Source organism: Thermococcus pacificus (assembly GCF_002214485.1).
In the GTDB taxonomy this organism is placed as follows: Archaea; Methanobacteriota_B; Thermococci; order Thermococcales; family Thermococcaceae; genus Thermococcus; species Thermococcus pacificus.
This window is the reverse complement of sequence record NZ_CP015102.1, coordinates 988,502-1,044,001: the sequence shown is the minus strand read 5'-3', so window position 1 is coordinate 1,044,001 and position 55,500 is coordinate 988,502. Positions and strand designations below refer to the sequence as shown.

58 protein-coding genes (2 of these 58 only partly in view) are annotated in these 55,500 nt (G+C 55.0%); 31 read left to right on the top strand and 27 right to left on the bottom strand.

All coding sequences use genetic code 11. The features are described from left to right. The 10 genes from A3L08_RS05800 to A3L08_RS05755 all read left to right on the top strand — a co-directional run. A protein-coding gene (locus tag A3L08_RS05800) for a chloride channel protein (RefSeq protein ID WP_088854118.1) crosses the window boundary here: on the top strand, positions 1-1,583 show its 3' portion. 136 nt of this gene lie to the left of the window's left edge; only the last 1,583 of its 1,719 coding nucleotides appear in the window; its start codon lies beyond the left edge, outside the window; the stop codon is at positions 1,581-1,583. 9 nt (positions 1,584-1,592) lie between these two features. Continuing rightward, positions 1,593-2,855, top strand: coding sequence for a TIGR00375 family protein (locus A3L08_RS05795; RefSeq protein ID WP_088854117.1), 1,263 nt, complete (start codon positions 1,593-1,595; stop codon positions 2,853-2,855). After that, positions 2,852-3,820, top strand: coding sequence for a thiamine-phosphate kinase (locus A3L08_RS05790; protein ID WP_088854116.1), 969 nt, complete (start codon positions 2,852-2,854; stop codon positions 3,818-3,820). The genes A3L08_RS05795 and A3L08_RS05790 overlap by 4 nt, the downstream gene beginning before the upstream one ends. 40 nt (positions 3,821-3,860) lie before the next feature. After that, positions 3,861-4,742 (top strand): lysylphosphatidylglycerol synthase transmembrane domain-containing protein, encoded by an 882-nt coding sequence (locus A3L08_RS05785; RefSeq protein ID WP_088854115.1) that lies wholly within the window; start codon positions 3,861-3,863, stop codon positions 4,740-4,742. Beyond that, on the top strand, positions 4,718-5,941 hold the full coding sequence (locus A3L08_RS05780) for a glycosyltransferase family 4 protein (RefSeq protein ID WP_088854114.1): 1,224 nt from the start codon (positions 4,718-4,720) through the stop codon (positions 5,939-5,941). The genes A3L08_RS05785 and A3L08_RS05780 overlap by 25 nt, the downstream gene beginning before the upstream one ends. Next, entirely contained in the window at positions 5,941-6,663 is a 723-nt protein-coding gene (locus A3L08_RS05775; protein ID WP_088854113.1) for a polysaccharide deacetylase family protein, read from the top strand. The genes A3L08_RS05780 and A3L08_RS05775 overlap by 1 nt, the downstream gene beginning before the upstream one ends. A 23-nt stretch (positions 6,664-6,686) precedes the next feature. Then, complete coding sequence (gene amrS / locus A3L08_RS05770) at positions 6,687-7,733, top strand: AmmeMemoRadiSam system radical SAM enzyme (RefSeq protein WP_088854112.1); 1,047 nt, start codon at positions 6,687-6,689, stop codon at positions 7,731-7,733. Further along, positions 7,730-8,557 (top strand): hypothetical protein, encoded by an 828-nt coding sequence (locus A3L08_RS05765; RefSeq protein ID WP_335755197.1) that lies wholly within the window; start codon positions 7,730-7,732, stop codon positions 8,555-8,557. Before amrS ends, A3L08_RS05765 begins: the two co-directional genes overlap by 4 nt. A 208-nt stretch (positions 8,558-8,765) precedes the next feature. Further along, complete coding sequence (locus A3L08_RS10245) at positions 8,766-11,921, top strand: S-layer protein (RefSeq protein ID WP_088854110.1); 3,156 nt, start codon at positions 8,766-8,768, stop codon at positions 11,919-11,921. 68 nt (positions 11,922-11,989) lie between these two features. Then, entirely contained in the window at positions 11,990-12,775 is a 786-nt protein-coding gene (locus A3L08_RS05755; RefSeq protein ID WP_088854109.1) for a hypothetical protein, read from the top strand. Here A3L08_RS05755 and A3L08_RS05750 read toward each other — a convergent pair. Then, complete coding sequence (locus A3L08_RS05750) at positions 12,765-14,510, bottom strand: radical SAM protein (RefSeq protein ID WP_088854108.1); 1,746 nt, start codon at positions 14,508-14,510, stop codon at positions 12,765-12,767. The genes A3L08_RS05755 and A3L08_RS05750 overlap by 11 nt on opposite strands. Before the next feature lie 49 nt (positions 14,511-14,559). Here A3L08_RS05750 and A3L08_RS05745 point away from each other — a divergent pair, with 49 nt between their 5' ends. Then, a complete protein-coding gene (locus tag A3L08_RS05745; RefSeq protein WP_088854107.1) occupies positions 14,560-15,099 on the top strand; it encodes a ferritin-like domain-containing protein in 540 nt (179 codons plus the stop codon). On the opposite strand, the gene rsmA is transcribed toward A3L08_RS05745, so the two are convergent. The 5 genes from rsmA to A3L08_RS05720 form a co-directional block, all read right to left on the bottom strand. Beyond that, positions 15,068-15,910, bottom strand: coding sequence for a 16S rRNA (adenine(1518)-N(6)/adenine(1519)-N(6))-dimethyltransferase RsmA (gene rsmA, locus A3L08_RS05740; RefSeq protein ID WP_088854106.1), 843 nt, complete (start codon positions 15,908-15,910; stop codon positions 15,068-15,070). The two genes, A3L08_RS05745 and rsmA, sit on opposite strands and share 32 nt — an antisense overlap. Continuing rightward, a complete protein-coding gene (locus tag A3L08_RS05735; protein ID WP_088854105.1) occupies positions 15,907-16,527 on the bottom strand; it encodes a DUF655 domain-containing protein in 621 nt (206 codons plus the stop codon). Before A3L08_RS05735 ends, rsmA begins: the two co-directional genes overlap by 4 nt. A gap of 68 nt (positions 16,528-16,595) precedes the next feature. Continuing rightward, positions 16,596-16,964, bottom strand: coding sequence for an RNA polymerase Rpb4 family protein (locus A3L08_RS05730; RefSeq protein ID WP_088854104.1), 369 nt, complete (start codon positions 16,962-16,964; stop codon positions 16,596-16,598). 4 nt (positions 16,965-16,968) lie between these two features. Beyond that, positions 16,969-17,265 (bottom strand): 50S ribosomal protein L21e, encoded by a 297-nt coding sequence (locus A3L08_RS05725; protein ID WP_088854103.1) that lies wholly within the window; start codon positions 17,263-17,265, stop codon positions 16,969-16,971. Positions 17,266-17,400: 135 nt separating this feature from the next. Next, on the bottom strand, positions 17,401-18,561 hold the full coding sequence (locus tag A3L08_RS05720) for a tRNA pseudouridine(54/55) synthase Pus10 (protein ID WP_088854102.1): 1,161 nt from the start codon (positions 18,559-18,561) through the stop codon (positions 17,401-17,403). Positions 18,562-18,607: 46 nt separating this feature from the next. Between A3L08_RS05720 and A3L08_RS05715 the strand changes: the two genes are divergently transcribed. From A3L08_RS05715 to A3L08_RS05700, 4 genes are all read left to right on the top strand, one after another. Continuing rightward, positions 18,608-18,901, top strand: coding sequence for a transcriptional regulator (locus A3L08_RS05715; protein WP_088854101.1), 294 nt, complete (start codon positions 18,608-18,610; stop codon positions 18,899-18,901). A 64-nt stretch (positions 18,902-18,965) separates the two neighbouring features. Further along, positions 18,966-20,264, top strand: coding sequence for a Glu-tRNA(Gln) amidotransferase subunit GatD (gene gatD, locus A3L08_RS05710; RefSeq protein WP_198362148.1), 1,299 nt, complete (start codon positions 18,966-18,968; stop codon positions 20,262-20,264). Between the two features lie 5 nt (positions 20,265-20,269). Then, positions 20,270-22,159: a Glu-tRNA(Gln) amidotransferase subunit GatE gene (gene gatE, locus A3L08_RS05705; protein ID WP_088854099.1), complete on the top strand. Its 1,890-nt coding sequence runs from the start codon at positions 20,270-20,272 to the stop codon at positions 22,157-22,159. Positions 22,160-22,435: 276 nt separating this feature from the next. Further along, positions 22,436-23,029 (top strand): hypothetical protein, encoded by a 594-nt coding sequence (locus tag A3L08_RS05700; RefSeq protein WP_088854098.1) that lies wholly within the window; start codon positions 22,436-22,438, stop codon positions 23,027-23,029. Here the strand turns inward: A3L08_RS05700 and hmgA are convergent. Together hmgA and A3L08_RS05690 are read right to left on the bottom strand one after the other, a co-directional pair. Then, entirely contained in the window at positions 23,026-24,258 is a 1,233-nt protein-coding gene (gene hmgA / locus A3L08_RS05695) for a hydroxymethylglutaryl-CoA reductase (NADPH) (RefSeq protein ID WP_394335130.1), read from the bottom strand. The genes A3L08_RS05700 and hmgA overlap by 4 nt on opposite strands. Before the next feature lie 25 nt (positions 24,259-24,283). Beyond that, on the bottom strand, positions 24,284-25,027 hold the full coding sequence (locus tag A3L08_RS05690; RefSeq protein WP_088854097.1) for a MinD/ParA family ATP-binding protein: 744 nt from the start codon (positions 25,025-25,027) through the stop codon (positions 24,284-24,286). Positions 25,028-25,173: 146 nt separating this feature from the next. Here A3L08_RS05690 and tdh point away from each other — a divergent pair, with 146 nt between their 5' ends. The 4 genes from tdh (at position 25,174) to truA (ending at position 30,610) form a co-directional block, all read left to right on the top strand. Next, positions 25,174-26,226: an L-threonine 3-dehydrogenase gene (tdh, locus tag A3L08_RS05685; RefSeq protein ID WP_088854096.1), complete on the top strand. Its 1,053-nt coding sequence runs from the start codon at positions 25,174-25,176 to the stop codon at positions 26,224-26,226. 85 nt (positions 26,227-26,311) lie between these two features. Beyond that, on the top strand, positions 26,312-27,817 hold the full coding sequence (gene pheS, locus A3L08_RS05680; protein WP_088854095.1) for a phenylalanine--tRNA ligase subunit alpha: 1,506 nt from the start codon (positions 26,312-26,314) through the stop codon (positions 27,815-27,817). Between the two features lie 10 nt (positions 27,818-27,827). After that, positions 27,828-29,549, top strand: a complete 1,722-nt coding sequence (gene pheT, locus A3L08_RS05675; protein WP_088854094.1) for a phenylalanine--tRNA ligase subunit beta — start codon at positions 27,828-27,830, stop codon at positions 29,547-29,549. 257 nt (positions 29,550-29,806) lie between these two features. Beyond that, a complete protein-coding gene (truA, locus tag A3L08_RS05670; RefSeq protein WP_088854093.1) occupies positions 29,807-30,610 on the top strand; it encodes a tRNA pseudouridine(38-40) synthase TruA in 804 nt (267 codons plus the stop codon). Here the strand turns inward: truA and A3L08_RS05665 are convergent. Beyond that, on the bottom strand, positions 30,557-31,951 hold the full coding sequence (locus A3L08_RS05665) for a DEAD/DEAH box helicase (RefSeq protein WP_088854092.1): 1,395 nt from the start codon (positions 31,949-31,951) through the stop codon (positions 30,557-30,559). The genes truA and A3L08_RS05665 overlap by 54 nt on opposite strands. 73 nt (positions 31,952-32,024) lie before the next feature. On the opposite strand from A3L08_RS05665, the gene A3L08_RS05660 reads away from it, so the two are divergent. After that, positions 32,025-33,290: a UbiD family decarboxylase gene (locus A3L08_RS05660; protein ID WP_088854091.1), complete on the top strand. Its 1,266-nt coding sequence runs from the start codon at positions 32,025-32,027 to the stop codon at positions 33,288-33,290. A gap of 3 nt (positions 33,291-33,293) precedes the next feature. Here A3L08_RS05660 and A3L08_RS05655 read toward each other — a convergent pair whose 3' ends face one another. From A3L08_RS05655 to A3L08_RS05640, 4 genes are all read right to left on the bottom strand, one after another. Continuing rightward, positions 33,294-34,211, bottom strand: coding sequence for an ABC transporter ATP-binding protein (locus A3L08_RS05655; RefSeq protein WP_088854090.1), 918 nt, complete (start codon positions 34,209-34,211; stop codon positions 33,294-33,296). A 5-nt stretch (positions 34,212-34,216) separates the two neighbouring features. Next, positions 34,217-35,134 (bottom strand): ABC transporter permease subunit, encoded by a 918-nt coding sequence (locus A3L08_RS05650; protein WP_232461677.1) that lies wholly within the window; start codon positions 35,132-35,134, stop codon positions 34,217-34,219. Between the two features lie 68 nt (positions 35,135-35,202). After that, complete coding sequence (locus A3L08_RS05645) at positions 35,203-35,994, bottom strand: N-glycosylase/DNA lyase (protein WP_088854088.1); 792 nt, start codon at positions 35,992-35,994, stop codon at positions 35,203-35,205. Positions 35,995-35,996: 2 nt separating this feature from the next. Then, a complete protein-coding gene (locus tag A3L08_RS05640; RefSeq protein WP_088854087.1) occupies positions 35,997-36,968 on the bottom strand; it encodes a beta-ribofuranosylaminobenzene 5'-phosphate synthase family protein in 972 nt (323 codons plus the stop codon). A gap of 119 nt (positions 36,969-37,087) precedes the next feature. Between A3L08_RS05640 and A3L08_RS05635 the strand changes: the two genes are divergently transcribed. Continuing rightward, positions 37,088-37,393 (top strand): hypothetical protein, encoded by a 306-nt coding sequence (locus tag A3L08_RS05635; RefSeq protein WP_232461676.1) that lies wholly within the window; start codon positions 37,088-37,090, stop codon positions 37,391-37,393. Continuing rightward, positions 37,365-38,183 (top strand): dihydropteroate synthase, encoded by an 819-nt coding sequence (gene folP, locus A3L08_RS05630; protein WP_088854085.1) that lies wholly within the window; start codon positions 37,365-37,367, stop codon positions 38,181-38,183. Before A3L08_RS05635 ends, folP begins: the two co-directional genes overlap by 29 nt. Here folP and A3L08_RS05625 read toward each other — a convergent pair. The 3 genes from A3L08_RS05625 to sppA are packed head-to-tail and all read right to left on the bottom strand — an operon-like array spanning position 38,161 to position 40,649. Further along, positions 38,161-39,171 carry an AI-2E family transporter gene (locus tag A3L08_RS05625; protein WP_088854084.1) on the bottom strand — a complete coding sequence of 337 codons (1,011 nt, stop codon included), beginning with the start codon at positions 39,169-39,171 and terminating at the stop codon, positions 38,161-38,163. The two genes, folP and A3L08_RS05625, sit on opposite strands and share 23 nt — an antisense overlap. After that, a complete protein-coding gene (locus A3L08_RS05620) occupies positions 39,161-39,640 on the bottom strand; it encodes a PH1570 family protein (protein WP_088854083.1) in 480 nt (159 codons plus the stop codon). The genes A3L08_RS05625 and A3L08_RS05620 overlap by 11 nt, the downstream gene beginning before the upstream one ends. Positions 39,641-39,650: 10 nt before the next feature. After that, positions 39,651-40,649, bottom strand: coding sequence for a signal peptide peptidase SppA (gene sppA / locus A3L08_RS05615; RefSeq protein ID WP_088854082.1), 999 nt, complete (start codon positions 40,647-40,649; stop codon positions 39,651-39,653). Positions 40,650-40,742: 93 nt separating this feature from the next. Here sppA and A3L08_RS05610 point away from each other — a divergent pair, with 93 nt between their 5' ends. Beyond that, complete coding sequence (locus A3L08_RS05610; protein ID WP_088854081.1) at positions 40,743-41,549, top strand: sugar phosphate isomerase/epimerase family protein; 807 nt, start codon at positions 40,743-40,745, stop codon at positions 41,547-41,549. A 1-nt stretch (position 41,550) separates the two neighbouring features. Here the strand turns inward: A3L08_RS05610 and A3L08_RS05605 are convergent, their stop codons facing one another. The 5 genes from A3L08_RS05605 to A3L08_RS05585 form a co-directional block, all read right to left on the bottom strand. After that, positions 41,551-41,937, bottom strand: a complete 387-nt coding sequence (locus A3L08_RS05605) for a ribonuclease III family protein (protein ID WP_088854080.1) — start codon at positions 41,935-41,937, stop codon at positions 41,551-41,553. Further along, the gene (locus A3L08_RS05600) at positions 41,934-43,256 is read right to left on the bottom strand and encodes a hypothetical protein (RefSeq protein ID WP_088854079.1); all 1,323 of its coding nucleotides are present in this window, start codon (positions 43,254-43,256) and stop codon (positions 41,934-41,936) included. The genes A3L08_RS05605 and A3L08_RS05600 overlap by 4 nt, the downstream gene beginning before the upstream one ends. Before the next feature lie 96 nt (positions 43,257-43,352). After that, positions 43,353-43,640 (bottom strand): DNA-directed RNA polymerase subunit L, encoded by a 288-nt coding sequence (locus A3L08_RS05595; RefSeq protein WP_088854078.1) that lies wholly within the window; start codon positions 43,638-43,640, stop codon positions 43,353-43,355. After that, a complete protein-coding gene (locus A3L08_RS05590) occupies positions 43,630-44,262 on the bottom strand; it encodes a DUF2067 family protein (RefSeq protein WP_088854077.1) in 633 nt (210 codons plus the stop codon). The genes A3L08_RS05595 and A3L08_RS05590 overlap by 11 nt, the downstream gene beginning before the upstream one ends. Further along, positions 44,262-44,852 carry an exosome complex RNA-binding protein Csl4 gene (locus tag A3L08_RS05585; RefSeq protein ID WP_088854076.1) on the bottom strand — a complete coding sequence of 197 codons (591 nt, stop codon included), beginning with the start codon at positions 44,850-44,852 and terminating at the stop codon, positions 44,262-44,264. Before A3L08_RS05585 ends, A3L08_RS05590 begins: the two co-directional genes overlap by 1 nt. Positions 44,853-44,973: 121 nt before the next feature. Between A3L08_RS05585 and A3L08_RS05580 the strand changes: the two genes are divergently transcribed. Further along, on the top strand, positions 44,974-46,854 hold the full coding sequence (locus A3L08_RS05580) for a threonine--tRNA ligase (RefSeq protein ID WP_088854075.1): 1,881 nt from the start codon (positions 44,974-44,976) through the stop codon (positions 46,852-46,854). Here the strand turns inward: A3L08_RS05580 and A3L08_RS05575 are convergent. From A3L08_RS05575 to A3L08_RS05560, 5 genes are all read right to left on the bottom strand, one after another. Then, complete coding sequence (locus A3L08_RS05575) at positions 46,813-47,478, bottom strand: hypothetical protein (protein ID WP_232461675.1); 666 nt, start codon at positions 47,476-47,478, stop codon at positions 46,813-46,815. The two genes, A3L08_RS05580 and A3L08_RS05575, sit on opposite strands and share 42 nt — an antisense overlap. Further along, a complete protein-coding gene (locus tag A3L08_RS10120; protein ID WP_232461674.1) occupies positions 47,456-47,632 on the bottom strand; it encodes a hypothetical protein in 177 nt (58 codons plus the stop codon). Before A3L08_RS10120 ends, A3L08_RS05575 begins: the two co-directional genes overlap by 23 nt. Position 47,633: 1 nt before the next feature. After that, positions 47,634-48,308 (bottom strand): TBP-interacting protein, encoded by a 675-nt coding sequence (locus tag A3L08_RS05570; protein WP_088854074.1) that lies wholly within the window; start codon positions 48,306-48,308, stop codon positions 47,634-47,636. 100 nt (positions 48,309-48,408) lie between these two features. After that, a complete protein-coding gene (gene uppS, locus A3L08_RS05565; protein WP_088854073.1) occupies positions 48,409-49,203 on the bottom strand; it encodes a polyprenyl diphosphate synthase in 795 nt (264 codons plus the stop codon). A 6-nt stretch (positions 49,204-49,209) separates the two neighbouring features. Then, positions 49,210-49,734, bottom strand: coding sequence for a gamma carbonic anhydrase family protein (locus tag A3L08_RS05560; protein ID WP_088854072.1), 525 nt, complete (start codon positions 49,732-49,734; stop codon positions 49,210-49,212). 71 nt (positions 49,735-49,805) lie between these two features. Between A3L08_RS05560 and hjc the strand changes: the two genes are divergently transcribed. From hjc to A3L08_RS05530, 7 genes are all read left to right on the top strand, one after another. Further along, entirely contained in the window at positions 49,806-50,207 is a 402-nt protein-coding gene (gene hjc, locus A3L08_RS05555; RefSeq protein WP_088854071.1) for a Holliday junction resolvase Hjc, read from the top strand. After that, the gene (locus tag A3L08_RS05550; RefSeq protein ID WP_088854070.1) at positions 50,197-51,756 is read left to right on the top strand and encodes a COG1470 family protein; all 1,560 of its coding nucleotides are present in this window, start codon (positions 50,197-50,199) and stop codon (positions 51,754-51,756) included. The genes hjc and A3L08_RS05550 overlap by 11 nt, the downstream gene beginning before the upstream one ends. 73 nt (positions 51,757-51,829) lie before the next feature. Further along, positions 51,830-52,867, top strand: coding sequence for a lysyl aminopeptidase (locus A3L08_RS05545; protein WP_088854069.1), 1,038 nt, complete (start codon positions 51,830-51,832; stop codon positions 52,865-52,867). Between the two features lie 72 nt (positions 52,868-52,939). Further along, positions 52,940-53,332, top strand: a complete 393-nt coding sequence (locus A3L08_RS05540; protein ID WP_232461673.1) for a HepT-like ribonuclease domain-containing protein — start codon at positions 52,940-52,942, stop codon at positions 53,330-53,332. After that, a complete protein-coding gene (locus tag A3L08_RS09890) occupies positions 53,329-53,475 on the top strand; it encodes a hypothetical protein (RefSeq protein WP_232461672.1) in 147 nt (48 codons plus the stop codon). Before A3L08_RS05540 ends, A3L08_RS09890 begins: the two co-directional genes overlap by 4 nt. Then, entirely contained in the window at positions 53,472-54,005 is a 534-nt protein-coding gene (cyaB, locus tag A3L08_RS05535; RefSeq protein ID WP_088854068.1) for a class IV adenylate cyclase, read from the top strand. The genes A3L08_RS09890 and cyaB overlap by 4 nt, the downstream gene beginning before the upstream one ends. Positions 54,006-54,008: 3 nt before the next feature. Further along, a complete protein-coding gene (locus A3L08_RS05530) occupies positions 54,009-54,836 on the top strand; it encodes a hypothetical protein (RefSeq protein WP_088854067.1) in 828 nt (275 codons plus the stop codon). Here the strand turns inward: A3L08_RS05530 and A3L08_RS05525 are convergent. Then, positions 54,790-55,500, bottom strand: the 3' portion of a protein-coding gene (locus A3L08_RS05525) for an energy-coupling factor ABC transporter ATP-binding protein (protein WP_088854066.1). 150 nt of this gene lie beyond the right edge of the window; only the last 711 of its 861 coding nucleotides appear in the window; its start codon lies beyond the right edge, outside the window — the gene reads right to left on this strand; it ends in the stop codon at positions 54,790-54,792. The two genes, A3L08_RS05530 and A3L08_RS05525, sit on opposite strands and share 47 nt — an antisense overlap.

Below are 55,500 nucleotides of genomic sequence, written 5' to 3'. Positions count from 1 at the left end.
AGGTTCTGTCCCTCGTGACCCTCCAGGCCGGAAGCTTTAACCTCGGCTACATCCTTATCCCTGCAACTGGAGCCCTCATCGTTGGCTTTATAGTCCTGCGGTATCCCGAAATCAAGGGCAACGGCATTCCAGAGGTGATAGAGGCCGTTGTCTTCAGGAATGGGAACATCCCCGGGAGCTTCGCGGTAGCCAAAATAGTGGCGACCTCGATAACGATAGGCTCCGGCGGGAGCGTGGGCAGGGAGGGGCCGATAGGGTTCATCGGAGCTTCCTTAACGTCCATCTTCGCCAGGTGGTTCGGCCTATCAAGGGAGATGAAGAAGCTCCTCGTTACCTGCGGTTTGGCCGCTGGAATAGCGGGAACCTTCAACACACCACTCGCCGGAGCGATGTTCGCCCTGGAAGTTGTCTACATGGGAGCGTTTTCAATAAACCTCGTTCCGATATTTCTCTCGGCGATAACGGGCAACGCCGTAACGCTCGCCCTTCTCAATAAGGCGTTCGAGGTGGAGATACCGGCCAACCTTGGCCACACTCTTGTTGAGCTTCCCTTCTTCTTTATCTTCGGGATAATCCTCGGCCTCCTCGCCGCTTTCTACGCCCGCTTCCTCTACGGTGTCTCCGACAGGTTCTCGGCTTCGAAGATTCCGGAATGGGCAAAGCCCTTCCTCGGTGGACTGGGAGTTGGCCTCATAAGCTTCCTCTTTCCGGGCTACGGAGTATTTGGAATTGGCTACGATGGGATGAAGCTCGCTTTCTACGGGAAGCTGGGAATAGGTCTTCTCCTCACGCTTGGGCTTGCCAAGATGCTGGCAACGGCCTTAACGATAGGCTCCGGCCAGAGTGGTGGCGTCTTTGCTCCCAGTCTTTACATAGGGACGATGTTCGGAGCGGCTTTCGGGGAAGCCATCAACCTTCTTCTCCCCTCCCTGCAGGCCGACCCGTCAGTTTACGCCCTGGCTGGAATGGCCGCCTTCTTCAGCGGTATGACGCAGGCGCCACTGACGCAGATACTCATGGTTACAGAGCTCACGAGGAGCTACGCGGTTCTGCCAGCGGTCATGACCTCTGCAACGATGGGTTTCCTGACGGCTAGGTTCTTCCTGGGCGGCGAGTCAATCTACACCCTCAAACTGCTCAGAAAGGGCTACCACATAAAGACCGGGAAGCCGGTCATCCTTGAGACAATCTCAGTCGGCGAGATAATGACCGAAAACCCGGTGTACGTTACAGAGGACATGACGCTCTTCGATGTTGAGCACCTGATAGGCGAGACCGGTCACGACTGCTTCCCAGTGGTGAACGAGAGGATGGAAGTCATTGGAGTTATCGGCGTCAAGGACATCCTCAAAAAGTCCAGCTCGATGAAGAGGATGAGGGTGAAACGCTTCCTCAAAAGGGCCTACGGAATCACTTATCCAACCGAGACGGCTCAGGATGCCCTCGAAAAGCTTATGGCCTATGACCAGAACCTCTTGCCTGTCGTGGAGAGCCCTCAGAGCAGAAGGCTCGTTGGCGTAGTCACCAAAAGGGACATATACCGCGCCTACTACCGCGGGCTTGAGGGAATGTATATCGATTGAGGTGGTTCTATGCAGGTTGATGCCGACCTTCATATTCACTCGCGCTACTCAAAGGCGGTCTCAAAGGCAATGACGATTCACAACTTGGCTGAAAACGCCCGCTTCAAGGGTCTAGGCCTGGTTGGAACCGGGGACATACTGAACCCGAAGTGGGAGGAGGAACTGCTTAAATACACAGAAAAGGTCGACGAGGGGACCTACGAGAGGAACGGAATTAGGTTTCTCCTTACGACTGAAGTTGAGGACAATAGAAGGGTTCACCACGTCTTAATCTTTCCGGCCATAGAGGCCGTCCGTGAGATGCGGGAAAGACTGAAGCCCTATTCGAGCGATATTGAGACGGAAGGACGGCCACACCTGAGCCTCTCAGCTGGAGAGATAGCAGACCTTGCAAACGAGCTGGACGTTTTGATAGGGCCTGCCCACGCTTTTACACCCTGGACGAGCCTCTACAAGGAGTACGACAGCCTTAAAGAGGCCTACGGCGGCGCCAAAATCCACTTCCTTGAGCTGGGCCTCTCAGCCGACAGCGAGATGGCTGACATGATAAAGGCCCACCATAAGCTTACCTACCTCAGCAACAGCGACGCACATTCACCGATGCCCCACAGGCTTGGCAGGGAGTTCAACCGCTTTGAGGTAAAAGAAGTGACCTTTGAGGAAATCAGAAAGGTAATCCTGAAGCGCGGCGGCAGGAGGATAGTCCTCAACGCGGGCCTCGACCCTCGCCTTGGTAAGTATCACCTGACGGCCTGCTCGCGCTGTTACACGAAGTACAGCCTTGAGGAGGCCAAGGCCTTTCACTGGAAGTGCCCCCGCTGTGGAGGCAGGATAAAGAAGGGCGTTCATGACAGAATCCTTGAGCTGGCCGATACTAACGAGAGGCCAAAGGACAGGCCGCCCTACATTCACCTCGCACCACTCGCGGAGATAATAGCGATGGTCATCGGGAAGGGCGTCGAGACGAAGGCGGTCAGGATTATCTGGGAGCGCTTTTTGCAGGAGTTCGGGAGCGAGATAAGGGTTCTCGTTGATGTTCCTGTTGAAACTTTGGCTCAGGTTCACGAGGATGTGGCCAAGGCGGTGTGGGCCTACAGAAACGATAAGCTCATAATCATCCCTGGCGGTGGCGGCAAATACGGAGAGATTAGACTGCCGGAGGAGATAAGGAACGCTTCCATAGACGAGCTGGAGAGCGTTGAGGTCGAGCTTCCAGCGGAGGAGAAACCCAAGCAGAGGAGCATAACGGAGTTTCTGGGGGTGAAACCTTGAGGGAATCGGAAATAATAGAGCTCTTCCTCAAACACCTTAGGAAACAGGGCGACCTTCCGCTCGGAGACGATGCAGGAGCCATTAGACTCGGCGATGAATGGCTTGTTGCTACAAACGACATGCTCGTGAGGAAAACTGATGTTCCGGATATAATGACGCCCGAGCAGGTTGGCTTTAAGGCTGTAACCATGAACGTGAGCGACGTTGCGGCTATGGGAGCAAGGCCCATAGGTTTTCTCTTCTCCCTCGGCGTTCCCGCCGATGTAGAGGGAAGCTACCTTGAAGGGATTGCGGAGGGCATAGGAAAAGCCTTGGAGTTCTACAACGTTCCAGTCATCAGTGCGGACACCAATGAGGCCGACGACCTGATAATCGACGGTATAGCCCTCGGGAAGACCCGAAAGCTCCTGACCCGGTCGGGCGCGGGAGCCGGAGAGCTTGTGTGCGTTACGGGGGACATTGGTAGAGCGCTTGCCGGGCTGCTCGCGTGGAAGAGAAACCTCGAAATTTCCGAGAGGACAAAAAAAGCCCTATACGAGAAGCTCCTTGAGCCGAGGGCAAGGGTCGAGGAGGGGGTTGAGCTGAGCGGCGTTGCCAGCGCGGCCGTAGACATCAGCGATGGTCTCAGTAAAGAGTTGCACCTCCTCGCCGAGATGAGCGGGGTGGGGATTGAGGTCGACGCAGAAAAGCTGCCCATAAGGAGAGAGGTCTTCGAGGCGGCGGAACTTCTGGGAGTGGATCCAGTGGAGATCGCGCTCGCCAGCGGCGAGGAGTTCGAGATAGTCTTTACCGTGCCTGAGAGAGTCCTCAAAGGGCTGAAAATTGACTGCACGGCCATCGGCAGGACGTTTGAGGGCAGTGGCGTGTACATTACCACTGGGGAAAAACGGCAGGAGATGCCCCTTTTGGGCTGGGAGCACCTTGAGAAAGGAGTAAAAGGGAAATATAGAACGTTGTTCCGATAACGTTTTAAAACCCATCGGGAACTTAGGGTAGGTCGTGGCTATGCTTGAGAGCCTTGCAAGCTCCATGAAGCAATATTTTTCAATTGTCAGTAGCGCGTCGCTCAAGTACCTAGCCCTTGCGTTCTTAACGTACTACGTCAGCGTCGTCATATACGGCATCCGGTGGAAGCTCGTCCTCAACGGCATCGGGAGGGACGCACCGCTCAAAGAGCTGGTGAAGGCCATACTCGCCTCGATATTCATGAACAACGTCACCCCTCTCAGCAGAAGTGGGGGGGAACTCCTCAGAATGGCATGGGTCTCAAAGAGAGCCCACATCCCGGTGGGAGTTTCTGCGGTGAGCATAGTCTACGAGAGGACACTCGAGACCATCCCCGTCTTTGCCCTCTTCCTCGTTGGTATGAGCTACTTCTCCTCCGGCGAGCCTCTTCCCTTGGTCCTCCTGGGGATAGCGGGAATAGCACTGATATGGATAAAGTGGGATTCCTTCGTCAGGCTCTCCCTTCGGCTCTTCAGGACGCAGGTTACAAGGGAGGAAATGGAGAAGATAACCTCACTGCGAAAGATGCACAACCTCAACATGATCGCCATACTCCTCAGCTCGAGCATCTGGCTCCTCGACGTGACCCGGTTGAAGCTCATTACAATGGCCTTTGGCCTCAATCTTCCATGGAGCTTGATAGCCGTCATCTCAATAGCCAACCTGCTCTTCGGTCTCATAGCCTTCACCCCCGGCGGGATCGGCATCATCGAGGGCGGCCTCATAGGGACACTCACCTACTTCGGCATCCCGATGGCCATCGCCCTCTCCGTCACCCTGCTGGAGCGCTTCGTTTCCTATGTAGCAAGCAGTCTCGTCGGACTGGCAGTGTTGCTCACCTCCGGAGGGGTTGAAATATGGAAGGCCTTAAAATCGCAATAGCGAGCGACTGGTTCTATCCCAAGGTGGGGGGTATCGAATCCCACATCGACGAGCTCGCACGTAACCTCCTCTTCACCGGTCACGAACCCTACGTCATAACCCACGACTACCGCTACATGAAACCCTATGTGGACAGCTTCCCCTATAGGGTGGCTAGGTTCCCATCGACCATTTACTTCAAAAAATACCACACCAGCGTTGGGGTTGACCAGCTTCGGGGAATAAACGAGCTCTACAAGGAAGTCGGTTTTGACATCACTCATGTTCACAGCATCTACTCACCCCTCTCCGTTGCGGTTTCAAAGCTCTCAAGGGGCATTAGAGGGGTGCCCGTCGTCGCCACCAACCACTCGTTCTATGGGAAGCCGCCGCTCGATTCTCTCATAGGGGCGTTTGTGAGGCGTAACCTCGACAGAATAGACACCTTCGTCGCGGTCAGCACACCTGTGGCTGATGACACCCGCAACCTTCTAAGGAGCAAACTGAACGGCCGCCCCGTCGTGGTTGTTCCGAACGGGATAGACGTCAATAAGTGGCGCCCGCCGGAGCCCGAGGAGAGGGATAAAGCGAGAAGAGACTTGGGGGTGAAAGATGAGATAGTAATCCTCTACCTCGGAAGGATGACCGAGAGGAAGCAGGCCCACAGGATACCCTTCATGGTCAGGGATGCCCTCAGAAGGAGCAACCTGCCAAAGAAGAAGGTAAAGCTCGTCATGATTGGAAACGGACCGATGAGGCCCGTCCTAGAGGAAAATCTGAGGAAGACAGGTATTGGGGAGATAACCGAACTCTACGACTTCATGGAGAGGGGAAGGCTGCTCCCGCTCTACTGGGCGGCCGATCTGGTTCTGATGCCCGGCATTCTGGAGGCTTTCCCGGTGGTTGGACTTGAAGCAATGGCTACAGGAAGACCCGTGATAGGGCGCAATGAGAGCGGTCTCTCCGACATGGTTCTAAACGGCAAGACCGGCCTTCTCGCGGTCAGCGAGGAGGAAATGGCCGAGAACCTGGCAACGGCCTTTCAGGACAGGGAGATGCTCGTGGAGATGGGAATGACGGCAAGGGAACGAGTCGAGAAGGAGTTTTCCTGGGAGGTCGTTCTGAAAAGAATCCTCCGTGTCTACCGCATGACGATGGACATGAGGGACGAGGTGGATCGGCTCTACCTCGCCTACAAGCTGATGAGGAGGATCGGCTGATGATGGTCTCGATAACATTTGATGTGGAGCATGACTGCCCGCCGTATCTAACCACAACGCGGGGCATGGAGAAGGGCCTTCCAAAACTCCTGGACCTGATGGCGGAGAAGCGAGTGAGAGCAACGTTCTTCTTCACGGCGGAGATGGCAAAGCGCTTTCCCCAACTGGTGAAGCGCGTCATCGATGAGGGACACGAGCTCGGGAGTCACAACTACAACCACGAGAGGCTCGATAAGCTGAGCAGGGACGAGGGGAGAAAAGCCATTGAGAAATCCCTTGAAGTTCTGAGGGGGTTCGACGACGTCGTCTCGTTCCGCGCACCCAATTTGCAGTTCCCCAACTACTATTATGATGTACTGGAGAAGAACGGAATCCTCGTGGACTCGTCCAAGGCAACCTACAAAGGTTACAGGGAAGGCGTCAAATTCTTCGGGAACGTTCTTGAGGTGCCTGCCTCGACGACGAGCTCCGTGATAAGGCTCCCCTGGAGATTCCAGAGGATAATCCACTCGCGCCTCAAGGAGCCAAGGGTTTACTTCGCCCACCCCTGGGAGTTCGTGCCGATGCAGAAGGAGAAAATAAGGTGGGACTGCAGGTTCAACACAGGGGACAAGGCCATCGAGCTCCTAGGGATGATCATAGACCACTACAGGTCGCAGGGCGCAAGGTTCTTCACCATGCGCGAGTACTACGACCTCTACGGAAAGCTTAAACGTGAGTGATGGAACTATTAAACGGTGAGACCATGAGAGAGGCCATGTACTGGGAGCCGCTTGAGGGAGGAAAGGTCCGCTGTAAGCTCTGCCCCCTCAACTGCATCATCAACGAAGGTCAGCGCGGCTCCTGCAGGATTAGGAAGAACATCGGTGGAAAGCTCTACACGCTCAACTACGGTAAAGTCTCAGCAATCGGAACCGACCCGGTCGAGAAAAAGCCGCTCTTCCATTTCTGGCCGGGCTCCTGCGCCCTCTCGATAAGCACGGTCGGCTGCAACATGCACTGCAAGCACTGCCAGAACTGGGAGATAAGCCAGGCCGATGAAAGCTTTCCCTACCTTCACGATATGACACCCGAGATGGTAGTCGCGATAACGAAGCGCTACGGCTGCGAGAGCATAGCCTACACCTACAACGAGCCGACGATATGGTACGAGTTCGTCCTCGATACTGCCAGGCTTGCCAAGAAGGAGGGAATCTACAACCTCATGATAACCAACGGTTACATCAACGAGGAGCCCTTCAGGGAGCTCGCCCCATACATAGACGCCATGAACATAGACATAAAGGCCTTCAACGATAAATTTTACATGAAGATAGCGAGTGTCCCAAGCGGCGAGCCGAGCAGGAGGACGGCGATAATCGCGAAGAGGGAATACGGAATCCACGTGGAGCTCACCTACCTAATAATCCCGACGCTCAACGATAATGAGGAAGAGATACGCGCCTTCGCCCGCTGGGTGGTGGAAAACCTCGGTGACGATACACCGGTTCACTTCTCGCGCTTCTTCCCGCACTACAAGCTCAACCACCTCTCGCCGACGCCCATCAAGACCGTCGAGATGGCCTACCGCATCGCTAAGGAAGAGGGCCTAAAGTTTGTCTACATCGGAAACGTCCCAGGCCATGAGGGCGAGAACACGTACTGCCCCAGATGTGGCAAACCTTTAATAGTTAGATGGGGATTTGAGATAACCGAATACAAAATCGAGGATGGGAAGTGCAAATACTGCGGTGAGCCCATTCCCATAGTCGGGACCTACACAAAAAAGCGATATAACTGGATGTGGTGGTGAAATTGGACGAGATCGAGGTTATATTTTACATCGAAGGTCTTGGCAACGACAAGAAAGTTTTAGAAAGCGCTCTGAAGGAGACTGCTGAGAAACTCAGAAGGGACAAGAGTCTGGAGATAGTCGATCTCAAGATGGAAGATGTCATTGAGAACTCAGAAACGGAAACGTTGAAATACTCCGGAATGATAGAGGCCAGACTGAAGGGGACGCTGGAGGCCATCACAATAGCCGCCATAAAGTACGCTCCAGCAGTGGTGGACATAATATCCCCTGGGAAGATTGAGATAACAGCTGAAGAACTGATGAAAGTACTAGGCAAGGTATCGTACATGATGGGTGAGCTCATGGAAAAATTCGGTCCGCTGGCGGCATACCCAAAGTTTGATGAGTTGCCTGAGCCAAAAATCGGCTACACAAGGGACGAGATCGAAGAGTTCATCTTTAACGAGAGAATGATAGTGTACCGCTTCGTCGTTGAGGCCTACGGCAATGATGAGGAAGAAGTCAAGATAGGCCTGGCAAAGGGACTAGAGTACGAAGGGTGTAAGATAAACAAGCTGGTCACTAAGGTTCAGGAGGAAAACAGGGGAAGGAAGTACATTCTAATCGCTCTGGAGCTCGTATCTTCATTTGAAACCCTCTTCCAGCTGACTGCTAAGTACGCTCCCGTTGCGATCTCTATAATAGAGCCAGAGATAATAGACGTAACCGCCTACGAGCTTCAAGGTGCCCTCGTTGACCTGGCGGGATTTGCCTACGAACTAACAACAAGGCCATTGAAGGAAAAAATCATTGAAAAAGAGACATTCAAATTCAAACTGTGAGAGGATATTATCGGCAAAAGGCGAAACGGGTATAGGCATTCAATTAAGCCTCCTTTTTATTTTTACGGCAATTAGCGACCTTCTTTTAAGCTCTGAAAGGGTCTGAAAGCGAAAAGTATATAAACCTTAAACCGAGAGAATGGTATTGACAGTACGTGGTAGGGACCACCTTGGGGCGTAAAGCCCAAAGCCAAGGAGGTGTTGAGAAATGAAGGTGAAGAAGATTGCGGCCCTCGCCGTTGGCGCCGCCATGGTTGGCGCCACTATAGGGTTCGCAAGTGCGCAGCCAACCGTCCCAGAGATTCCGAAGGACTTCTTTGTTAAAGACGGACAGCCAAATGTTAAAATCGTCGTTGGAAGCCAGGGTGCTGCACTTGATGTTGCAAGCGCCGCGGACATAGCAGTCGCTATCGGAAGTATGCTTTACACCGAGAAGGAAGTCGATGCTAACGGCACTAGCGTTGTTCTCAAGAAGGACATCTCAGGGGACTGGGACATTGCCGACCTGCCAGTCTTCGGAGGGGACGTCCTCGGTAAGTACGCCGTTATAAGCGAGGACGCCTACCAGGACCCCGAGGAATACAAGAGCGAATGGGAATACAACTGGTATGGAGTTCCGCTCTACACCGGGGACGTTCCAGTTGCAGTCAAGCTAATGACCTCTGCAGGCGAAGTGCAGGTTCCTCTTGATGGAAGTGCAGTAACTGGGCCCGACGGTAGGGAGTACAAGGTTCTCAAGTACTACAACCTAGGAGAGGATACTGGGACTGTGGTGCTCGACATTGATGGAAAGACATACGCTCTCAAGCTCGGTGAGACCCAGATACTCGAAGTTGTGCCCGAATATGAAGGAGAGATAACCCCCTCAGGAGATATAACACTGCCAATAATGGCAAGTGACCCTGAGACTGGAGACATCGTTAACCTTATCCTCGAAACCAACCCGAACCTCCAGTTTGCCCCCAAGGACGATGACCAGAGCCCACTAACCCTCGCTGAGGGCGAGAAGCTTATAGCAGACCTTACCACAGAGGGGTACACGGGACACTACTTCAAGTTCAATGCCTCAAACATTGATCCAGTTGGTGACACTGGAGACCTGACAATTAGCTGGGACAACACTTCAGTTACTGTCAATGAGGTATACCTCAATGGACAGCAAGTTACAGTTACTGGGAACAGCACAACCTTCACTGGGCTTACAATTGGGGACATCATCGAGTTCTACACTGATGAGGGTATCTTTGACTTCCAGGTAGTCGAAATGAACCAGACAGGAAATCCAGCCGTTGATTACATGCGTCTCAACTTCGACCTTAGTGCCATTGGAGGATACCAGAACGAGTACACCACGAACTCGTTCCCAGCCTCGACCTACCTGGACCTGAAAGAGGGTGAGGTTCAGGACAACGTCAACATAACCACTGTAATACCTGGCAACGTCACATTTGAAATAAAGGACGTTGACACCAATGAGGACAACGTCAAGATAGCCATAGAGTCCGTGTACTACAATGGAGTCAAGACCCTTGTGGATTGGTACAGAGAGTTCGTAATGCTCACGGATGAGCAGCAGCACATGGGAGTCCCAACCTCAGTTGGCAGTGTAACATTCGACATGTACGTAAACTACGTTGGAAGCAGGCCAAACACCATATCCGTTCGCCTTGGCGACTGGGACACCCTTGCCGAGGGAGAGTGGTTCCTCGTTGGAGACTTTAACGTGACTGTGGAAGACATCGATCTCGGAGATGGAGAAGTGACCCTCCACATCAGCACGATTCCAGGAAGCGACATAATAGTTGACCAGGATGTCGTTGTTGATCTCAATGATGAAGTCCTTGCAGACTTGGAGTTCAGCATGGAGTCCATTGAAATATCAGTTGATCTCGTATCTGAGGGTGTAACCTTCGAGAGCGTTGTATGGGAAGAGAACACCGAGCGTGGATACGGCAAGTTCGGAGACAGCTACTGGGCAGATGGCACCTGGGACGAGGAGACCATAGGACCAGGCATCGTGTCAAACTTCATCGAATGGAATACCCACCAGGGCGACTACCCCGACACCTACTCAGAGGAGGCCACCTTTGAGATATCCCAGATAGAGATAAAGGACCTCAAGAAGTATGTCGACAAGAACATCGTTCCGCCAGAAGACGCTACGGTGGTAATACCCGAGGGCGGCATCAGCATAACCGTTGACCTCGGCTACGACGTAGTAACCTACCAATACTGCAGCAACCCATACTGTGAGTACCTCGGAGGCGACCCAGATGTGGCGGGTGAGTACCCAACCGCCTCAAGTGACGGACACGTTAACGGCGCCTACGAAGGAGACACTCTGACCATCGTTCCGTTCGAAAAGACTGTCAGCATACTTGACATTGGAGACGACTACTTCACCTACGGTGTTGACTACGGCTCACAGTGGTACAAGGTCGGAGATGAGAAGACCTTCGACGACTACGTCCTAAAGGTACTCGACATAAACATCTTCGAGCAGAAGGTCCTCCTCCAGCTCAGTGAAGTCGGCGGTGAGCCGGTTATCCGCTCAGTCAAGGTCGGTGACACCACCAAGCTCGGTGGCCTCTACGTTACTGTGGAGGACGCCTTTATTGGTGCTACCCAGGACGTCATAGCAAAACTCAGCGTAAAGGTTGAGGAGGGCAAAGTCGTAAGCGGCAGCGAGAAATACAGCCTCGCTCCAGGATACGTTACCCACCTCGACATCAAGGAAGACAGCGCTGGCTACAAATACATCGACAAGATAACCTTCGTCAACAGCGAACCCATCGAGGGTGAGACGATAGACATATTCAACACCTATGAGATTGACTATGTCTACACTGCCAAGGAAGTCAACTGTGTCAAGGGAGACGACGAGTTCACCAAATATCTCGTCAACGCAGAGGTCGTCATCGACCCGTACCCGTACTACATCTACGAGACCCTGGAAGTCGGCGACGAGGTTGGAGCCGCCGACAATGAGCACACTGGCTGGATCGTTGATGCCATAACCGCTGAGAAGTACACCCAGGTCACCCCAGGAGAGGCCAAGCCGATAACCGTCCTCGACACTGAGATCATGGAGGCAGGCCTCGAGAGTGTTGACAGCAACCTGATACTCGTCGGTGGTCCAGTGGTCAACAGCGTTGCAGCGGCCCTCGCTGAGAAGCTTGAGATCCCGACCGACTACGACGGCTGGGAGAGCGAGTACGGCACCGGCGCTGACAGCGGCGTCATCAAGTACATCGCCGAGGTCAGCGACATCAACGGCTACGGTGTCGTCCTCGTTGCCGGTACTGACAGAGAAGGTACCCAGGCCGCCGCAGAGGCCCTCATGGAGTACCTCGCTGGCCTCTGAACTTTCTTTTCTTCTTGATCTTAAACTTTTTAATCTTCTAACATTAACCAATTCTGGAGGTCTGGGAAGTGAACAAGAAGTTCATTGGAGCCATTGTAATCCTTGTATTGGTCCTCTTACCAATATCCTATATAGGCTATGGATACACGAAGTTTGACGAGCAGATTGCTCCCAAACCTAACGCGGTTTCCTACCAGTTTGTTGTTATAAAGCCTCCAGAGAGCACAAACTACGTTATCATATCCGCAAGGACATTCCTAAATTTAACTCAGAGTGGAAACTGGTCCCCCCCAACTGGCTCAAAAATATATCCGGTCACAATTATTACGGGAATAACTGGAGATCTCGGAACCGACATGAACCTCACGTTTAGATCAAGGTACGAGAGATTTACAATAATCATGGGAAGTACAGAAGTAAAAACGTGCTCCACAGACCCTTCAATGTTCCCAGGCAACTGTGCAGAGAGAGCAGCAGCAGTCACCGAAATCACGGCAATGGCGTCCAACATCTTTAAGGATCACTTTTACTACGAGGGACTTTCCCAAGGAATGAGCGAAAGTGAGGCAAAAGCGTATGCATTCAAAGAGACCACTAAGCGTTACGGAAAAGCCTACTTGGCCTTCTTCACAAAAGCCCAGATAGGCCTTGGAACCATAGGCAACGAAAAGCACCTTGCAGTAATACTACTAGGCCCCGCTGAAGGAAGTGAGTCCAATAGGATAATCATTCCAAAACAAGGGTTGGTGGTGATTGAAGGAAAAACCGACGATGCACTCAGGGCAGAGATAGCCCTAATTGAAAAAGCAATTAACTTCAGCTGGCCGGAGAACAACTCCACAGCTACAGGGTGATCAACCCCTCCAGCATCTCTCTATTTTTTCCATCAGCAACGCTGAAAAACTCCTCCTTCGTTCTGAACGGTCTTGATGCCAGGATTTTTACAGCCCTCTTCTTGCCAATGCCTGGGAGATAGCCAAGAACCCTGGGAGACTCAGTGTTAACGTTTATCGGAACCGGGATCCCGGTTATGCTTCTGAACCCGTGATCCACTATTAGGACGTCGTAGAACCTGTTGAGAGGCATCTCCTTGGGGATGCCGACTATGAGAGGGTAGCTCCCTATCTGCCTGCCGTAGGTGAGGCCATTGTCGAAAACCTCTGCCCTGACATCGCGCAGAATCGTGCCGACGGGAACGACGCGCCTGAGCATCGGAAGGTCTATCTCGTGCCTTATCTTGTACTTGTAGTGCTGGATGAGCTTCTTGTGTTTCTCGGTTTTGATTTTGCTCCTGAGGTGCCAGAGGGGAGTTCCGGGAAAGACTACTACCTGCCGGATGTTTATTCTCCTGACCATGAGGCCATCATCGAGGAGCCTCTTAAGGAGCTGGAACGTTAATTCATAGCTCTTCTTTGTCTCGCCCGGAAGGCCGAAGATTATGTTTATCCCCGGCAGGAGCCAGGGCATTCCGTTTGGACCTCTCCTCGCGCCGACCTCGTTGAGAATCCTTACTGCTTCATAGGTTTCCTCCGCGGTTGCGTTCAGGTTGTTAAGCCTGGCAATCTTCGGGTCGGCGCTTTCAAGGCCGAAGGCAACGACGTTGCCGGGAGTGCCGTATTTTATGAGCGCTTTGGCGATTCTTATGCTCTCCTCTGGATAGTTGGCTATAACTGCCGGATTCGCGTTGTCAACGTGGAGGGTTTTGACATCAAGGGCAACCGAGCGTATCCCCCTGAAAAGCTTCTCAAGGGCATCCGGGTTGGGGACTGGGACGCGCCCGTTGGGCTTCGCCATGTAGGAGAAGATGCAGCTCTGTCGTCCAACCCTGAAGTGTCTCACGCCGAGGTCGTAGAGGGCCTTGACCTCAGCAACGATGTCTTCAATCGGCCGGTCTTCAACGGTTCTGTAGCGAACCGGCTCGGTGCAGAAGGAGCAACCCCCAATGCCCATAGCCTTTGGACAGCCCCGCTGGGTTTCAATTTCAACTATCACAAAATCCGGAAAGTCCGGGAACTGCTTGACCACCTCAGCACCAATAATTGCATAATCCCTTAATTCATTGTAGTTCCTGAAGCGGAAGGGGTCTGCGTCTTTTGGGTTCGTTAAGTAGTCAAACAGGAACGCCTCAAGGTCACCGTAAACGATGTGGTCAAAGATAGACTGGGCAAGCAAGAGTTCCCGGGAGGTTATCTTTGTCCCACCAGCATGGGCGGAGCCCATGAAAGCCGGCCCGCCGAGGATTTTAACGCCGCCGAAAGGTTTGATGAACCTCGCCACCTCTTCAACCTGGGACGGAACGGCAGAGAGGTACTTCCCCGGCGTGTGGAGGCCACCGATGTATATGATGACGTCTGCCTTTTCCAGAATTTCCCTGGCCTTTGGGAAGTTTGGAGTCTTATTCTTGGTGGCAATCCCATTCTCACCCTCGAAAGCAGCCCTCAGGTCATCTATGGTCAGATAAAAGACCCTGGCGTCTTTCCTGGCCTTTTTTATAGCGCCGTAGGCGTAGCGTGGGTAAATACCCAGGTAGGGAGGGACCCCCAGGCCTGCGGGTTCATCAGTGTAGCCGTCGATGATAGCGACTATCATGCTTGCTGGTTCGTGAGAGGGGTTTAAAAAGATAAGTGGATTATATCCGATGGTGGGCGCAATGGAGCTGAAGTTTTCTGGGGAGGAAAAACGGAACCTGCAGTCAATAATTGACAAGCTGAAAAGGCTCAGCCCGCAGGAACTTCTCTCATACTGGATAAACGCGGAGCTGGACGAAGCCGAGACCTACAACACTCTGGCGGAGATTGTGAGGGAGTACAGCTGGGACCCGAAGATACCAAAACTTTTTGAAGAACTGGCCAGAGAAAGCCTGGAACACGCTGAACTTCTTCTTAAGGAGTACAGGCGCACGTACGGGGGTGAGAAACTCATCGATACCGGGATACCGGGCATAGAACTCGAGCTATCTATGGGAGAGTTGGAGAGGTACATCAGGAGCGGAAGGCTCGGGGATCTGATATCAGTCTTGATGGAAAGCGAGAGGATGGCGCAGGAGATATACAGGTGCCTGGCGGAAAAGTCCTCCGGGAAGACCAGGGAGCTGTTTGAACACCTGGCCAGCATTGAAAATGGGCACTACCTCAGGCTCAAGGCCCTCAAAGAGTCACTCGAGGAGTCAGGGGGATGATCCCCTCCTCCCCGAGGAACTCTTCGATTTCCCAAACGTCCTCAGGGGAGAGCTGAAACACCCTCTCGTTAGCGTGTGGTATCCTCGAAAGTATGCCCTTAACCCGTTTAAACTCTTCCTTGGTCAGTCCCAGCATATGATGCGACTTCTTGAGGGCCGAGAGAACGGTGCTTCTCCTGTGCTGGAAGAGTGCCCTCACGAGGTTTTCATCCAGCTCTATACGTTCTTCAGGCGGTTTGGGTTCCAAAATCACCACCGCTGAGTCAACCTCAGGCTTCGGCCAGAAGGCGCCTCTGCCTATGCGTTCGGCGATTTCAGCGTGGGCTTTTGCCCGGATCATAAGCGAGAGACGGGAGTAGTTTTTTTCTCCCGGTTTTGCCACCATCCTCTGCGCGAACTCAAGCTGGTATATCAGAACCGCCCTCTCGAACTCGTGCTTCAAGAAGCGGAACGTTACCGGGGAGGAAATCTGGTAGGGGAGGTTGGAGACAATTTTATTGAACTCTGGAAAGGGAACCTTGAGTGCGTCGCCCTCGATTATCTCCACGTTGGGCCAGTCATATTCATTGCGGAGGATTTTAACCAGCAGGGAATCCTTCTCGATTGCATAGACCTTTCCGGCTCTCCCTGCGAGGGCATCTGTTAAAACCCCGAGGCCAGGGCCGACTTCGAGGACAGTATCCTTCTCGCTGAGCCCCGCCCTCTCAACGTTTCTCTCTATTATATCGGGCACGATAAGAAAGTTCTGCCCGAGGTTTCTGTTCGGTTTCAGGTTGTACTTGGAAATTAAATAGAAAAGGCGCTCCCTCATACGCGGAATAGCCTCCTTGATCCTACGAAGAGGCGATAGCGATCCTTGCCCTCAATCTCTTCCACGACACGCTTGGTTATCATCTTAACTGGGTCTGGCAGTCCTTTCACCCTCTCGTGGAGGTCCTTGAAGCTCTTGAACGGCTCTCTCTTGCGCTCGTCTAGTATCTCCCACATGTGTTTCTTTCCTATCCCCGGAAGGAGCTCGAGGCTGTGGAGTCTGTTCGTTATCGGCGGCGCCATGTTGAAGAACTGGACGAAGCGCTCCTCGTTGTTCTTGATTATCTCCTCGACAACGTAGGGCAGCTCGGCCTTTGCAGTGGGGGTGAGGTCATCGTAGTGGATCTTCTTGTTGATCATGAGTATCTTGTCCCTCGGCCCCTTGCCTATAAAGACCCTCTCGTAGAGCATGAGGTCCTCTTTGGGGGCAACCTCAAGTAGGGTGAAGGCCTTTTCACCTATAACCTGTGCAACGGGCTTGCCGGTTCGCCTGCCTGTAGTTAAATCCGTGTAGCCCTCCGGCAGGTAGTCCAGCACATACGCGTACTCCTCATACTCAACGTTCCGCTTCTTCTTGTCGAGGCTTTCTCGGTAAGAGTGTCTCCGGTACCTATCCATCGTCTCTCCCCCAGAAATTATACCCTCCCGGAGTTTTTATACTTTGTCTAAGAGAAAAGAAGAGAGGATCACTCCTCGGGACGGTAGTCGTCGAGGAGCCTTATTATCTCCTCGGCCTCCTCCTTGGTAGGCATGTAGTCCTCCTTGGCAAATATGACGCGGATGTCGAAGTAGTCCTCTGGGAGGAGGTCTATCAGCTTAACCGCTATCCTCTCGTCTATCCAGTCAAAGAGGCCGAGGAGCTTCTCCTTCAGCTCAGCCGCCTGCTCCGGCTTGAGCTTGGCGAAGCGTTCCGCGTGCTCGAGGCTAACCCTGGCCTCGTAGAACATCGGCTCCTCCGGGTTCTCCTCCATGCCCTCCGCCTTACGCCTCTCGAGGAGCTCCTTGGTCTCGGCTATCGTTAGGTAGTGCTCCTCGAGCTTTTTCCTTCCTATCATACGATCATCCCTTCTGCGCCCTGAGGTGGACCGGGTGTATGAAGAAGGTCTTAACCTTACCGCCGTCCTTTATCTGAACGACGTAGGCATCGCCGCGCTTGCCGACGACGGTTCCGGTCCTTCCGTGGAACCTCGGGTCGGGCATTCCCCTGTGGTAGCTCGGCTCTATGACTATGTGAACCTTCTGCCCGACCTCGAACTCCTGAAGGAACCTGGTGAGCGGGGGCAGGCCTCTCCTCCTCGGGCTCTTGCTGAGCTTTCCGCGGGTCTTCCTCCTGAAGCTGTGGGCTTTCTTAACCATTCCAATCACCTCGCAGGGTTTTACTCATCGCGCAACGGACGCAAACACGTTTTCAGGTGTTCAAACCTTTTCGGCATACCGACTAAGCCTGTTAGGGCTTCGCTATCCAATCGGCGGGAACCGTTTATAAAGTTTTCAGTCGTCGAGAATGTTCAGAACGTCGAGCCTTTCGCACCACGCGGGCTTTCCGAGCAGGTCGCTCACGCTCGGCTTCGTCCTGCCTTTATCCCCGGAGACCAGCTCCTTGATGTAGAGGCCGCCGTCGGTGACCAGCCTTAGCTCGAAGTGTTTCTCATCGAGCCACCTCGCCTCCGCCTCGTGAACCCTCTTGACCCTCACTTTATCGGCCCTCACTTTCCTCACGCGCCATGGGGTTCTCTGGTGGATTTCTAAGCCTTTAAGCTTCCTCGCGACTTCCTCTGCTTCCTCCGGCGTTACGCCGTCTTCGACGAGAACTAAAGCAAGGTATTCCTTGCGGTGGTTCTTGGTGAGGACTTCCTCGGCTTCCTTTGGTGCGACGAAGCTAAGATCGAGGACTTCAACCCTGCCACTCGCGTTTATCTCCTCTGCTATCGATTTAAGGTCGAGCTTCCTCCTCCGGGGCCTCTTGATCTCGACGATGAAGGGCCTGCCGTTGCCGAGCATTCTGACATCAACGTCCTCCCTTCCGGCACCTTTGAAGACGCACTTCCCACCGCTCGCCCCTGAAAATGCTCTGCAGATTATAGAAGCAACGCTGTCCTCGAAGTCCGGCAGGGGTGTCTGGGGGATGCCGCGGACAAGCTTTCTGTAGCGGCCGTAGACGTAGATGGGGTTTATCTGGAGCTCGAGTTCAGCGGAGTACGGCTCCACGATGAAGACAACATCGGGGTTCCGGGCAGTGTCCTTTCCCGTGGCCAGGCCAAAGGCCTTCCCCAGCTCGCGGTTGAACTCGCGGTTTATCGGCTCTCCAGTTTCGATTCCAAACTCCCTCCAGATGACTTCCTCCTTCTCACGGACTTCAGCCGGAAAGCGCGAGCCGACGAGGAAAGTATCGAACTCTATTCCCGCGGAAGCCTCCTTCATCCTCTCCACAAGCTCGGGAATCCTCTCAAAGACGTTACCGCAGAGCCCACATTTTTTCGGCTCGGTTATTGGGGGCAACCCGGCGGCAGCGCGCTCCATGTTGAGGACGAACCTTATCGCTCTCCCCCTCTCCTCGTTGGTTCCCTTACCGAGCCTCGCGAACAGCCTGCCGAGGCAGTGGTCGCACAACTCGTACTTCTCAAGTACTCTCCCCGCTTTTTCGGTTATCATGCTCTCACCTTAAGCTTTATATCCCATCCGCTCCAAAGGTCTCGCGATGATGACTCGCAGACAGCGAATAATAAAGCTTTTGGAGGAGAGGGACTACTCACCGAGCGAGCTGGCACTGGCCCTGGACATGAGGGGAAAGGGCATCAAAAAGGTAATCCTCGAAGACCTGAAGGCAATCTCCAAAACGCTCAAACATGAGGGGAAGGTTCTTCTCATAAAGCCCGCAGAGTGCAGGAAGTGCGGCTTCGTCTTCAAGCCGGAGATAAAGCTTCCGAGCAAGTGCCCGCGGTGCCACTCGTCCTGGATAGAGGAGCCCCGCTTCAAAATCGAAATCCGCTAACGTTTTAACGCTTCCCGCGTCATCAGGTCGGAGGGGTGATAACGTGAGGAAAGTTGAGGCGTTCATGAAGGAGAAGGGCCTTTCCCTTGGCGACCGCGTTTCGGTCGTTAAGAGGGAAGGGGACAGGAGGATAAGGTACGAGGGCATAGTCATGCCGCCCTACGAGCTCTCCCCCGGAGAGACCCTTACGATAAAGCTCGATAACGGCTACAACGTGGGTGTAAGGATAGAGCTCATAGAGAGCGTTGAGGTCATTGAGAAGGCCAGGCCCGGGGAGGAAGTGGCGTTCAAAGAGGTGCTCCCCAGGAAGGAGGGCCTGCCGGGCGTCACGATACTGGGAACGGGCGGAACCATCGCGAGCAAGATAGACTACAAGACCGGAGCGGTTCACGCGGCCTTCACCGCGGAGGAGCTGGCCAGAGCTGTCCCGGAGATCTTCGAGATAGCAAACATAACGCCAAAGCTCCTCATGAACATCATGAGCGAGGACATGAAACCGGACTACTGGAAGAGGATGGCCCACGAGGCGGCGAAGGCCCTGAACGCGGGCGAGGACGGGGTTGTAATCGCCCATGGAACGGACACTTTAGCGTACAGTGCGGCCGCTTTGAGCTTCATGCTCCGCGACCTCGAAAAGCCGGTGATATTCGTTGGCTCCCAGAGGAGCTCCGACAGACCGAGCAGCGATTCTGCCATGAACCTAATCTGCTCGGTCAGGATGGCAACAGCAGACTTTGGCGAGGTGGCGATAGTCATGCACGGCGAGACGAGCGACACCTACTGTTTAGCCCACCGCGGCACCAAGGCCAGGAAGATGCACACCTCAAGGAGGGACGCCTTCAGGAGCATAAACGACGTGCCCATAGCAAGGGTATGGCCGAAAGGGGAGATAGAGTTCCTGAGGAAGGACTACAGGAAGAGGGGAGAAAGAGAGGTCTGGGTTGACGATAGAATGGAGCCGCGCGTAGGGCTCCTCAAGGTCGTGCCCGGAATAAGCTCCGAGCTCATAGACTTCTTCGTTGACAGGGGTTACAGGGGTCTCGTGATCGAAGGAACCGGCCTCGGGCACACGCCCAACGACATCATCCCAGCGATAGAGCGCGCCACCGAGGAGGGCATGGCGGTTTGCATGACGAGCCAGTGCCTCTACGGCAGGGTCAACCTCAACGTCTACTCCACCGGAAGGAGGCTCCTCAAGGCGGGCGTGATTCCGTGCGAGGACATGCTCCCGGAGACGGCCTACGTCAAGCTGATGTGGGTTCTCGGCCACACCGACGACCCGAAGGAAGTCCGCGAGATGATGCTGACGAACTACGCCGGCGAGATAACGCCCTACACGAGGTTTGACACTTACCTGAGGTGATGAGGATGGCTGAGAAGTTCAACTACGAGGAGCTTGGCCTCAAGGTCGGCCTTGAGATTCACAGGCAGCTCGACACGAAGAAGCTGTTTTCACCCGTACCGAGCGAGTTCAGCGAGGACGTTGACTTCACGTTCGAGAGACGCCTAAGGCCGACAATGAGCGAGCTCGGCGAGATTGATCCCGCCGCTTTAGAGGAGTTCAAGAAGGGGAAGGTCTACGTGTACGAGGGCAACTACGAGCTCACCGACCTGGTTTACATGGACGAGGAGCCCCCGAGGGGGCCCGACGAGGAGGCCCTCAAGACCGCGCTCCAGATAGTCTACCTGCTCAACGCCGTGCCCGTTGACGAGGTTCACTTCATGAGGAAGATCGTCATAGACGGCTCGAACGTTTCCGGCTTCCAGAGGACGGCCATAGTGGGCATGGAGGGGAAGGTGGACACCCCCTGGGGAAGCGTTGGCATCCCGACGGTCTGCCTTGAGGAAGACGCCTGCAGAATCGTTGAGAGGGGCGAGAAGAAGGTAATCTACCGCCTCGACCGCCTTGGCGTCCCGCTCGTGGAAATAGCCACCACCCCGGACATCCACCACCCGGAGCAGGCAAAGGTCGTCGCCAAGTTCATAGGCGACGCTTTGAGGGCAACTAGAAAGGTCAAGCGCGGCCTCGGAACCATCAGGCAGGACCTCAATGTCTCCATCAGGGATGGAGCGAGGGTCGAGATTAAAGGTGTGCAGGAGCTCGACATGATACCCCTCATCATCGAGCGCGAGGTGGAGAGGCAGGTAAACCTGCTCAAGATACGCGATGAGCTCCGCGAGAGGGGTGTTAAGCCGGAAGACCTTAACGAAGAGTTCCACGACGTTACCGACGTGTTCCAGAACACCGGTTCAAAGATAATCGCGAGGGCGATAAAGAACGGTGGAAAGGTTCTCGCGGTTAAGCTCCCCGGGTTCCGCGGGCTGATCGGCAGGGAGATTCAGCCGGGCAGGCGTTTGGGCACCGAAATGGCTAACAGGGCGAGGAAGTACGTGCGCGGAATCTTCCACATTGATGAATTACCGAACTATGGAATTACAGAATTAGAGGTTAATGCAGTTATCGAAAAGCTTAACCTCGGGGAGAATGATGCCTTCGTCCTCGTCGCGGCCGAGGAGGAGACCGCAAGGAAGGCCCTGCGCGAGGTCGTCAAGCGCGCTAAGGAGGCCATAGAGGGCGTCCCCGAGGAGACGAGGAGAGCTTTACCGGACGGCAACACCGAGTACATGCGCCCGCTCCCGGGAAAGGCGAGGATGTACCCCGAGACGGACGTGCCCCCGATAGAGATAACCGAGGAGCTCAAGCGCAGCATCATCGAGAACCTCCCCGAGCTCCCGCAGGAGAGGGTTGAGCGCTTCGTCAGGGAGTACAGAATAGACAAAAGCCTCGCCGAGACGCTGGTCAACGATGAGCGCGATGAGCTCTTCGAGGAGCTTGTGAAGAAGGGCCTCAAGCCGTCCCTCGTGGCCTCGATACTGGTTGTGGTTCTCAAGGGACTGAAGAAAGAAGCTCCGATAGAGAACCTCACAGAGGAGCACATAAGGGAGGCCTTCGAGCTCTACATTGAGGGTAAAATAGCAAAGGAGGCCTTTGAGGAGATATTCAAGGAGCTCGCAAAGAACCCGACAAAGACTGCGAGGCAGGTCGCAGAAGAGAAGGGATTAACCCTTCTCAGCGAAGAGGAAGTCGAGAGAATAATAGACGAGGTGGTTCAGCAGAACATCGACGTCATCAAGGCCAAGGGAATGGGCGCAATGGGCATGATAATGGGCCGCGCGATGGCGAAGCTCCGCGGCAGGGCCGACGGAAAGCTCGTCAACCAGCTCGTGAGGAAGAAAATCCAGGAAATAGCGGGCTGAGCCCCCTTTCTATTTTCTACGGTCAGAGCATCGGCTCCTCATCACGGTTCAGAGTGAGGGAAATAAGTCATCATCCCTGTAAGTCCACTAGTGTGCAACTTTTTAAAGTCTACGGCGTAGTTCCATTTTACAAAAGAAGGCGGCTGCAGGTTCTCCTCTTTGCCCGTTTTAAACGACCAAGAACCGGATGTTATCGTAGAACATCAAGTTTTTTCTACCAGAGATTTTCATTTATGATGCCGAAATACTTTTAATTGTGAAATCGTAAGGAGGAACATGTCTCTCGTAGATGCTTTTCAGCCGGTCATCGTTTTTTACTACGCTCCAAAGGACATCCCCCTCGAGAGGGTTAAGGAGGTGTTCCCCTCCGCCCTTGAGTTCAAGAATCCCGACGTTGCAAGCTTCTTAACGCTGTCAGAGGGCATTAGTGGCAGAACAAGCCTCCTTATACTCGACGTGAAGGACGGTTCCAGGTACGTCTTCATCCAGCCTCTGGAGAAGAGAATCATCGCAGTTAATGAAATGATACCCAAAGTCTACGTGTTCCATCCGAAGCAGGCCGGGGAGTTCTTCTCCCTTCTCGCCAAGGACGAACTGGATAAAATCACGGAATCAAAGCTTAGGAAAGGCAACCCCTGGAGGTTCCTCCTCGATGGAATACTCGCCATTGTAATCGCGGCCCTCAGCGATTACTTCAACCTTGGGCTATGGGGTGCGATAATCCTCGGGGCCCTCTTCTCGATCGTCGAGTACCTCTTCGGTCCCAAGGGGCAGAAGGGCAAACTGATAAACGTGATGCCCTCCAAAACCTGGAGTCAGATGCTGAAAAAGGCCGAAAAGAAGGGAGAACTCGAGAGGATAACGCTTTAACGTCCTAGCTCCTTGTGGGCCTTCGCGAGGTGCTTGGCGGCTATCGCGGCCAGGAGAGAAAGTTCGCCCGCCAGCACAGCCCCGGCTATTATCTCGGCGAACTTCTTGGCGTTCGTTCCGGGCGGATCTCCTCCGCCTGCAACGCCCATAATGCTCAAAGCTTCCCTTTGAGTTGGAACCCTCGTTCCGCCGCCGACGGTTCCTACCTCAAGGCTCGGCATGGTTACGCTTATGTAGAGGTCGCCCTCAGGTGTGACCTCCGCCAAAGTTATGCCGTGCGAGCCTTCAGTAATCTGAGCTTCGTCCTGGCCTGTCGCTAAAAATATCGCCCCAACTATGTTCCCAAAGTGGGCGTTGAAGCCGTAGCTTCCTGCCTGGGCAGAACCGACGAGGTTCTTGCGGTAGTTGACTTCGGCTATGAGCTCCGGAGTCGTCTTCAGCTTCTTCTCGACTATCTCCCTCGGGATTAAAGCCTCGGCTATGACCGTCTTGCCGCGCCCGTTGATGAAGTTCATGGCGTTGGGCTTCTTGTCGACGCAGAGGTTGCCCGAGAGAGCCAGGTACTTAACGTCGGGGAACTCCTCCTCAATGACCTTCATTATCTCCTCGCTCGAGATGGTGACCATGTTCATACCCATCGCATCGCCGGTCTCGAACTCGAAGCGGAGGTAGAGGTTGTTGCCCACTATGTACGGCTTGACGTCCCTCAACCTCCCGTGTCTGGTGACATTTGATACCGCCTTCTCCTGGAGGTAGTCGAGGTTGTTCTTGACCCACTCTGCAACTTCCCTAGCCCTCCTCGCATCTGGACACTTGAGGAGGGGGGCGCGCGTCATCTTGTCGCCTATTATGGTGGTCTTAACTCCTCCAGCGGCGGTCAATGCCGAGCAACCGCGGTTGACTGAGGCTACCAGCGCGCCTTCTGTTGTTGCGAGGGGAATGTAGAATTCACCCTTCGCGTATTCCCCGTTGATCTTGAGGGGCCCGGCGACACCCATGGGTATCTGGACGACGCCTATCATGTTCTCGATGTTCTTCCCTATCACTCTGTTGGGGTCTATAGAGTAGTGGCCGATGTTCTCGAGGCTGATACCAAACTTACGCTCAAGGGCCTTTCTCCTTATTTCAGTGGCGAGCTTCTTGTCGCCGTTCGTGTACTTCTCAACCTGATGCAGCTTTATTTCCCCATTGGCTACCTTCTCCACAAGTTCTTCGAAGTTCACATCCATAAGGACACCCCTCCAGAACTTGAAATCAGCCGAATATCCATTCCTCAAGGACTTCCCCAGTCTCCTGGAAGGCTATGGCCGCGTCGCTCTTGGGACGGTACTTCAGGATGGGGACACCAACGTTGATGGATTCAGGGACGTTGTTATCAAAGGGTATCCACCCTATAACGGGAACGTTGAGATCTTCCTCAACAGCCTCGATGACTTTGTCAACGACGTCCCCAGACTCACGAACCTTGTTAAGGATAACCCCGATGTTCAGGTTGTACCTCTCTCCCAGGGCCTTCAGCTTCTCGATCTCATTCTCCACCATGGTCTCAAAAGAGTATATTGGTGAGCGCTCTATCTCAACGACTATGAGCTGATAATTCGCAACTTCAAAGGTGGGGAGGGTGTCAAAGGGTATCCCTGTGGGGGAGTCAACGAAAATAACGCCGAACTTGTACTTAACCCTCTCGAGGATGTCCACAAGCCTTCTGGGGGAGATTCCAAGAACGTCCTGGAGCTGAGTGCTCCCGGGCATGACGTGGACGCCCGTTTGAGGGTGCCTGTATATCGCCCACTCCGGGTCTATGTCTGGATTCTTCAGGACAGAGTGGAGAGTGTATTTAACGGTGTCAAACCCAAAGTGAAAGCCAAGGTTGGGAAGGTAAAGATCACCGTCAACGGCGAGAACACGGTATTCCCTCATTGCAAGAAAAGTGCTTAAGTTAGCAGTAGTAGTCGTCTTCCCGGCACCACCCCTCCCTGTTACAACTATGAGCACCATTTCTAGACCCCTCCACGTGAATAAGATACTCCTGGAATATAAGGTTTCCGATGGCCGGGGGGAACACTGGCTTCCATTCGTCCCCGCAAAAGGTTTATATCGCTCCCTGTTCAGATACACATTGAAAGGTTAAGGAGATGATTCCCATGGCTGAAAAAATGCCTGCTATCATGAAAACCAAGCCGGCTTACGGTGCCGAGCTCGTCGAGGTTGACGTTCCAAAGCCAGGTCCGGGCGAGGTTCTCATAAAGGTTCTGGCGACGAGCATCTGCGGTACTGACCTTCACATCTACGAGTGGAACGAATGGGCGCAGAGCAGAATAAAGCCGCCCCAGATAATGGGTCACGAAGTGGCTGGGGAGGTCGTTGAAGTCGGCCCCGGCGTTGACACCCTCCAGGAGGGCGACTACATAAGCGTCGAGACCCACATCGTCTGCGGCAAGTGCTACGCGTGCAAGCACAACCGCTACCACGTCTGCCAGAACACGAAGATATTTGGCGTTGACATGGACGGCGTCTTCGCCGAGTACGCCATAGTCCCTGCCCAGAACGCCTGGAAGAACCCGAAGGACATGCCTCCGGAGTACGCCTCCCTCCAGGAGCCCCTCGGAAACGCCGTCGATACCGTCCTGGCTGGACCGATAGCGGGGAGGAGCACGCTCATCACCGGAGCTGGCCCGCTCGGACTCCTTGGAATAGCGGTTGCGAAGGCGAGCGGCGCTTATCCCGTCATCGTGAGCGAGCCGAGCGAGTTCAGAAGGGAGCTAGCGAAAAAGGTCGGCGCCGACTACGTCATCAATCCCTTCGAGGAGGACCCGGTCAAGGCCGTGATGGACATAACCGACGGCGCCGGGGTTGAGGTCTTCCTCGAGTTCAGCGGAGCTCCCAAAGCCCTTGAGCAGGGTCTTAAAGCGACCACCCCGGGAGGAAGGGTTTCCCTGCTCGGCCTCTTCCCGAGGGACGTTACGCTCGACTTCAACAACCTCATGATCTTCAAGGCCCTTGAAGTACACGGCATCACCGGAAGGCACCTCTGGGAGACCTGGTACACAGTCTCAAGCCTCATCCAGAGCGGAAAGCTCAACCTTGACCCGGTAATCACCCACAAGTACAAGGGCTTCGACAAGTTTGAGGAGGCCTTCGAGCTCATGCGCGCTGGCAAGACCGGAAAGGTCGTCTTCTTCCCGCACAAGGGTTGAAGTTTTCCTTCTCTTTTCCCAATAGTTTTTACGGCACCGCAATTCTCTTAAGTTCCCTCACCCACCCACACTGGGAGGTGGCACTATGGAACTTAGCTACCAGGAGAAGCTCACGCTCATAAAGCTCGGAGAGGCACGAAAGCTCAAATTTGAAGAACTCGTTGAAAAAACCGGCCTCGACCAGGTTGCGGTTATGCGCTCCGTCCTCGGCCTGCAGGCCAAGGGGCTTGCAAAGCTCCACGAGAGCAGTGAGAAGGTCGCGGTTCTCACGGAGACCGGGAGGGAATACGCCAGAATTGGTCTGCCCGAGTGGAGGGCTTTGAGGGTTCTGAAGGAGAAGGGGAAAGTCACCCTCGACGACCTTTCGGGGGTTCTCAGTGAAGACGAGCTCAAGCCCATCGTCGGCCTTCTCCGGAAAGAGGGCTGGGCGAACGTGAGGAAGGAAGAAGGAAAGCTAATCCTTGAAATTACTGAGAGAGGCCTTAACGCCGAGGAGAGGCCCATTGATAAAGCACTAAAACTTCTGGCAGAGAAGGGAAGCGTCCCCGCGAAGGAGATTGAAAAGCTTATTTCGGTCAAGGAACTCAAGAGGAGGAAGATAGCCGAGGAGGGCACCGTCACCGAGAGAACCGTCGAGATAACACCCGCCGGAGAGGAGCTCGTGAAGAAGGGAATTGAGCTGAAGAGAGAAGTTTCCGTTCTAACGCCCGAGCTCATAAAGTCGGGCAAGTGGAGGGAAGTCGAGTTCAGGCGCTTTGACATCAAGGCCCCCGTGAGGAGGATCTACCCGGGTAAGAAGCAGCCTTACCGCGCTTTCCTCGACAAGATAAGGAGAAGGCTCATCGAGATGGGCTTCATCGAGATGACTGTCGAGAGTCTCATAGAGACCCAGTTCTGGAACTTCGACGCACTCTTCCAGCCCCAGAACCACCCAGCCAGGGAGTGGACCGACACCTACCAGCTCAAGTATCCGAAGAGCGGCCACCTGCCAGGCGAGGAGCTCGTTGAGAGAGTGAAGGCCGCCCACGAGCGTGGCGGCGACACCGGCTCGCGCGGCTGGGGCTACGTCTGGTCACCGGAGAGGGCGATGCTCCTGATGCCGAGGGCCCACGGAACAGCCCTCAGCGGAAGACAGTTGGCTAAAGGCGTTGAAATACCGGGCAAGTACTTCACGATTCAGCGCGTTTTCAGGCCAGATGTTCTGGACAGGACACACCTCATCGAGTTCAACCAGGTGGACGGCTTCGTCGTTGGTGAAGACCTAAACTTCAGGCACCTCCTCGGAATCCTCAAGCGCTTTGCCGTTGAGATAGCTGGAGCGAAGAAGGTCAAGTTCCTGCCCGATTACTACCCGTTCACTGAGCCGAGCGTCCAGATGAGCGCCTACCACCCGGAGCTCGGATGGGTCGAGTTCGGCGGAGCTGGAATATTCCGCGAGGAGATGACGAAGGCCCTTGGAATAGACGCGCCAGTGATAGCGTGGGGAATAGGAATCGACAGATTAGCCATGTTCAAGCTCGGAATAGACGACATCCGCTACCTCTTCAGCTACGACCTGCGCTGGTTGAGGGAAGCGAGGCTCGTGTGGTGAGGTGATACTCATGCCGAAGTTTGACGTTTCAAAGTCCGACCTTGAGAGGCTCATCGGGAAGAGCTTCACCGTCGAGGAGTGGGAGGACCTCTTCCTCTATGCGAAATGTGAGCTCGACGACGTCTGGGAGGAGAACGGTGAAATCTACTTCAAGGCAGACTCCAAGGACACCAACAGGCCCGACCTCTGGAGCGCCGAGGGAATAGCAAGGCAGATCAAGTGGGCACTCGGAATGAAGAGGGGCCTGCCGAAGTACGAAGTTGAGAAGAGCGACGTTGTGGTTTACGTTGACGAGAAGCTGAAGGACATCCGTCCCTACGGTGTCTACGCCATAGTTGAGGGCCTTCACCTCGATGAAGAGGCCCTCAAGCAGATGATAAACCTCCAGGAGAAGGTAGCCTTAACCTTTGGAAGGCGCAGAAGGGAAGTAGCGATAGGCATCTTCGACTTCGACAAGGTTAAACCGCCGATCTACTACCGCGCGGCAGAGAAGACCGAGAAGTTCGTCCCCCTCGGCTTCACCGATGAGCTAACGCTGGAGGAAATCCTCGAAAAGCACGAGAAAGGGAAAGAATACGGGCACCTGATAAAGGATAAGCCCTATTACCCGCTCCTCGTCGACAGCGAGGGCAAAGTCCTCTCCATGCCACCTATCATAAACTCCGAGATAACTGGGCGAGTGACGACCGAAACCAAGAACGTCTTCGTTGACGTGACCGGCTGGGACCTGAACAAGATTATGCTAGCCCTCAACGTCGTCGTTACAGCCCTAGCCGAGCGCGGTGGGAAGATAAAGAGCGTCAAGGTAGTTTATCCTGACTTTGAAATCGAGACGCCAGACCTAACTCCAAAGCCCTTTGAGGTCGAGCTGGACTACATAAGAAAGTTAGCCGGCCTTGAGCTGAGCGACGATGAGATAAAAGACCTCCTCGAGAGGATGATGTACGAGGTTGAGCTCGAAGGTGGAAAGGCAAGGCTCCTATATCCCGCTTTCAGGGACGACATAATGCACGCAAGGGACGTTCTGGAGGACGTTCTCATAGCCTACGGCTACAATGAAATCGAGCCCGAGGAGCCGAAGCTTGCCGTCCAGGGCAGGGGGGACAAATTCGTCGAGTTCGAAGATGCCGTGAGGGAACTCATGGTCGGCTTTGGCTTACAGGAAGTAATGACCTTCAACCTTACGAACAGGGAAGCCCAGTATTCAAGGATGAATCTCCCCTGCGAGGAGGGAGAAGAGTGCGATGGCTACTTCAACCACCCGCCGGCTGAACTCGTCGAGATAGAGAACCCAATAAGCCCCAAGTGGTCCGCCTTGAGGAACTGGCTTTTGCCGAGTCTGCTCGACTTCCTGAGCCAGAACACCCACGAGGAGTACCCGCAGAGGGTCTTTGAAGTGGGCAAGGCGACGCTGATAGATGAGAGCAGGGAGACCAAAACGGTGAGCGAGAGCAAGCTGGCGGTGGCTCTGGCACATCCGCGCGTAACATTCACAGAGGCCAAGGAAATCCTTGACTCGGTAATGAGACACCTCGGCTTTGAGTACGAGCTGGAGGAGGTCGAGCACCCGAGCTTCATCCCTGGAAGGGCTGGGAAAATAGTCGTTGAAGGGAAAGCGATAGGAATTATAGGGGAGATACATCCCGCGGTGCTGGAAAACTGGGGCCTAGAGATGCCCGTTGCGGGCTTTGAGCTCTTCCTTAGGCCCCTCTATACAGAGCCCTACCTCTGATATTTCAGCAGTTCTCCTTCACATTTTTCATGAAGATGCACATCAGCTCAAAGTTGGTGACGTTCTCGAGCACCTCGATGTCGACAAACTCATCCATTTTTCCACCCCCGATTGGAGTACTCAAAGTTCTTTATCAACCTTTTCCAGGTTTGGTTGAATTCTCTCCAAAATTAGGGTTTACAAAGGTAAAACAATCCGTCACTCTGTCCGGGGGGAACATCGAAAAAGCATTTATACCCCCGTGAAAACCCGGGAGCATGAAGTTCGCACTCAGGATAGCCTACGACGGAACGGCCTTCTACGGGTTCCAGAGGCAGCCGGATGTGAGGACGGTCGAGGGGGAAATACTGAGGGCCCTCACGAGACTTAGGGTCATCGAAGACGCTGAAAGCGCGGGCTTCAAGGGGGCCTCGCGGACGGACAGAGGCGTCTCGGCCATCTTCAACGTCGTGGCGTTCGATGCGGCTGGCAGACCGGACCTGGTGAGGGCCGAGGTTCTGAACCATCACTTAAGGGACGTCTGGGTTCTCGGCGTCGCGGAGGTTCCTGATGATTTCCACCCACGCTTCTGGGCGAAATCGAAGACCTACCGCTACTACCTCGTCAACGAGGGCTTTGACCGCTGGAAAATGGAGGAATGCGCCCGGCTCTTCATCGGGGAGCACGACTTCTCGGCATTCGCGAGGCTCGAGCCCGGGAAAGAGCCCGTCCGGGAGATAACGCGGGTCGAGATTGAGGAGAGGCAGGGCTACTACGTCATCGAAATCAAGGGGAAGAGCTTCCTCTGGGAGATGGTGCGCAGAATGGTGAACGCGATAAGGTTCTGCGGGCTTGGACTCATGGAACCCGCGGAAATCGAGAGGATGCTTAACGGGGACTACACCAAAAAAGTCCCGCCTGCACTGCCCGAGGGGCTGGTGCTGTGGCACATCGATTACCCCGGTATAAAATTCGAAGTCGATGAGAGGGGGCTGAAAAAAGCGAAGAGGGACATCTTCGAACGTTACTCACGGGCGCTTACGAGGGCGGCGCTTCTTGGGGACGCTCTCCTCCAGCTTTGACGCCATCTCTTTGTCGTAGTACTTCCCGTAGTACTGCTTGAGTGCCTTCTGGCGCTCGATGAAGTGCGTAAAGAGTAGCGGGTCGTCATCCTGGACGTCGACTATGACGGCCCTCATCCCCCTCTTCGGCCTCAGGGCGCGGCCTATAGTCTGTATCGTCATTATGTCGCTTTTGCCGCCGCCGGCTAGGATTATCGCTGAAATCTCCGGAATGTCCACGCCTTCTTTGAGGAGCGTGGAGATCAAGACTGGAATCTCACCCTCCTTGAATGCCTCCAGTATCTCCCACCTGTTCGGACTCTTGGAGCTCAGGAACTCAGCCTTCATGCCCCTCTTCTCCAGCATCTCCTTCAATATCTTGCCGTGCTCTATACGCTTGACGTCGATGAGGACGCGGTGTCCCTTCCTGGCGAGCTCAACGGCCTTCTCAACCACGGCCAGGTTCCTCTCGTCGTTGTTCATGATCATGTCCTCGTAGAGTTCCTTGTAGCGCTCGCTGAAGGAGGGCATCGCGGACTCATAAGTGATGACCTCGAAGCGCGGCTTTGCGAGGAACTTCTCCTTTATCAGGTCTTCCGCCTTAACCTCGAATATGGTCGGGCCGACCACGGCCTCTATCTTGATCTCCTCGCCCCTAACGCGCCTCCAGGGGGTTGCGGAGAGGCCGAAGCGATAGACCTGGGGGAGAGAAAGGCCGAGCTGATAGAACTTCTCGGCCGCTGAAGTCCTGTGGCACTCGTCGAACATCACTATGGCGTAATCGTGCTGGAGCTTGTCGGCACCCCTCGAGAGGAGCGTCTGCACCATCGCTATGGTCACGCTTCCCTCGTTCCACTTGTTGTCGCCGACGATGCCCGGCTCAATGCCCAGAACCTCACGGACCTTATCTGCCCACTGGTAGAGAAGCTCCTTGGTGTGAACGACTATGAGGGCTGAGAGGTCGAGCTCATGGATTATCCTGAGGCCAACGACGGTCTTACCGCTCCCTACAGGCAGGGCCAGGACGCCCATCTTCTCCTTGAGGGCCTTCTTGACGGCACGCTGCTGGTATTTACGCATGACGTAGTTCTCATTCCAGGTCGAGTTGAGCTTAACCCCTCTGACCTGGCGCTCGTCTTTAACGCGAACGCGATAGCCCCTGCTGTTGAGGAACTTCTTGACCCTTGGGAGAAGGCCAACTGGGAAGGTCTTCTCGTAGGGGTCGTACAGGCTTTCAGGCTTCTCCCATTTGCCGTAGTCCTTCTTGTAGCTCAGTAGTTCGTATATACTGAAGTAGACCTTGGGGTCCGCCTTCTCAATCCTGACCAGTGCTGAACCGTCCGGGATGCGGAGGATAACCATAGGCATGACCAATCGTTGGGAGTTTGGAAAAAGGCTTTATAGCCCTTTTGGAAGATTAAACTAAGGTGATACAATGCTGAGGGAAATCATCGAGCGTTTTGAGGACGCGATCATCATCGAGGAGCCGGTGAGTAAGGAGCTCGAAGTCACCAGATACCTCCTCAAGTACCGCGACAGGCCCGTCCTTTTCAGGGATGTGGGTGGCTGGGAGGTCGCGGGCAACATATGGAGCACCCGCGAGAGGATAGCCCGCTACCTCGGCATCAAAAGGGAGGAAATAATCCACTTCATGGCCGACGCTATGGAGAACCCCTCTCCCTACAGGGTGGTTGAGAAAGCGCCTTTCCTCGGAAACTCCACCGCTGACTTCTCGCTCAGGGAGCTGCCGGTTCCAAAGTATTACCCTAAGGACGGCGGCCAGTACTTCACCTCGGCGATGGTCATAGCCAAGGACGAGAACGGCTTCGTTAACGTCTCATTCCACAGGATCATGGTGCGCGACGATAAAACGGCCGCGATAAGGCTCGTGCCAAGACATCTCTACGCGATGTGGAAAGACAAGGCGGATCACGGGGAAGAACTGGACGTTAGAATAGTAGTCGGAAACCCAGTTCACCTGCTCCTGGCTGGGGCAACGAGCACCTCCTATGGCATCAGCGAGCTTGAGATAGCGTCGAGAATGAGCGAGAAGGCCTTTGGAAGGCCCCTTGAGGTGGTCAGCGTTAGAGGCATCCCCGTCCCGGTCGAGACGGAGTTCGTCTTTGAGGCGAAGATAACGCCTGAACTTGTGGATGAAGGGCCCTTCGTGGACATAACCGGAACCTACGACTACGTCAGGAAGCAGCCTCTGGTGGTCTTTGAGAGGATGTACCACGTTGATGAGCCGATTTTCCACGCCCTCCTGCCCGGTGGCTACGAGCACTACATGCTGATGGGCCTTCCAAAGGAGCCCCAGATATACGCGAGCGTCAAGCGCGTCGTTCCAAAGGTTCACGGCGTTCGCTTAACTGAGGGCGGAGCCATGTGGCTCCACGCTGTCGTCAGCATAACCAAGCAGCACGACGGGGACGGCAAGAACGCGATTTTGGCGGCCTTCGCAGGCCACCCAAGCCTGAAGCACGTCGTTGTCGTTGACGAGGACATCAACATCTACGACGACCGGGAAGTGGAGTGGGCGGTAGCGACTCGCTTCCAGGCAGATAAAGACCTTATCATAGTACCGAACGCCCGCGGTAGCTCCCTTGACCCCTCGGCTGAGAAGAGCTTAACCGCGAAGTGGGGGATAGATGCCACCAAACCGCTCGACAGGAAGGAAGAGTTCGAGAGGGCGAAGGTTTAGCCCTCACTCCACCATTTTCAGGAATATCTCCTCGAGGCTCGGCTCCTTCACCTGCATCGCGAGTATCTTCGCGCCCTTAGCCGAAACGAAGTCGTGGAGCTCCTCCCTGATATCCTCAGGTGCCACGATTCTGTACTTCTTCTCGCCCAGTGGGCTGACCTTCCATTCCACGCCCGTGAAGTCCACAGGGACATTGGTCTCGAGGATTATCGTGTAACCAGCCTTCTTGAGGAACTCCCGCTTGATTCTCTCTAGGTTGTCCTCAACCCTGAGCTTGCCCTTGACGATGACCCCGACCGTGTCGCACACCTCTTCAACGTGGGCCAGGATGTGGCTGGAGAAGAAAACCGTCTTCCCTGCCTTCTTCTGCGCGGCTATGATTTCCTTGAACTCGGCTATTCCCTTCGGGTCAAGGCCGGTCATCGGTTCGTCGAGGATCAAGAGGTCCGGGTCGTTGATGAGCGCCTGCGCGAGCAGGAGCCTCTGCCTCATGCCCTTCGAGAACTTTCCGACCTTGCGGTTCCTGTCCTCCCAAAGGTTGACCAGCTCTAGGAGTTCCCTGATGCGCTTCTCCCTCTCGGCCTTTGGAATCTCAAAGGCTTCTCCAATCACGTCGAGAGTCTGGGCCGGCGTCATGAAGTCCCAGAGCGTGGCGTGCTCGGGCATGTAGCCTATCCGCCGCTTTGCCTCAACGAGGTCGTCCTCATTGAACTTCCCGTCCCTGAACACTTCGAGGTTGAAGAGCTCGATACGCCCCTCCTGAGGGAATATGAGGCCAAGGGTGCTGAGTATGGTGGTGCTCTTTCCCGCACCATTGGGCCCGAGGAAGCCGTACACCTGTCCGGGCTTCACCTCAAGGCTGAGGCCGTCCAGGGCGCGGACGTCCTTGTAGAGCTTAACCAGGTTCTCGATCCTTATCATGAGCATCACCTCAGGTCCATGCGGAGGAAGCGGTAGAAGGCTATCGCGAGGTAGACCAGCGTCAGGAAGGCGAGGTTGAACAGGTTCGTGGGGTTGCTCTTTATCGCGTGCCCGATGCCGACGTACTCGATTGATGGGTTGGCTATGTCACCCTCGATCACAGTGGCGTCGCTCACTATGACGTCTATCTGCGTCGTCGGGACGTAAAACAAGTACTTGGTCTGGTATTCCTTGCTCTTCTCCTGATAGGCCTGCCAGTCGGGATTTTCGCTCAGCAGAGTGTCCTTGGCCGCCATGAACTGGATGACGGAGGGCATTATCATAAAGACGACGAACATCACCACAAGGGCCACGCCGAGGGCAGTATTCGATGACTTGATGAATGTTGAGAGGATGTAACCGAGCGCCACCAGCTGAACCATCGCCAGCAGGAGGAGGCCATTGAGGAGGAGGGAGTCCGTTATGAGCTGGCCCTTGACCGGGGCGCCGAGCCAAACGACCCCGATTATCCCTATCACAGTCGTGAGCAGGAGTGCGAGTAGGAGTACCGCCGTGTGGGCCAGGAACTTGCCGCCGATGTAGCTCAGCCTCTTAATCGGCTTGCTCATGGCCACGCGCAGGGTTCCCTTCTCGATCTCGCTGTTTATCGCCGTTGCACCTATAAGGAGCGCCAGTATCCCTATGAAGAAAGAGCCCAGCCCGTTGATGCCGTTGATGAGGGTTGAAACCGCCTGTCCCACAGTTTCTATCTCTTGTCCCGACGATTTCTGAAGGTAGAATCCAGGTATGTAGAGGAGCATCATTACCCCCAATATGACCCAGAGCTTCTTGGTGCGGAGGCTCTGTTTGAACTCGAGCCTGAATCCCCAGAACACATTGCATACCCCCTTGAGTTGAGTGATGAAGACGCTTTCACCTACCACTAACCCTAAGAGTATAAAAATTTTGCCTTTGAAGTTAAAAGGTCGCCCTGGTCGAGGGGCAGAAAACCTCAGAGAGAGGCCAGACCCAGGACTGCGTCGCTCTCCTCGCAGTGCTCCTCCAGCCTGCGGAGAACCTCAGGATTGCCGCCGAGGACGGGCCAGAGGATGGAATCTATGTGGAGTGGGGGGATTCCGGTCTTTTCCGCAACTTTCTTCCAGAAGCTCACTGGGGGCTCGTTCGTGAATCTCTTGGTGTAGGCGTTTATCCTGACGTCGTCAGGAATCTCTATCCCCATCGGATAGGGCACAAACTCCCCGAAGGCTATCCTCCCGGCATAGCCGAACATCTTGACGGCGAAGACCACGGTCTTTGCGCTCCTCTTAGAGCCAAGCGCCCGCGCCAGGTCGTCCCTCAGCCGCTCCATGCCCCCGAAGTAGTACCCCTTAAGGGCATCCATATCAAGGCGCTCAAGGAAGGGTTCGAGCTTTTCTAGGCGCTTTACCTTCCCGCTTACGAGGCGCCTGTTGGTCCTTGAGTTGGGGAGGAAGTCGGCATAGGCCTCCGCGATGCCTCTTTCCGGTGGGTTGGCTGAAAAATAGTGGGAGAACTCCCACCACCACTGTTCTCCCTTAGCTGACAGCTGGTAGCTCACTATCGAGTTGGCGACGACGAGCTTTATGAAAGTCTCATCGTCCCCGAGGTTGCCGCGGAGGTTTTTGAGCGCATCGAACTGGAGGTCAACGTGCTCCTCAATCGTCCTAGCACACTCTAGGCCGAGCTCCCTGAGAATACTCACGAGCTCCCGGACCTTCTCATCGTCCGATTTGTACTTTATTTGAATAAAGCGGTCTAGGGTCAACGTTACTCACCCGCCACGTTCCGTATCAGCCTCTCGATGAACGCGCTCTCCTCAATAACGTCCGCTCCGGAGTTCTTAGGGATGCCGAGTTCTACGCTGGCCTTAAGCCCGTGATCCTTCAGAAAGTCGTGGGTCTCCGCCGAGAGCCTCTGGAACTCTCCCTTCCTGATGAGGCCGTAGACAGTCGGCCCCCAGCTGCTCTGGCCAACGCCATAGGTTTTCTCAGCTAAGAAGCCGAGGATGAGCTTCACGTCCTCCCTGAACTCTCCCCCCTGGTAGGCCTCGAAGTGCTTCCCCACCAGGCGCTGGATAGCGGAGAGGTGCTCCCCGAAGGTTCTTATGTCTCTCTCATTCAAAGCCGGAAGGAGGCCAAGCAGAATCCTGTGGCTTATCTCCATCGCAACATCGGCCCTGCCCACGACTCCTGCCATTACGGGCTTTTCCTCCTCCTCGTCGAAGCCCGGTCTCAGCCCGGGTATCACAAGCAGAAAAGCCCAGTCCTCCGGGAAGTCCTCCCGGAATATAAGCGGCGGTATGTCTTCCCTGACACCACCATCTATCACGAAGCCGCCGTGGGCGAAGGCGTATATCCCCGCCCCGCTGTTCTTTCCCCTTCCAAGGGTTTTTGCAAGCTCTTCCACGGGGATTTTCAGACCGCTGAGCCTCGCTATTCCCACCGCAACGGCTAAGCTCAGCTGGGTAGTCGAGCCGAGGCCGACGTGTCTTGGGATGGCTTTCCTGACCTCAACGCGGTAGTTCACGCCCGTTTCGTAGGCGGAGTTCATCTTCTTGAGCACGGCCTCTATCGTCTCCCTGTCCTCGCCCTCGGCGACTATCTCCATCCTCTCCCCCTCGGTTACCCTTACCTCATAGCCCCCTTCGAGGGCCACGCCAAGGCTCCCGAAGCGCCGCCCGAAGACTGCCGCAGGGTCGATGAGCCCCATGTGAAGCCTCCTCGGAGTGCGGATTATCATGAGCACCACCAAAGGCGTTTCCTTCAACCTCTTTTTAACCGTTGATGCCCCGGCAAAAACTTTTAATAGTTTAACACATTACATTCGACGGTGATAAGATGGCCGAAAACGAAGACGGGTTGAGAGTCGCCCTGTACATTTCGACGATAATCACGGGACTGATCGGGATAATAACAGTAGTCCCGCTCGTGGCCGAGCTGTACCTCTTCCACGTGCTTAAGAGAGTCGACGCCAAAATAACGGACGAGGGAGTCCTGGCAAGTTTCAGCGCAATCAACGTTCTCCTCGCAGTTGCGGTTCACTCTAACGATCCGAACGTTGATCCACTCCTGCCCACGATAATAACCGCGCTAACCTTTTTATTCCTGGCGATCAAGCTTGAGTCAGGTGCCGGCAATGAAGTTTGCGGGGATCATCCTGGATGAACCGAAGATAATGGGCGTCATCAACGTCTCGCCCGAAAGCTTCTACAAGGGCAGCGTCAGAAACGATGAGAAGAAGCTCGTGGAAACTGCCGTTAAGATGGTCGAAGAGGGAGCGGCCTTCATCGACATCGGCGCCAAGTCCACCGCTCCCTACCTGGAGACCCAGATTCCCGTCGAGGAGGAGGTAAGGAGGGCGGTCTGGGCTGTGAAGGCCGTACGCGACAGCTTGGACGTCCCAATAAGCATCGACACCACGAACGCGAAAGTTGCGGAGGAGGCGCTCAAGGCCGGGGCCGATATCATCAACGACGTCACCGGCCTCAAAGGAGAACCGGAGATGGCCAAAGTGGCATCCGAATACAGTGCTCCGGTCGTGGTCTGCGCCCACGGGAGGGTGAGGGACTTCAGCGACCCGGTTCACACGGTCATCGACTTCCTCCAGGAGAGCCTAGTCATAGCGAAGGAGCACGGGATCGAGGAGATAGCCGTTGATCCTGCCATCGGCTTCCTCCGCCCGGAAGTTCCAAAATGGTACGAGTGGGACTCTAAGATTCTGGCGAACCTCAACGCCCTCAAAATCCTCGGAAGGCCGATACTCATCGGCGTCTCAAGGAAGTCGTTCATAGGTGCGATAACGGGGAGGAAGGATCCCGCTGAGAGGTTGCCCGGGAGCCTCTCCGCTACTGCAATAGCGGTCTTCAACGGCGCCAATATAGTTAGGACTCACGACGTTAAGGAAACGGTGGACGCGGTGAAGATGGCCGCGTTCATGAAGAGGTTCCGGCCCTAGAGCGGGCTTCCTTCGTTTTCTTCCACTCGTCAAGGAGAGTCCCGAGCAGGGAAAGGGCGACGGGGCCAATTATTATACCGACGAAGCCAAAGGCTATGTAGCCGCCGAAGATTCCGACGAGGCTTATGAGCGAGTTGACACCGGTTTCTCTCTTCCCGAGCTTCGAGCGAAGGAAGTAGTCCGGCATCGGGGAGACGAGGACGAACCCGTAAGCGGAGAGCATCAACGCGGCCAGCAAGCTGCCTGAGTTGAAGAGGTAGACCGCACCCGCCAGCCATATCATCCAGCCTCCGAGGACGGGCAGAAGCTCGAACACCATCGTGAAAATGCCCGCCGCTATGGCACCGCCAGCGGACGATACTGAGAACAGGTAGAAGCCCAAGGCGATGGCCGAGCCCTTGAGGACGCTCACTGCCAGCCAGCCGCGGAGCAGGTTGTGGAGGGTTCTCCCGGCGCTCCCGAGGAGTTTAGCGGCGAGCTCCCTGTTCTCCATGGGCAGGAGCGCGTACACCTCTTCCCTTATGGCCCGTGTGTTGACTAGGAGGCCGTAGAATGTGAAGACCATGACGATGGCCTGAAGCGTCAGCTTGGGGAGGGAATAGGTATAGCCCAGAACGTACTCTTCGAGACGCCTTGGAATGTCCTCCGCGAGGCGCTGGACGAGTTCGTACATTGCCTGGGGGAGGTGAAACCCGAGGAGCCACTGGAAGAAGACCTCAATGTAGTGCGCTAGGGAGTGCTTGACATCGTTTATCCAGAGGGCATAGCCTATTATGAAGAGTAACGTGAGGATGGTTAGGACACCGGTCATCGTGAGGGCTGAGAGCCGGTTCCCGAACCTCTTGGAGAGCCGCTCATGGAACGGGTAGAGGATGTAGGCGAGGGTCGCCGCTATGATCAGAGGAGAAAGGATAGGGCTGACTGTCTCCCATACGAGATAGAGGACTACGAGTGAGATCGCTACCCAGACGGCGGCTTCAATCTCCATCCAGCATCCCCATGTACTTCAGTATCAGCCCGCGGGCGCTCGGCTTGTTGAAGATGAACAGGTATCCGTCTTCCCTGAGGATAAAGTTCTTCCCCATCGCTAATAAACCTTTCTTGAGTTTGTGAACCTCCACCTTTTCGAAGTCGATGGATTCTCTGACATCTTTGGGAGCATCAATGGTTTCCAGGGCCTTCTCTAACCTGTTTAGAATGCTCTGGTTCATAAACTTCACCGGGCTGGGACGAAAGTCCTCAGCCCTTATCTCCCCCGCGTCCATGTATATCCCCCAAAACTCCTTGGCGCACTCAAAGGGGTAGACATAGTCCTCCCCGTAGTCCTGAAGGTAGAGCTCCCTGATTATAGCAAGGAGAAGCCTTCTGGCGTCTTTCCCGTAGAACTCGATCCGGAGGTTGAATTTCCCGTCCTCGAAGCCGTTCTCAAACACCTCAAGCTTCTCCTCGCAGAGCATCGGCACCACCTCATCCCTTGATGTAAGCGCTAACGTAGCGGGGGTCGAGGAGGAGTGCGGTGCTCCCGAATATCCCGAAGTCGGATGAGCGCTCGCCCTTGTATATCACCACCCTCGGCTTGGAGATGTTAAGGGTCTCGGAGAGGACTTTGATGGCGTAGTCGAGGTCCCCCGTCTCGTCGACGAGCGAGCCGGTAACGTTCATGGCGAACCACGTCTGGCCCGTCGCGTACTTCCTCGTCTCGTTCAGGGGCATGCCCCTGCCCGTGCTCACTGCCTGAAGGAAGGCCTGGAAGTGGGTGTCTATGCTCTCCGCTATCATTTTACGCTCCTCGTCAGTGAGGCCGCGCCACTCCGCCCCCATGTCCTTGTAGGGGCCCGTCTTGAAGACGTCGACCTTTACGCCGTTCATCTCGTAGTTCTTCTGGAGGTCGTAGTGGACGTAGATGACGCCGATGCTCCCAACCTCGGCGAGGGGGTCTGCGATTATCTTCTCCGCTCCGACCGCTATGTAGTAACCCCCTGAGGCGGCCATTCCGCCCGTGTAGGCGACCACGGGTTTGATGAGGTCGAGCTTCCTAACCGTGGAGTATATCTCACGCACCGGAGCCACGTAGCCGCCGGGGCTCTCTATCCAGAGAACGACCCCGCCGATTGAGTCGTTTTTGGCTATACCCCTGAGAACGGGGATAACCTGGAGGGCCGTGTAGTCGTCGATGAGGCCGAATATCGGGACAATCGCTATCGTGGTGTTGCCCTCCGGCATGTTCTCCTCCCTGAGCTGGGCCTTGAGGAATTCGAGCTGTCTCTGAAGTTCGTCAATCTGGAGCTTGTAGGCAGTTTCGTTGCACGTTGCGTTCAGCGACGTCTCCACCACGACCGGGGACGCGTTTGAAGGATAGGATTTAAGCTCTGAGTTCTGCATGTAGAGCAGAACGACCGCCACGCTCGACACAGCGAGCAGGAGTATGAGAACCGCCGAGATGTACTTCCATATGTCTTCCCTCATCCACTCACCCGGAAGATTTTACGCGCTGGGCTTTTAAGACTGTCCCTCGCTAAGCTTTTATATCCGGCGGTGCACTTCCCTTTAGGTGATAGCATGGAGATAGGAATCACAGTCTACCCACACTTCGTCACCAAGGACAAGACCCTGGCATCGGTGCTCGCTGATATCAAGATAAAGAACTATGACTTCGTCTCGATATTTCCCCACACGCTGGGGCTGATAATGAACGGAGTCGTCATTGAGAAAAAGCTCAGAAACATCGAAACGACCCTCAGGGGCGTGGGAATCGACTACATCATCAGGATGCCGACCTCAGTCAACCTGCGCGACCACATCTACTACACCCGCCACTTTCGCGTCGCCAGGGCCATAGCGGACGTTGCCATAAAGCTCGGGGCAAAGGTAATCGTTATGCAGAGCGGCAGGACTGGGCGGCTCGACCTGGAAATAGAGGCCATCCAGCAGCTCGCGGATATGGTGGCGCCCTTTGGCATAAAGATTGCCCTGGAGAACACCTTCAGCGTCAAGGACACCCTGTACGTAGTCGATAACGTCGACAGGAAAAACGTCGGCTTTGCCCTCGATGTCGCCCACGCATTCCTCAGTGCGCAGGGCGATGCCGACAAGCTGCTCGAGGACGTCAAGCTTGGAACCGACAAGACGATAATCCTCATGATACACGACAACTTTGGAAAGCTCTTCCCGCAGGTTGAGCCAGAGGATGCCCTCGCCTACGGCGTCGGAGACCTGCACCTCCTGCCGGGGGAGGGAAGCATACCCTTCGGCAAGGTCCTCAGGCTCTTTGGCGATGTTCCGCTTCTGCTGAAGGTCAAGGATCCGGAGAAGTTCGCGAAGGTGCCAACCAAAACTGGCCTGATAGAGCTGCTGACGAGCCTTTGAGTTAAATCTCCAGCCTTTCTTTTATCACTTTGAATACCTCCGCGAAGGCCCTTCCTATTACCTCTTTCCTCCTTGAGAAGTGAGTAACGTCCTCGGTGAAGTTCGCCCTCAGGATTCTGGCGGCTTCATCGACCGTTATCTTTCCCTCAAGCCAGGCGTAGGCGAAGATTGCCTCCGCTATGTCACCCTTCCCGTGCTTGTCAGTTCTGGGCGGGATGGCGTTCCTCAGTCCAGCAAGCTCAAGCGCCATTGCTAGCGAAGCGTTGGGAACCCTCTCGCCGGTCGGTTTCTCCAAGTACTCGCTCAGGGCGAGAGAAAAGGTGAAGTTGACCAGCGAATCACCGAACTTTGCAAGCCCCTTATCGGTGAAGTTCTTCTCGTACCTCATGCGCTCACCCGAATCCTCTCCGAGAGCCAGGCTTTAAGGCTTTTGAGATATGGTAAAGTTGCGGAGAGCACGATCATATAGAGGAGCGTCGTGAGTATCAGGCTGTAAACCAAGTAGAACCCCTCCTGAGAAACTCCCAAGGTGAAGCGGTCGACAAACCGGTAGACAGTCCAGTCCGGATCCTTCATGTGAACCTGGAACCAGAACTCAGTGGGCTGGAGGATTGGCCAGAGACCGATGTAAACCGCGGCGATAAACGAGAGGGCCCTGGTGACCAGGGAAGCCCTTCCCTCATGAAAGGCCATAATCACCAGAAATGCCACCAGTGGGAGGAGGTACTGCGGGTTAACGCGCCAGTAGGTGGCGGTAAAGACCGTGTAGGCGAGGGTGGAGGAGGTCACCACGTCCCTCTCGAAGGAGTGCCTCATAAGAACGAGGAGCATCAAAAATCCAGCGGGAACGTACCAGTATCGCAGGAGGGGCATTGTTTCCATCCTATAGGTGACGTGCAAATAGGTGGCGAGGCTTGAGAGGCCGTTCATGCTGTACGACACGGGGAGGGGATAGGAAACCTCCATGCCCCTCATGAGCTCGGGGATTGACGAGAGGCTGGAAGGACAGAGGAGGAGCATGGGGAGGAAAGGGATGAAAACACCCAGGGCGAAGAAAACCACACGTCTGAGCCCCTTCCTTCCCATCAGGAGCCACTCCCACAGGAGAACCACCGCAGGGAAGAGGAGGGTGTGTTTCACCGTCAGGGAGAAGCCGGCCAGAACCGGCGAGAGGTACTCCCTGCGTTCCAAATATATGGCAAGGAGGAAAAACAGCAGGGCCAGTCCGTCGAACATCCCGTAGATTGAGGAAACGTGGATGACCATGGGGTTGAGGTAGTAGAAAGCTGCTGCGAGAAGGGCCGCTTTTTTTCCTTTTTCCTTCAGGAGGCAGTAGATCAGGAGCGCGACGAGAACATCTGCAGCGATGAAGACCAGCTTCACAGCGAAGGCCCAGGTTGGGTCGACGTAGACGTGGTAAACGCCACCACCCCACGAGGTCTCCACCCAGCCGCCGACAAGGGCCCTTATGCCCTCGAGGATGTAGGCCATCACCGGGCCGTAGACGTAGGGCCATGGGTAAGGCCAGTCCTTTGCCGAGAAACCGACGGCGTCAGCGTAGGAGTAGAAACACGCGCCGTGCTGGAGCATTGTCCCGGCGAAGCCATAGAACTGGGTCAGGTCACTGCCGGCAGAATAAGGCGCGAGGGCGAGCCGAACCGCGAGCCCAGCTATGAGCAGGAGCGCGAGGGCATTCCGGGACCTCAATTATTCCACCTCAAGAGGAGGCTTTCAACTGGAAGTTAGAAAAGCCCTGCATTTAAGGGTTTCGGGGGGAGCGGGTGGAAACTAAAAGAAAAGGGCTCACTCCTTGAGCGCGGCGTTCCAGGCCTCGAGAACGGCCCTGGCCCTGTCGAATATCTTCTGGGCTGCCTCCTCGAGTGCCTTCTCCGGTGTTACTTTCCCGTCGGTCACAACTCTGAACTTCGGCTTTCTGGCCATGAGGACCGGGTGCTCGATGGTGTAGCCCGCGAAGGTTACATGCTTGTTCTCGTGGAGCACCTCGTTGAGCAGGTTGGCGAAGGTGTGGTCTTCACCCTCAAGGTAAAACTCAAGGACGTTTTCCTCACGTTTGATGACCTCAATCTTCATTCTCCTCACCCTTTAAGTGTTCAAGTAGCATCTCTAAGGCCTGCTCCTTGTTCTTCACCAGTTCGTATTTAAACTTATCCTCCTTCCACTCGGCCGCACCGAGGTCTACCAGGATGTCAATAACTTCCTCAGGGTCGAGATCAAAGGCAACTGAAACGGGGAGAACGACCTCCCTTATCTGTCTCGTCGTGTTGAGCGAAACATCCGAGAGATATCTTCCGAGCCTTTCCGTGACCTCTACCATCTCCTCCCAGGGCATTGAAGTCACGAGTTCGTCGTCCCTCAGCTCGACGTTCTCCCCGAGAAGCTCAAGGGTCTTGACGAGGACGGGCGTCGAAACGCTCGCCCCGGCTTCTCTGAGCAGGTCGTCCACCGTGTAGCGGTATAATCCTCGTTTGTCGGGGTAGAGCTTGGCCCTGACGCGGTGGTGTATCTCCCTGATCTTCCTTATCGCTTCCCTTATCTCGTCCTTCGTCCCCTGGACGTTTATTTTGAGGTCGTTGAGCTTGCCGTGGACGTAGATGAAAGCTGGGAGGCGGAGCCGCTGGAGCTCCCTCATGAACTCCTCCTTCTCACGGTCGTCGCGGACGTGTATGGTTATTACCTTCTTTGCCCTCGCCATCAGACCTTCACCTTCCTGTAGAGAGAGGAGAGCTTCCTCGTCTCGACGTGGCCGCAGCGCGGACAGATGAGCTTATCCCCACGCCTAACCAGCGGCGTTCTGCACCTCGTGCAGAGGGCGTAGATGACACCGAGGTCGGGGTCCTTCGTGGAGAGCTGTATCGGGCTCTTCTCGGTGGCTATTACCCTGGCCCTGACGATGTCACCAATCCTGAACTCGTTGGCTAGGTTGTCAACGTAGCCGTTCCTGGCCTGGGAGATGTGTATGCCTGCGAGCTTTGAAGTCGCTATCTCCCTATCGTTGTTTCTGCCCTCGATTTTAACTATCTGAACTATCGCCGCCTGGGGCTTGACCTCAATGACCCTTGCTATGACCACATCGCCGACCTTTGGGAGGGGCGGTGTGTCGGTTACAGGCTCGACGCTTATTTCCATCCTGTCCGGGTCGATTACAACCTTTCCTGCCCTAACAGCATAGAGCTCACCGTTCTCCTCCTTGACTCCATCACCCGGGAAGTACTCCTCGATGACACCGAGGTAGTCACCGGGAAGAACGAGATCGCCGGTCTTTACGCCTTTCTTTCCATCCATTCCTCCCACCTCTCTGAAAGTTCCGGCGCGGATTTTTTAAGCCTTTGGCTCGCGGGAGGATTTATAAGGGAGAGGGGAAAAGTTTTAGTAATTCCGATTGAGCCTATGGTGGTGGTTGAGAATGAGAATGCTTCTGATACACTCCGACTACCTCGAATACGAGGTCAAGGACAAAGCCCTGAAGAACCCGGAGCCAATAAGCGACGAACAGAGGAAGGGCAGGCTCGACGAGGTCTTAGCGGTCTTCATGAGCGTTGAGAAGGTAGACGAGTCGAACCCGGATGAGGTCGTTGAGAAAGCCGTGAAGGAAATCAAGGACGTCGCTTCACAGGTTAAAGCAGAGAAGATATTCGTCTACCCCTTCGCCCATCTGAGCAGCGAGCTGGCAAAGCCGGATGTGGCCCTAAAGATCCTTCAGAAGATCGAGGAGAAGCTCAAGGAGGAGGGCTTCGAGGTCAAGCGCGCACCCTTCGGCTACTACAAGGCCTTCAAGCTGAGCTGCAAGGGGCACCCCTTGGCTGAACTCAGCAGGACGATAGTCCCGAGCGGCGAGGCCGTCTCAAAGGAGGAGCGCAACATAGCCCTCGAAAAGGAGGAGGAACTAAAGAGCTACTGGTACGTCCTCACTCCGGAAGGCGAGCTCATCGAGGTAGACAAGTTCGACTTCACCGGCCACGAAAACCTCAGGAAGTTCGCCAACTACGAGATAAGCAAGAACAGGGTTGCCGACAGGGAGCCGCCGCACGTTAAGCTTATGCTCGAACACGAGCTTGTGGACTACGAGCCGGGAAGCGACGGCGGAAACCTCAGGTATTATCCGAAGGGCAGGCTCATCAAGGGCCTCCTCGAGCAGTACGTAACAGAGAAAGTCGTTGAGTACGGTGCAATGGAAGTAGAAACGCCGATCATGTACGACTTCGAGCACCCGGCCCTTGAGAAGTATCTGAACAGGTTCCCCGCGAGGCAGTACGTCGTCAAGAGCGGTGACAAGAAGTTCTTCCTCCGCTTTGCGGCCTGTTTCGGCCAGTTCCTCATAAAGAAGGACGCGACCATAAGCTACCGCAACCTGCCGCTCAGGATGTACGAGCTCACGCGCTACTCCTTCAGAAGGGAGAAGAGCGGTGAGCTGAGCGGCCTGAGAAGGTTAAGGGCCTTCACGATGCCTGATATGCACACCGTAGCGAGAGACCTCAAGCAGGCCATGGACGAGTTCAAGAAGCAGTACAAGCTCAGCATGGAAGTTCTCAGGGGTGTTGGCCTCACCCCGGACGACTACGAGGTCGCCATAAGGTTCACCGAGGACTTCTGGAACGGGAACAGGGACTTCATCGTCGAGTTGGCCAAGATCATAGGCAAGCCCGTCCTCATCGAGATGTGGAAGCAGAGGTTCTTCTACTTCATCCTCAAGTTCGAATTCAACTTCGTCGACAACCTCGACAAAGCGGCCGCTCTGAGCACCGTGCAGATCGACGTCGAGAACGCCGAGCGCTTTGGAATAACCTACTACGACGAAGAGGGACAGGAGCAGTACCCGCTCATACTCCACTGCTCTCCGAGCGGTGCCATTGAGCGCGTCATGTACGCCATCCTCGAGAAGCAGGCCAAGCTCCAGGCGAAGGGTCAGAAGCCGATGTTCCCGCTCTGGCTCAGCCCGATACAGGTTAGGGTTATACCGGTCAGTGACGATGTAATGGACTATGCTCTCTACGTCGCAGGTAAGCTCGAAGGGGCCAAGATTCGCGTCGATGTTGACGACACCAACGACAGGCTCAACAAGAAGATAAGGAAGGCAGAGAAGGAGTGGGTGCCGTACATCATCGTTGTCGGAAATAACGAGAAGGAGCAGAACACTGTGACGGTGAGGAGGAGAAGCGACGGAAAGCAGGTCGAGATGCAGCTTGAGGATCTCATCAGGGAGATAAAGGCCCAGACGGAGGGCTTCCCATACAGGCCGAGGCCTTTACCGCTCCTCCTCAGCAGGAGGCCGAAGTTCAGGGGCTGACCTCAGCTTTTTGAGCCTTATCCTGTTTGCTCCCTTTTTAATCTTCATTGAATAAACAGCCGGCTCAAAGTCCGGATTTGGTGCTTTTATGAGGTAGAGAATTTCCTTTATGTGGTCTTCACGTATCCATGACTTGGCTAAGAGCACGTAGTCGCTGATGTTGGAAATCCACGCCACAAAGCGCTTTGAAACGATATCAGCATTGACTGGGAGTAGCAGGATGGAGTTTGGCATTCCGACACTCTTTGCCGCGACGGTCTGGTTGAGGAGCCGCAGGGTGTTTTCCTCACCGAGCATCAACGCCGCTCCGTCGAGGGTGTATATTACGCGGAGGGCTTTTCCGGAACGGAGCTTCTCCTCGAGTTCCTCACAGTATATCCTGTCCAGCTTAGGATTTATGGTCTCAGGCTCCACGCTGTCGAGGTAGAACACTCCGGGTAGGCTGTCCTTCAGCTTTGCATACCCGGAGTCGAAGACGTCTATTATCGCCATCTTTTCCCCGCTGAGGGCTTTTTCAACGTCCAAGCCGACGCTTACACCGTGTCTTACAAAGCTCCTCAGGGGAACGCTGTAGTTTGAGACAACTGTGAAATAGCCCTTCTCAATCGCCCTCGTGAGGAACAAGAAAAGAATCTGCCAGGCGGAGGACTGACCTCCTCCCCGCCCTAAAGGGCGAGGCTTTCAGAAGAAAAAAGTAAGCGTCATAGACGACGGCTATGCTTGCACCCTGAACCTGTTCTTCCCCGTTGAATATCTCAAAGAGCTCCGTACCCGGCAAATCAGCCACCGGCTCCGGCAGTTATCTCATCCAAAAAGTCCCTCGCCTCCTCGCTTAATTCGTCTCTCTTTATCTCCTTCCCGTACTTGTCGTAGAGCTTCCCTTCCTGGAAGTTTATCTCAAAGACCTCGTAGTGCTCCTCGCTCTTCTCGTGGTGTTTTATGCCGTGCCCCTTCAGGTGTCCCTCAAGGCTCTCGACGTCGACGTACTTCCCGCAGACTTCACACTTGTAGAACTGCCAGAAGGCGTAGTCCTGACCGGCGAGCATGTTGTTCTTTATGTGGTTGATTAAAGCCCCCCCAAGGTATTCGTAGAAGTCCTCCTGGACGAGCTTTCCACCGTCTTCAACGATTTTAAAGCCACTCCAGACGATGTGGTCGTTTATATCTGCAAGGGTCGCCTTGATGTAGCGGTAGGTCAGGATGAAGGCCCCGTTGTGAACAAAGAAGACGCTCTTGTCGGGGATGGCGATTATCCTTATCCCTTCGGGCTTCTCCTCCTCCGCGAGCTTCTGGGCGTGCTCCCTGTCGTCGGCAACGTCTATGAAGACTTTCACGTTGCTCTTCTTGTGGGTTCCGATTATTCTGTCCCCCGTGATCTCCCAGTGGTAATCGTCGAGATACCTGACCTGTGCGTAGACCCTCTTAATCCTCGGACTCAGTTCGCCGTATTCCATCACTCACCACCGCTGAGAAGTCGAAGCCAACGTTAATAAGCTTTCGCGGAAAACTTTAAAAAGGGTCGTTCTGGCAGGAGAAGGTTCCGATTGGCGGGAGCTACCTCCCGAAGCGCCTCTGTCTCTTCTGGTACTCGCGGATGATTCTGAGGAAGTCGATCTTCCTGAACTCCGGGAAGTAGACGTCCACGAAGAAAAGCTCGCTGTATGCTATCTGATAGAGAAGGAAGTTGCTTATCCTCACCTCTCCCCCGGTTCTTATCACAATGTCCGGGTCGGACATGTTGGGGTAGTAAAGGTAGCGCTTTATCAGCCCCTCGTCAATGTCCTCGACGCTTATCCTGCCCTCCTGGACGTCCCTCACGATGTCCTTCACGGCATCGGCTATCTCGCTCCTCCCGCCGTAGGCAAGGGCTACGTTTAGGGTGTAGTTCGTGTACTTTCTCGTCACCCTCTCCGCTTCTTCAGCCGCTTTCCTCACGTTCTCTGGCAGGAGTTCCTTCCTCCCGAGGACGTTAACCCTTATGCCGTACTTGTGAACCCTTTCGTCCTGAATAAGCTCCTTGAACTTCTGCTCGAAGAGGTTCATGAGGGCGTTTACCTCCTCGGGCGTTCTCTTGAAGTTCTCGGTTGAGAAAGCGTAGACGGTGAGCGTTCTTATCCCAAGCTCGTGGCACCACTCTAATATCTCCTCAAGCTTTTTAGAACCGAAGAGGTGGCCGTACCAGGGCGGCTTTTCGAGCTTTCTCGCCCACCGCCGGTTCCCATCCATGATTATGGCCACATGGCTGGGAAGCTCTCTGGATTTAACCTTCTCAAGCAGGTATCCCTCGTAGATGTCATAGACGGGCTTAAAAATTATGTGAGGAATATGGGAAAGCAGGCCGCGGAGCATCGGGCATCACTCGATCTTTTTCCTGGACTGGAGGTGCTTTTCCGCAAGCTCCATATAGATTTCAGCGTTCTTCTTCGTCCACTCGATTTCCTCTTCGCTCAGCTGCCTGACGACCTTGCCCGGAACGCCGACGACGAGGCTGTAGTCGGGTATCTCCTTGCCCGGGGGAACGAGCGCTCCCGCTCCTATGATGACGTGCTTGCCAATCTTTGCCCCGTCGAGGATTATGGCGCCCATGCCAATGATGGTGTAGTCGTCGATGGTCGCGCCGTGGACAACGGCGTTGTGGCCGATGGTGACGTACTTCCCTACCCTGGTAGGAAGGCCGTGGGAGGTGTGTATGCTCACGTTGTCCTGGACGTTGGAGCAGCAGCCGATGTAAATCTGCTCTATATCCCCCCTGAGAACCGCTGAAGGCCAGACGCTCGTCTTCTCCTCAAGAACGACGTCGCCGATAACGGAGGCAGTCTCGTCGATGAAGGCCGTTTCGTGAACCTTTGGTTTCTTTCCACCGAGTTCGTAAACCGCCATGAGCATCACCACACTGGCCTCCCCGGCAGTACTTATAAACCTAACCGGGCAAGAGAGGTCGAGGGTGAGCCATGAGGTACAGAACCGGTGCGAGTGCCGAGAGAGAACTGATAAAGATGCTTGAGAAGGCCGGCTTTGCCGTCGTCCGCTCTGCCGGGAGCAAGAAAGTGGACATAGTTGCCGGAAACGGGAGGCTCTACCTCTGCATTGAGGTCAAGAGCACCCACGATGACACGCTCTACTTCAGAGAGGAGGACTACGAGAAGCTCACCTCCTTCGCCGAGCGCTTTGGAGGAAAAGCGGTTATAGCGGTCAAGTTCATAAACCGGGGCTGGCGCTTCTTCTACCCAGAGAACCTCAGGAAGGGGGGCAAAAACTATAAGCTCGACGTCCAGACAAAGGAATATCTGACCTTCGATGAAATCACGGGGAGGCAAGCCTCCCTCGTAGGGGTGATAAACCGTGAGACCTAGGTCCAACCTCCTGCTCTTGGTAGCTCTCGTCCTGCTGTTCCTGCCTGCTGTCAAGGCCTCCGACAGCGCGCTCTTCTCGATAGCACCGCTCAACAACAACTTTACCGCCCTTCCCGGCGATACTGTGGTGGTTCCCTTCAGGCTGGTGAACCTCGGGAGTGAGATCCTCGAGAACGTCACCGTCTATATCACGGGTCCAGCGGGGGACTTCCTCTACCAGAACACGCTCATCTCAGGCCCGATTCCCCCCGGAGGAGACTACAACGGCACCCTCACCATCAAGGTTCTAAACACCGCCCTCGGGAGATACAAGCTCTTCCTCGTGGCCCGCCACAACAGCACCTACAGCCAAGCCCCGGTTTTCGTTAACGTGAAGAGGATAACAGACTATTCCCTGGGGGTTGACTGCAAGGAGCGCTATTTGATTGGAAAGCCCGTCGAGGTGAAACTGAGGATAACCTCAAAGTCAAACGGGATCCTCAGCGGGAGCGTTGGCTACTACATAATCGGCCCTTCCGGAACGGTCCTCAACAGGACCACGGTAACCTTCGTAAAGCCCGGTCAGAGCTGGACCCAGAGGCTTCTCCTGCACGACCTCCCGCTCGGAAACTACGAGGTTCACCTCTGGGCTAACTTCAGCGGGGTCTATAAAGAAACGTGGGGGACCTTCCAAGTCTACAGACGGCACCTTGAATACAAGGTGGGCTTCAGAGACGGCGAGATAAGCGTCTTCGTCTACAACAAAACCGGCTCGGGAGTGAGTGACATCCCGGTCACCATCGGCAATACCACCCTGACGACTGGAGATGATGGCAGGCTGAGCGTTCCTGTTTCTGAGCCTGGGACTTACATCGTTACCCTTGACCTCGATGGGAAGATAGTTCGCGTTCCGGTGGAGGTGAAGGGGCTTAGGATTTCCTACGAGCAGAATAAAACCCGACTCATCGTTGAGGTCCGTGATTCCAACGGTTTCCCCGTTCCCAACGTCACGGTGAAGGCAGTTGGGGCGCTCGACAGGGACTACTCCGTTACGAACTCCTCGGGCAGGGCGGTGATAGACCTGAGAAAAACTGGCTACGGCATAATAATCCTGAGCGCCGAGAACAGCAACTACCTCGGCGCCTCCGCCACCGCCAAGACCTTCCAGCCACCTACTCCAACTCCCACGGAGACGAACACTACACCGTCAAATTCCTCCCCAACGACAATGCCGCCCATTACCACCACGATGGTCCTGACAAAGCCGCCGAAGAACTACGGGCCCCTCCCGCTCATACTCATACTGTCCGGAATCCTGCTGGCGGGAACTTCTTACGTTGCCTTCTTCAGGCCGATAGTCCAGGAGGAGACGATAGACCGCTACTACTTCGTCAAGGTCAGGGCTCCTAAGCTGAAGGGCCTCGATAGCTTCAGCTTCGAGAAGAGAACCAACGCCCTCGAGGTCAGGGCAACGAAGGGGAAGGCCAAAATAGAGGACGGAAGGGTCCTCTGGGAGATAGAGCACCTCGAACCCGGGGAGGAGGCCTACCTCCAGGTTCTCCTTGGGTGATAGTGTTTCCTTTCGCAAACCTTATTAAGCCGGCCGAATACATTCAGATGGAAATCTAAAGGAGGCAAAAGCCATGGTGGACATAGAGCTGCTCAGGAAGGTTGTTGAAACGCCGGGCGTTTCCGGCTACGAGTTTCTTGGAATAAGGGACGTCGTTATAGAGGAGCTGGAACCGGTCGTTGATGAGATATACACTGACAAGCTTGGCAACGTCATAGCCCACAAGAAGGGTAGCGGGCCAAAGATAATGATAGCCGCTCACATGGACAAGATTGGAGTCATGGTCAACCACATAGACAAGGAGGGCTACCTCCACGTCGTTCCTGTTGGAGGAGTTGACCCAAGGACGCTCGTCGCTCAGAGGATCCGCTTCTTCACCGAGAAGGGCGAGCGCTTCGGCGTCGTCGGCCATATACCTCCGCACCTCCAGAAGCCGGAGGACAGGAAGAAGGCCGCTGACTGGGACACCATAGTCGTTGACGTAGGCGTCGACAGCAAGGAGGAGGCCGAGGAGCTTGGCTTCCGCGTTGGCACCGTAGGCGAGTTCGCTCCGGCCTTCGTCCAGCTCAATGAGAACCGCATAGCCACCCCATACCTCGACGACAGGGTCTGCCTCTACACCATGATAGAGGCCGCCAAGAGGCTCGAAAGCCACGAGGCTGACATATACTTCGTCGCCAGCGTCCAAGAAGAGGTTGGCCTCAGGGGAGCGCGCGTCGCGAGCTACGCCATCGACCCAGAGATAGGCATAGCCATGGACGTTACCTTCGCCAAGCAGGTCGGCGACAAGGGCAAAATCGTTCCCAGGCTCGGCGGCGGGCCGGTCATGGACGTCGGACCGAACATCAACCCCAAGATTCGCGCCTTCGCCGATGAGGTGGCTAAGAAGTACAACATACCGCTCCAGGTCGAGGCCAGCCCTAGGCCGACCGGAACCGATGCCAACATAATGCAGATAAATCGCGAGGGCGTCGCCACCGCAGTTCTGAGCGTCCCGATAAGGTACATGCACAGCCAGGTCGAGACCGCTGATTTAAGGGACATCGAGAAGACCATTGAGTTCGCGAAGCACTTCCTCGAGGAGCTTAAACCTATGGACCTTACCCCGTGAGCTTCTTCTTTTTCTACCTTTCAATTTCCCACCGGGAAAAGTTTATACCCCATACCGTCATATTATGTACTGGTGGGGAGATTGAGAGAGAAGGTTCTGGAGAGCATTGAGGCCATCAGGAAGGGAATGCCCCCGTCGCTGGAGGAGTTTAAATCTCTCGGCCTCGCGAAGGACGGGATATACAAGAGACTGGAGTTCGCCATAGGGCTCGTCCTCGAGGGACTAGCGGAGAGGGCTAAAGAGCACGGTGTAATAGCCATCTCCTACGGGGATGTCGTCGCCTCGCTCAGGGAGAAAGGTTTGATCCCCGAGGACGTAGCGGAGAAAGCGACTTTTCTGGCCCAGCTCAGGGAGGTTCTCATATACGACTACGACCTCGTCAACGATGAGATAGCTTTCAGGGACATGGAGGAGTACGCGAAGTTCGTCGAGGACGTCCTGGCCCATCTGGAGGGGTTGACATGATGCTCATCGTGCCCATAGGGAGTGTTGAAGAGTACATCGTTGACGACTTCTCCAACTCGATAGTAGACACCGACATCAAGGGGGCAACATACTGCCCCTCCTGCGAAGCCAGACTGAAGGAAAACCTGGGGGTGGTTTCGTGATAGAGATTGAGGTTAAGGGCTATGCGGACGATAAAATCTTCGAGAGGGTTAGGGAGGACTTCGAGCTGATAAGGCGCGAGTACCACGAGGACACTTACTTCCAGCACCCGTGCAGGGATTTCACCGAGACTGACGAAGCACTGAGGATAAGGGTGAGGCGCTTCAACGGACACTTCGAGGCGTTTCTGACGTACAAGGGGCCTAAGATTGACCCGAACTCCAAGACGAGAAGGGAAATAGAGGTTCCCATAAGTGACCCCGACAAGCACTCGGAGATACTCTCCCGCCTTGGGTTCCAGGAGGTTCTGACCGTCGAGAAGGTGAGGGAGAAATACTACGTGGACAAGGGGATAATCATAGCGCTCGACGAGGTTGAAGGCCTCGGCAAGTTCATCGAGATAGAGGCCCTCGCAGAGAACGAAAGAGCCGTCGAGGAGACCGTTGAGAGGCTGCGGGGTATACTCAAGGAGCTGGGCGTCGAGCGTTTCGAGAGGCGCTCCTACCTGGAACTGCTACTCGAAAGGAGGTGAACCATGGGGAAGCTCGACGAATTCTTCCGAGACCCGCGCGGGGAGAAGAAGCGCTCCGAGCTTGAAGTGCTCGAGGAGATAGAGAGTTATCTGAGTGAGGGCAGGATAGACGATACCATACCCCTCCTCGAGGCGCTCGGGAAGGAGCACAACCTCTACCTCGCGCTGAGGATGATAATAAGGACCATAACAGAGAGCCTCGATGAGGCGGAGAAAAATGGCGGATTAACCGACTACGAACTCGAAAAGACAAAGGAGAGAATTAAAAATCTCGTCCCGGCAGTGAACGGGCTTTTCAACAAGAGGTACCGTGCGCTTCTCCTCTCGGACCTTGCGGTTCTCCTCTACAGGCTCAACGATGAACTCAACGGTGACATGGCCCTCAGGGCGGCCATAAACCTGGCCGGCGATGAGGCGAACATAGTGAGGGACATCCTCATGGAGCTCATAAGGAGAGGTCTCCTGGACAAGGCCGGCTACGCCATGAAAATGGTCAAGGATCCGGAAAAGCTCGACGTCGTCCTGACCCACATAGCGGAGGGCTTTTACCTCGCTGGTGACGTGGAGAAGGCCATGCTTATCCTCAGGCACATAACGAGCCCGTTCCACAGGGCAATGGCCCTCTACTACATGGCGTCCATTGAGGGACAGAGGAACCGCGAAAAGGCCCTCAAGCTCATAGACGCGGCCTTCAAAGAGGCCGAGAAGGTGGAAGACCCGGACGCAAGGTTCGAGCTCAGCCTGAAGCTCTACGACCTGAAGCACTCCATCCTCGGCGAGGGCTTCAACGTGAGGGACATTTTAGAGTGGAGAGAAGCTCCTCAGGAGTGAGAACAACCCGATCGAGCAGTTCCCTCTTTCTGAGCTCGTGGGATACCTCCAGGACGGCAGGCAGTTTGATGCCCAGCCTCCTAAGTTCCTCCGCCTCCTCGGCAATTTCCTCTGGCTTCCCCTCCATCACTATCGACCCGTCGGTCATCACCATGACCCTATCTGCGTAGCGCAGGATGTAGTCGGTGTGGTGCTCCACCAGCACAACGGTCATGCCGTGCTCGCGGTTGAGGAGGGAAACGAGGCCGAGGACTTCCTTCCTGCCAACAGGGTCGAGCTGGCTGGTTGGTTCATCGAGGACGAGTACCGAGGGCCCCATGGCCAGTATGGCGGCTATGGCGAGCCGCTGTTGCTGACCACCACTTAGGTTCGGCGGGAACTCCTTCTCAAGGCCCTTCAAACCTGTCACTTCCAGAGCCCAGCGGAGGCGCCTGAGGATCTCGTTCCTCTCAAGGCCAAGGTTCTCAAGGCCGAAGGCTATCTCCTCCTCCACGGTCATGTTGAAGAGCTGGCTTTCGGGGTTCTGGAGAACCAGGCCTACGACCGTTGAGAGCCTCGCTACGGGGGTTTCCTTTGTGTTGAACTCCTCGCCCGTGCGAGGATCCCTTATAATGACATCCCCCTTAAACTCGCCCCGTATGGAGTTGGGGATGACCCCGTTCAG

What these genes read in the sequence shown, in the direction of transcription:
- A3L08_RS05620 (WP_088854083.1), bottom strand. Translation starts at nt 39,640, where the DNA reads ATGCTCTGCGAGGAGAAGCTTGAGGTGTTTGAGAACGGCTTCGAGGAC.
- truA (WP_088854093.1), top strand. Translation starts at nt 29,807, where the DNA reads ATGAAGTTCGCACTCAGGATAGCCTACGACGGAACGGCCTTCTACGGG.
- A3L08_RS05785 (WP_088854115.1), top strand. Translation starts at nt 3,861, where the DNA reads ATGCTTGAGAGCCTTGCAAGCTCCATGAAGCAATATTTTTCAATTGTC.
- A3L08_RS05795 (WP_088854117.1), top strand. Translation starts at nt 1,593, where the DNA reads ATGCAGGTTGATGCCGACCTTCATATTCACTCGCGCTACTCAAAGGCG.
- pheT (WP_088854094.1), top strand. Translation starts at nt 27,828, where the DNA reads ATGCCGAAGTTTGACGTTTCAAAGTCCGACCTTGAGAGGCTCATCGGG.
- A3L08_RS05560 (WP_088854072.1), bottom strand. Translation starts at nt 49,734, where the DNA reads ATGGCGGTTTACGAACTCGGTGGAAAGAAACCAAAGGTTCACGAAACG.
- A3L08_RS05690 (WP_088854097.1), bottom strand. Translation starts at nt 25,027, where the DNA reads ATGGTGCTCATAGTTGTAACAGGGAGGGGTGGTGCCGGGAAGACGACT.
- A3L08_RS09890 (WP_232461672.1), top strand. Translation starts at nt 53,329, where the DNA reads ATGATGCTCATCGTGCCCATAGGGAGTGTTGAAGAGTACATCGTTGAC.
- A3L08_RS05595 (WP_088854078.1), bottom strand. Translation starts at nt 43,640, where the DNA reads ATGAAGATTGAGGTCATCAAACGTGAGGAAAACGTCCTTGAGTTTTAC.
- pheS (WP_088854095.1), top strand. Translation starts at nt 26,312, where the DNA reads ATGGAACTTAGCTACCAGGAGAAGCTCACGCTCATAAAGCTCGGAGAG.
- sppA (WP_088854082.1), bottom strand. Translation starts at nt 40,649, where the DNA reads ATGAGGGAAGACATATGGAAGTACATCTCGGCGGTTCTCATACTCCTG.
- A3L08_RS05665 (WP_088854092.1), bottom strand. Translation starts at nt 31,951, where the DNA reads ATGGTTATCCTCCGCATCCCGGACGGTTCAGCACTGGTCAGGATTGAG.
- gatE (WP_088854099.1), top strand. Translation starts at nt 20,270, where the DNA reads ATGGCTGAGAAGTTCAACTACGAGGAGCTTGGCCTCAAGGTCGGCCTT.
- A3L08_RS05720 (WP_088854102.1), bottom strand. Translation starts at nt 18,561, where the DNA reads ATGATAACCGAAAAAGCGGGGAGAGTACTTGAGAAGTACGAGTTGTGC.
- A3L08_RS05730 (WP_088854104.1), bottom strand. Translation starts at nt 16,964, where the DNA reads ATGATAGGAAGGAAAAAGCTCGAGGAGCACTACCTAACGATAGCCGAG.
- A3L08_RS05660 (WP_088854091.1), top strand. Translation starts at nt 32,025, where the DNA reads ATGCTGAGGGAAATCATCGAGCGTTTTGAGGACGCGATCATCATCGAG.
- A3L08_RS05655 (WP_088854090.1), bottom strand. Translation starts at nt 34,211, where the DNA reads ATGATAAGGATCGAGAACCTGGTTAAGCTCTACAAGGACGTCCGCGCC.
- A3L08_RS05605 (WP_088854080.1), bottom strand. Translation starts at nt 41,937, where the DNA reads ATGAGGTACGAGAAGAACTTCACCGATAAGGGGCTTGCAAAGTTCGGT.
- A3L08_RS05570 (WP_088854074.1), bottom strand. Translation starts at nt 48,308, where the DNA reads ATGGAATACGGCGAACTGAGTCCGAGGATTAAGAGGGTCTACGCACAG.
- A3L08_RS05750 (WP_088854108.1), bottom strand. Translation starts at nt 14,510, where the DNA reads ATGATAGTCGCTATCATCGACGGCTACACTGATGAACCCGCAGGCCTG.
- A3L08_RS05530 (WP_088854067.1), top strand. Translation starts at nt 54,009, where the DNA reads ATGGGGAAGCTCGACGAATTCTTCCGAGACCCGCGCGGGGAGAAGAAG.
- A3L08_RS05700 (WP_088854098.1), top strand. Translation starts at nt 22,436, where the DNA reads ATGTCTCTCGTAGATGCTTTTCAGCCGGTCATCGTTTTTTACTACGCT.
- A3L08_RS05610 (WP_088854081.1), top strand. Translation starts at nt 40,743, where the DNA reads ATGGAGATAGGAATCACAGTCTACCCACACTTCGTCACCAAGGACAAG.
- tdh (WP_088854096.1), top strand. Translation starts at nt 25,174, where the DNA reads ATGGCTGAAAAAATGCCTGCTATCATGAAAACCAAGCCGGCTTACGGT.
- hmgA (WP_394335130.1), bottom strand. Translation starts at nt 24,258, where the DNA reads ATGGATGTGAACTTCGAAGAACTTGTGGAGAAGGTAGCCAATGGGGAA.
- A3L08_RS05580 (WP_088854075.1), top strand. Translation starts at nt 44,974, where the DNA reads ATGAGAATGCTTCTGATACACTCCGACTACCTCGAATACGAGGTCAAG.
- A3L08_RS05715 (WP_088854101.1), top strand. Translation starts at nt 18,608, where the DNA reads ATGATGACTCGCAGACAGCGAATAATAAAGCTTTTGGAGGAGAGGGAC.
- folP (WP_088854085.1), top strand. Translation starts at nt 37,365, where the DNA reads ATGAAGTTTGCGGGGATCATCCTGGATGAACCGAAGATAATGGGCGTC.
- rsmA (WP_088854106.1), bottom strand. Translation starts at nt 15,910, where the DNA reads ATGAGGGAGCGCCTTTTCTATTTAATTTCCAAGTACAACCTGAAACCG.
- A3L08_RS10245 (WP_088854110.1), top strand. Translation starts at nt 8,766, where the DNA reads ATGAAGGTGAAGAAGATTGCGGCCCTCGCCGTTGGCGCCGCCATGGTT.
- uppS (WP_088854073.1), bottom strand. Translation starts at nt 49,203, where the DNA reads ATGCTCCGCGGCCTGCTTTCCCATATTCCTCACATAATTTTTAAGCCC.
- A3L08_RS05585 (WP_088854076.1), bottom strand. Translation starts at nt 44,852, where the DNA reads ATGGATGGAAAGAAAGGCGTAAAGACCGGCGATCTCGTTCTTCCCGGT.
- A3L08_RS05640 (WP_088854087.1), bottom strand. Translation starts at nt 36,968, where the DNA reads ATGATAATCCGCACTCCGAGGAGGCTTCACATGGGGCTCATCGACCCT.
- A3L08_RS05745 (WP_088854107.1), top strand. Translation starts at nt 14,560, where the DNA reads ATGGTGGGCGCAATGGAGCTGAAGTTTTCTGGGGAGGAAAAACGGAAC.
- A3L08_RS05735 (WP_088854105.1), bottom strand. Translation starts at nt 16,527, where the DNA reads ATGGATAGGTACCGGAGACACTCTTACCGAGAAAGCCTCGACAAGAAG.
- gatD (WP_198362148.1), top strand. Translation starts at nt 18,966, where the DNA reads ATGAAGGAGAAGGGCCTTTCCCTTGGCGACCGCGTTTCGGTCGTTAAG.
- A3L08_RS05590 (WP_088854077.1), bottom strand. Translation starts at nt 44,262, where the DNA reads ATGGCGAGGGCAAAGAAGGTAATAACCATACACGTCCGCGACGACCGT.
- A3L08_RS05625 (WP_088854084.1), bottom strand. Translation starts at nt 39,171, where the DNA reads ATGGAGATTGAAGCCGCCGTCTGGGTAGCGATCTCACTCGTAGTCCTC.
- A3L08_RS05780 (WP_088854114.1), top strand. Translation starts at nt 4,718, where the DNA reads ATGGAAGGCCTTAAAATCGCAATAGCGAGCGACTGGTTCTATCCCAAG.
- amrS (WP_088854112.1), top strand. Translation starts at nt 6,687, where the DNA reads ATGAGAGAGGCCATGTACTGGGAGCCGCTTGAGGGAGGAAAGGTCCGC.
- A3L08_RS05545 (WP_088854069.1), top strand. Translation starts at nt 51,830, where the DNA reads ATGGTGGACATAGAGCTGCTCAGGAAGGTTGTTGAAACGCCGGGCGTT.
- hjc (WP_088854071.1), top strand. Translation starts at nt 49,806, where the DNA reads ATGAGGTACAGAACCGGTGCGAGTGCCGAGAGAGAACTGATAAAGATG.
- A3L08_RS05775 (WP_088854113.1), top strand. Translation starts at nt 5,941, where the DNA reads ATGATGGTCTCGATAACATTTGATGTGGAGCATGACTGCCCGCCGTAT.
- A3L08_RS05725 (WP_088854103.1), bottom strand. Translation starts at nt 17,265, where the DNA reads ATGGTTAAGAAAGCCCACAGCTTCAGGAGGAAGACCCGCGGAAAGCTC.